The sequence below is a fragment of the Foetidibacter luteolus genome (assembly GCF_009650435.1).
GTDB classification, from domain to species: domain Bacteria; phylum Bacteroidota; class Bacteroidia; order Chitinophagales; family Chitinophagaceae; genus Foetidibacter; species Foetidibacter luteolus.
The window spans coordinates 57672-115342 of record NZ_VVIP01000079.1 but is presented as its reverse complement, the minus strand read 5'-3'; the positions used below and the strand labels follow the sequence as shown (position 1 = coordinate 115342).

The following is a 57671-nucleotide window of genomic DNA, read 5'->3' as shown; positions in this document are numbered from 1 at the left end:
ATGCGCCCAACAATTGCTACAATTATACCGCGGCTTAGCGGTAAAACCGGCCTGCTGCTGGATGTTGGCCTTAATGCAGACTGCAAGCCCGAACAACTAAACCAGTTTGCCCTGCTGGGCAGCCTGTATGCAGAGAAAATTCTGGGCATTGAAAACCCATCTGTTGGTTTGCTGAATGTTGGTGAAGAAGAGGGCAAAGGCAACCAGCTTGCACAGGCAACCTACCCTTTGCTAAAGCAAAACAGCTCCATTAATTTTTGCGGTAATGTAGAGGGCCGCGATTTAATTCACGATAAAGCCGATGTGGTGGTTTGTGATGGTTTTACAGGCAATGTTATTCTTAAAATGGCCGAAACCATTTATGATATTGCCATAGCCCGCAAGCTTGAAAATGACGAATACCTGCACCGTTTTCACTATGAAAATTATGGCGGCACCCCTGTTTTAGGTGTGGCAAAGCCGGTTATCATAGGCCACGGCATAAGCAACGGCAAAGCCTTTATGAATATGATTGCGCTTGCGGAGAAAATGATTGAGTCTGGCTTTTGCGATACGCTGAAGGAAGCCTTTCATGCGGAAAAAGAAGAAAAATAAACCCCGCTCCGGAATAAAGTTGATACAGCCGTTTTCCACATCTAACACATTACGCGTACTTCGTACTTCAATCTTCGTACTTATTACATCGTACATCCCACACCAAACATCTAACATGACACAAGTACTTCGTACTTCTACCTTCGTACTTGGGGGTGCCCCCAAGCTTCGCAAGGGGTCGGGCTTTCCGCTACTACTCCGGCACAGGGCCCATGCTGCGATGGCCTCACCGGGGTAGCCGCTTCAATCCCTCACCCGGTAGTGTAACCTGTTGTGTCTTTTACAGAGAGGTAGCATGCAGGGCGCCGCAAAACGTAAACTGATTGTATTACCGCATTACCTGGCCAACGGCAAACTGATTACCTGCGTTAGTTATTTTATTGCCGTTAAATTGTATTTCCAGCATTTTTTCACTGGCCACGCTGTTGTTGAATTCATCTTTGAGGGTATATAGAATAGTGCGTGTTTTTACGTCAATCACCTCACCGCTGGAAGGGTAGGCATACCGGCCATCCAGGCTAAAGTTTATCCAGCCCGGCATATCCTGCAACGGTATGGTGGTTAGTTGTTGGTAAGGGGGGGCTGCAGTAAAAACGTGCAGCCGCATATTGTGCCCGTCGCATAACCAAAGCTCTTTTTCGTCCGGTGTTAGCCCTATGCCATGGCTGGGGTTGCCATGCCTTCTAACCGGGCCGGGCAGCCATCCTTCTACTTCAACATGTGCCAGCTTTTTGCCGCTATGTATATCGCCCACTTCAAAGCCAAGCAGGCTGTCAACCGTTACATAAGCCAGCGTTTCTTTACCGTTAACCGTAAAGGGGCGTACATTATTGTTAAAAGGCCCTATTTTAGAAGAAACGCTATGTTGCTGCGCATCGGCAACATACAGCCAGGGGCTGGCAATATCATCCAGGTAAACCTGTGTGCCTGCAGTGCTGTAGATGGTATTATGGGCACGCTTATATACATCAATTTTTTTTACAAGGTTGCCCGTTGCGCAATCTACCACATTCCACCAGCCTTTTTCAAGAGAGGGCAGGTACATGGTAAGCCCATCCGGTGATATGGCCATACGGTCGCACCCGCCATCGAACTGCTTTTCCCAAATCAGTTTTTCCGTTGTTAGGTCAATACGCTGCAAAGATTCAAGCGTGCTAACATAAATACTGTTTAGGGCAACGCTTACAGCAATGCCTTTAACATTGGAGGGTTTGCCATTAGGGTGCATGCCCTGTGTGGCTATACGCTTTACAAAACGGTGATTGTTGTTAATGTCGAATACAAGAATACCATGACCACCATAACCGAGGTAATCCCGTATGCCGGGTACAGCCACATAAAGGTATCGCCTGGCCGCGGTGTTGCCGCTTTCTGCGGCAGGCGCGGTTTGTGCAAAAGCGTTTACATGGTGAAAGGCAAAATAAACCAGGAGCGTAAAGAATGCGGTTAATTTCATAGCAGCATGTTAAGTAAGTATGGCAATACGGTAAACTTACGGCAGTTGGGGCTTATATAAAATGTTTTTCGGCAAAACCTGTACTGTTACCTGCCGCTGAAAATGCCGGCGGTATAAGTACCGGATTCCTGTGGTTGCATCATGCCGAATAAACAAGCCTGCCAGTTAATGGCAGGATATTCGTATGCATATATTTGTATGTAGCTTATACTATTATGAAAAGAATTCTGTTTCTGCTTGGATTCGCGTTGATTATTGTACTGGTTTTCTGGCTGGGCAACCGGTTTGGCAGCAAAACGGTAAACGAGGAAATATTGAGCAACAGCCTTATTGTACGCGAAATTTCGGAATTGGCCAGCCTTGAAGTACAGGGCACGGCCAGCATTAAACGCAGCAACCTGGAGAACGATGGCGGCTGGAGCGACAACCTGAAAAAAATGTTTCTTGAGAATACCGTTTGGGTATCTGTGCCCTACCTTGCCAAATACGGCGTAGATGTGAATGAAAAGAATTTTAAGGTTACAGTAAGCGATAAGAATATACTGGTGCAACTGCCGGCGCCTAAGCTGTTAAGTTATGAGCTGAAGATTGACCGGATGGAAACCTCTAACCGCAAGGGCCTGCTGCTTACCCAGTACGATGAAACCTATACCGCGGTGCAAAAAAAACTATACCAAACATCCCGTGACCAGTTAACCAACAATACGCATTACCTGCAGCAATCACAGGAAAAAATCCGTAAAATTATTGCGCAATACTACCAGCCTTTTTTAAAAGACCATCAGCTTGATGTAGTGTTTGCAGAAATTAAACCGGGGGAATTGAAGTAACTCACAGGAAGAAGTGTGTGTTCTTACAGTTCAATGTTTGTTTGTTCAAAGTTTAATGTTAGCGATTTGCTCAACTTACAGGTTTCAAAATTCATCGCTTGCACTTTTATTAACCAAAATCTTATTAGCAACAGACCGGAAACCAGCTACATGTAACCTGCAACCGGCTGTCGGGTGAGGGATTGAAGCGGATACCCCGGTGAAGGTATTGTGCGATGGCTTTGCGCCGGAGTATGAGCGGAAAGCCCGACCCGAGGCACGAGGGACACCCCCAAAAATACTTTGAACACAATCTACAGCCCCAATTCAGTCCTGAGTTTTTTGGTTAGTTTGGCTACTACCAGGTCGTAAGATTTCTTAAGATAATGCTGCCACTCCGCTTTGCTCATATATTGTAATTTCGCGGCCGCCCATTGCCTCTTGGCAGAGTATGGCGCCTGGCCAATACCATCCCGCTCGGTTAACTCAGCGAAATCTTCTTCAGTAACTTTAAAGGAAGCGCTTATGGGCGCAGCGGTACCCAGTATGCAAAAAATTTTGCCGCCCACTTTAAACACAAGATGCTCGCCCCATTGAACTGTTTCGGTAACCTGCGGCAATGAGTTGCAGTATGATTGTATGGTTTCAAGGCTCATGGTAAATATGTTTTTACGCCATCTGTAACAGCCTGCAAAAATAGCGGATGTAATAGCCCGTAACCGTAAAAATTTAAATTTAGGCCGCTTGTAAAATGACCCATGCAGGCGGTGCTTCCGCTACGGCATTTAAATTAACTTCGGCACATGTATAACGTAAATTACTTTAAAGCCACGGATGAAAAAGAAGTGTTTGAATTTATGCGGCAGCACCCTTTTATTACCCTTTGCGGTGTGGATGCCAACAACAGCCCTGTAGCTACGCATATACCGGTTTTGCTGGAAGAGCGTGGAGATAAACTTTTCCTGCTGGCCCATGTAATGCGCAAACAAACACATACACTTGCTTTTGAGGCCAACCCCAATGTGCTGGCTATTTTTTCAGGCGCACATACCTATGTAAGCGCAAGTTTATATGCTAATCCGGCCACGGCAAGCACCTGGAATTACCAGGCAGTGCATGCCAAAGGGATTTTAAGGTTTCTGAATGATGACGGGCTGCTCTCTTTGCTAAAGCGCCTTACTGAATATTTTGAGGATAACCCGCATTCCGCGGCGCTTGTACAACACATGGATGGTGCTTATGTAAAGAATATGATGAAAGCAATTGTTGCTTTTGAAATAGAAGTAACATCCACAGAACATGTTTTTAAGTTAAGCCAAAACCGTGACGAAAAGAGCTATGATAACATTACTGCGCACTTAAGTACTCTTGACCCGGATGCCAAAGCTATTGCCGAAACCATGGCGCAACGAAAGGATAAAGTTTTTACCCATGAAAAATAAAGTAGCTTTTTTGCTGGGTTTGATGGCCATAAGCTGTAGTGCACGTATTAACCCTGCATTTGCCCCGCTTGGCGGCAACGCGGCATTTGATAAACAGGGCCACCGCGGTTGCTGTGGCCTGATGCCTGAAAACACTATTACCGGTTACCTTAAGGCCATTGATATTGGCGTAACCACGCTGGAAATGGATGGGGTTATCAGTAAAGATAAACAGGTGCTGATGAGCCATGAACCTTTTTTTAACCATGACATTACCACAAAACCGGATGGCAGTTTTGTTACAGAAGGGGAGGAGAAGCAGCTAAATATTTACAGGATGGATTATGCTGAAGTGAGGCTTTATGACGTAGGCCTGAAACCTCACCCCCGTTTTCCTGAGCAACTAAAGGTAAAAGCTGTAAAGCCGCTGCTGCGGAATGTAATAGATAGCGTGGAAGCTTATACAGCTTCAAAAAGGCTAAAGCCTGTATTATATAATATTGAAACCAAATGTTCCCCGGCAGGGGATGGCGTGTACCACCCGGCGCCGGCTGAATTTGTTGAATTACTGATGGCCGTGGTAAAGGAAAAGAAAATAGAAGACCGTGTTATTATACAATCCTTCGATCCCCGCAGCCTGCAATACCTGCATGAGCATTATCCTGCTATTAAGACCGCACTTTTAGTTGAAAACTTTGACAAAAAAACTTTTGCGCTTCAGTTGAAGGACCTGGGTTTTATACCAACCATTTACAGCCCGGCGCATGAACTGGTTACACCGTTGCTGGTGAAGCAATGCCATGATGCGGGTATAAAAATTATTCCCTGGACGGTTAATGATGCAGCCCGCATAAAAGAGTTGAAAGCGCTTGGTGTTGATGGCATCATAAGCGATTATCCCAACCTGTTTGGAAAAAGATAATACTTCCTGTTGCCGGAGAGTTGATTTAAAGATGGGTTGGTTCTTCCTTTATATTTGCGGCATGAACATAACCGCTCTTGTTAAACAGATAAAAGCAAAGAAAAATTACCTGTGTGTGGGGCTTGATACCGACCTGGCCAAAATTCCCCAACATTTAAGGCAGCACCCGGATGCCGTTTTTGAGTTTAACAAGGCCATAATTGACGCTACCAAAGACTATTGTGTTAGTTACAAGATAAACACGGCTTTTTATGAGTCGCAGGGGTTGAAAGGCTGGGAAGCCATGGAAAAAACCCTGCACTATATTCCCGAAACACATTTTACCATTGCTGATGCCAAAAGGGGAGATATCGGCAATACTTCTTCTCAATACGCCAAAACTTTTTTTGAAACGCTGCCTTTTGATGCCGTTACAGTGGCGCCTTATATGGGCGAAGACAGCGTTAGGCCCTTCCTGGAATATGAAGACAAGGTAACTATTGTACTGGGCTTAACCTCCAACAAAGGCAGCCAGGATTTTCAATACCTGGCCGTACACCACAAGCAGGATGATTTATCGTTACTGCCGCATATAATTGACGCTAACCGCCCACGGCTATTGTTTGAGGAAGTGCTGATAAAAATAGCCCAGTGGGGAACACCGGATAACCTGATGTTTGTAATTGGCGCCACGCAAGCTTCCCAGCTTGAGATTATCCGCGGCATACTGCCCGGGCATTTTTTACTGGTGCCTGGTGTTGGCACGCAAGGGGGAAGCCTTAAAGAAGTGAGCGAATATGGCCTTAACAAAGATGCCGGCCTGCTGGTTAATGTAAGCCGGGCTGTTATTTACGCTTCCGGCGGCGAAGACTTTGCCGTTAAAGCCGGAGAAGCTGCCAAGGCTTATGCGGATGAAATGAAGACTTACCTGTAACACTACTATGCTGTGAAAAATCCCCGGTTTTGGCTGTATTTCACATTTTTCTTTTTTGCATGCGGGATTAGCTTTGCTGTATCAAAATAAGGATATGGCAAAAAGGTTAGCAGGCAAATATTACTATTTTCAACCATTTAAAAATCCTTACCTGCCAGTCAATCAATGCCAATCGTTTGTTTTGAAACATATACGGACATTTAAACCTTAAACCCTCCCTCCCTGTAACCTTATATACCTTCATAACCTTTTTGGAGTTTGGTTTTCTCATCTTTTGCCCGTGCGGTTACCGCATGGGCTTTTTTATGATATTGCACAAAAGAAAAAGCCGGAAAAATCCGGCCTTTTTTATCGCATCAAAAAGAACATTACAACTTTATAGTAGCCGGTAAGTACTTTGCAATCAGGTCTTCATAATAATGCTTCAGCTCAGATACTACCGGTGGCTTAGGGCTCTTCGAATATAAGTCATAAGGATTAAACTTCCTCACCCAGTCAAACATTTTACGGTCATTGTCATTCATCAGGTGGTCGTACGCCTGTTCCCTGTGTTCTGCATAAAAAGAATGGTACCTTATCATGTACAATGCCGGTTCTGGTAAATAGTCTTTGGTAATGTGGTACAAGTATTCATCATGGCCCCAGCTCATGTGTACTTTATCCAGCCCGCAACCGTGTTCGTAAACACCGTATTTGGTATTGTAGCGCTCATCCGAATTGTCGGGGTTAAGCTCAAAAAATTCGCTGTAAACAACTTTGTCTGAAAACCTGCAACCTACCGGGAAAGTATCGCCAACCACTGCCCATTGCGGCTCTCCGAAAAGGCAGAGTACTTTGCCCATATCATGAATAAAACCTGTAAGTACAAACCAGTCCGGGTGGCCATCGGCACGTATGGCTTCAGCGGTTTGCAGCAGGTGCTGTAACTGGTCTAAATCAATATCCGGGTCAGAATCATCTACCAGGGTATTCAAGAATTCCATCGCATTCCATACAGGCATTTCCTTGCGGTTAAACTGCAGGAATTCATTCTTTTTTTCCTGTACAAAATCGTAGGTCTGGTACTTATGGTTCAGCCGGTAAAACTCCCTTACGGTATCCCGTTGCGGGTTATCGTAATTGCGGAATTCTTCTTTTTTCTTTGCCGGTTGCCCCGGTTCAGGATAACGTTCCAAAACATCGTCTTCCCATTCTTCAATACTGCCTAAAGGATTAATTTCTTCTGTGGAATAAGTAGCGTGTGTTTTCATGTCAAGCAAATTATTAAAAGGGAAATTTACAATTTTTAGCTGAAACACCTGCACATTGCAGATATTTTAATTTGTGTAATGCGAGGTTGCCACAGGCTTATGCCTGTTGATGCCTCAATGCGGTGCCGGCACAAGTAACCAGTGGCATCGCCTGTTGCAAATATGATTTTGTTATGATTGGGTCTTTCAGTGAAAGAATCAATCATAATCGCTACTTTCCTGGTCCCGTTTTTCATGGCAGCCTTTAAACGGGTATTAGAAATCCACTATGGGGCCAACCATGTTTCCGCATATTCTACCTGGTGGGAAAAGCTCCGTAGAATTACCTCTGTACAAGTGTGCGACGCAAGGGACGCCTCATAGTAATTCCTCCTGCCCGGCCCATAAAAATTCACTGCTTTCTTCTTACCAGAAAATTGTGTACAGTGCAGTCAGTACCCCCATAATGATAACCGAACCCACCATAAATGATGGGGAACATTTAAACATGCTGGTATCTATAATCATTACCTTTTGATGGTGTTCTTTCTTCTTGTCCAGCAGGCTCATAATAATAATAAGGGCCACCAGTATTACAAACACAATGCTCATGCGGTCAAGAAAAGGATAATCAGGGAAGGCGCCGTTTGTCCATGCCGGTAGAAACTTAAGAATGGTGGATAGTGGTATGGTAAGCAGTGCCGAAGCCAGTGCTGCGTTAGCGGTAGTACGTTTCCAGAAAAAGCCCAGCAGGAAAATAGCGAATACGCCCGGGGAAATAAAGCCCACATACTCCTGTATAAACTGGTAAGCCTGGTCCAGGGATTTTAGGGCAGGGGCAACTACGCTGGCTAAAATCATGGCCACTACAACCGTTATGCGGCCTGTTTTTACCAGTTGCTTTTCGCTGGCTTCTTTATTAAAATACTTCTTGTAAATATCCAGCGAAAAAATGGTGGAAATACTGTTGGCCTTACCTGCCAGCGATGCAACAATGGCGGCCGTTAGTGCGGCAAAAGCCAGGCCTTTTAAACCATCAGGCAAAAGGTTCATCAGGGTAGGGTAGGCCTGGTCTGGCTTTATTACGCCGTTAACATCTTTCATCTCCTGCTGAAACAAACCATTCTCGTGCATTACAAACATGGTTATGCCCGGTATTACCACTATCAAAGGAACCAGCAGTTTTAAAAATGCCGCGAAGAGTATGCCGCTGCGGGCTGTTTTTAAATCGGCCCCCAGGGCACGTTGCGTAATATATTGGTTGCAGCCCCAGTAGTTAAGGTTGTTAATCCACATACCGCCAGCCAGTACTGCCAGGCCCGGCAGGTCTTTATAGTAGGGGTGCGATTTATCAAAGATCATGTGAAAATGTGAGGGGGCTTTTTCCCTTATTACGCCAAGGCCTTTCAATATATCGCCGCCATAGCCAAAATGTTTGCTTACCAAATCCAGTGCAAGATAAGTGGTTACCAGGCCGCCCATCACCAGCACAGCCACCTGTATCACATCGGTATAGCCGATTACTTTCATGCCGCCCAGGGTTACTATTATTGAAAATATGCCCAGCCCTATCATGCAGGCTTCAAAGCTGATGCCTGATATGGCAGATACTGCCAAAGCGCCCAGGTAAATAATGGATGTAAGGTTTACAAATACATACACCAGCAACCAGAATATGGCCATGATGGTTGCTACTGTATCGTTATACCGCCGTGACAAAAACTGCGGCATGGTGTATATCTTATTTTTAAGGTACACCGGTATAAAAAATATCGCCACGATTACCAGTGTTGCGGCTGCCATCCACTCGTACGAGGAAATGGCAAGGCCCAGCGCAAAGCCCGAGCCGGACATGCCGATAAAATGTTCGGCAGATATATTTGACGCGATAAGTGATGCTCCGATGGCCCACCAGGTTAAAGAGCCTTCTGCCAGGAAGAAATCTTTTGAATCAGTTGTTTTAGATCTTTTACGCTGGTACACAAACAAACCATACCCTGCAACGATTATAAAATAAATAATAAATACAATGTAGTCTGCCTGGTGCAATCGGTTCATGGTGTTTAGAAATAAGGCAGGAAAATAAGCATAATATATATACGTGCAGAGATGATGATAAAATAAATTGAAGGTTGCTAACCTGGCACTGCCCAGCCGGTCCGGCCTTCGTCTTCTGCCATAGAAAAACAAAGCCCACGTTATTACAACGCAGGCTTTACAGTAAATGAAATTATATTATTTGGGTACTTTAACTGCCTGGCGTGCCAGCAGCTTCCATTGGCTGTTTTGTTTTTGCCATACCAGCAAAATGTAAAGGCTTACAGTTCCGGGCTTGCCGCCGTCGTTGTTTTCTGCATCAAGCTTATGGCGTACAATGGCAGCGTCGTTTACAATTTTAATGGTTTGCTCAGAGAGGTTAATGGTAACAAAGTCTGATTTACCGCTGACAAGCGCTTCTACAAATTCCTGCCGGTTTTCAATTTTACCGCTTGAGTGGCCATAGCTTAACCCTTCTGCAGTAATGGCTTCAAGCGCTGTTTTGTCGGCGTCAACCATCGCCTTGCGCAGGGTTTCCACAGCGGCGGCCACCAGTGTTTCGTCCTGCGATTGTGCGGTGCTTTTCATTGATGTTGCCAGCAGCAGCAACAAGGCATACAACCATTTAGTGTTCATAAGTTTTTGTTTGGTGATTGCTTCAAATATAATCGTCTTTGCGTTAATGATAAAATTGAATGGTGCTTGTTTGACGTGTTGTTGTGCAGTACGCAATTAACACAATAGTTTTTTTGCATTCTCAAATATCCTGCTTACTTTAACCCTTCAAAAAAATTGCGATATGAAAACAAAATCTCTCCGTCTCTTGCTGTGTGCGTTGCTGCTTACAGCTTCCGTTTCATTTCTTACATCGTGTAAAAGCGGCCCTAAAGACACAGACCTTACAGCTACGCTTCAGCAAAAACTTAGTACCATACCCGGTGTAAGTGTTGCCGTAAAAGATGGCGTGGCCACCCTTAGCGGCGAGGTTAAGGACGAAGCTGCCAAGGCCACCGCCGAAAGCGAAGCCAAAGCTGTGGAAGGTGTTAAGAGTGTAGTGAACAGCCTTACAGTGGCACCACCACCACCTCCTCCGGTAGTTATTTCGCCCGATGATGCTTTAATTAAAAGTGTTACCGATGCCATTAAAGATTTTTCTGGCGTAAAGGCCGATGTAAAGGAAGGTGTGGTTACCCTTACAGGCGAAATAAAGAGAACAAGCCTGCCAAAATTGATAATGGCTGTTCAGGCTTTGAAACCTAAAAAAGTTGAAAACAAATTAACCATCAAATAATCCGGAGGATAACACTATGGCACTGCAAGAAAAATACAAAGAGCTTATTGATGCCGCCACGGCTTCCGGCGCAACCAACCTGTTGGTTAGGGAGGAGGGCGGTGTTTTATACATTGACGGCGAAGTTTCCAGCGGGGCGGTAAAAGATAACCTGTGGAATATCTATAACAGGATTGATCCTGATTTTCGCGGCGGAGACCTTGTACTTAACGTAAACGTTGGCGGTATTGCCGATGGGGACAAACTGAAAGTTGTTACTGAGTCATCTAACCTAAACATAAGGAAAGGCCCCGGTACCGACCAGCCTATTGTTGGCAAGGCGGCACATGGCGAGGTGGTTACGCTTGTTAGCAAAACCAGCGACCAATGGTGGCTGATAAAGACTGATGCCGGCGAAGAAGGTTATTCTTACACGCAATACCTTGCACCGGTGGAATAGCCACACATGCAACTTTTTAATAAAGCCATCGCGTTACGGCGATGGCTTTTTGTTTTACTATTTTAATACAGCCGCCAGCAAATTGCAGGTTATATTACAGCATTAAAATCAAACGGTTGCCCATGCATATTTCGCTAACCCATTTACTTATCGCCTTAATTGCAGGTATCGCTTCTATAGTATTGTTAACCGCCCGTTATAAAGTGCATGCTTTTTTTGCCTTGTTCATAGCTTGTTTTGTGGTGGGCCTTAGTGTGCAGATGCCGGTGGATGCTATCCTTAAAGCCATGAAAGAAGGCTTTGGGCATATCATGTCATCGCTGGCTTTGATTATTGTATTGGGCGCCACTCTTGGCGTGCTGCTGGAGCATACAGGCAGTACCAAAGTAATGGCTGATTATATACTGCGTAAAACCGGCGAACGGCGTGCCCCGCTGGCCATGAGCATTACGGGCTTTGTTGTAGGCCTGCCCATCTTTTGCGATTCAGGATATATAGTGTTGAGCGGGCTTGCCAAATCTCTTGCCCGGCGTACCGGCACTGCTATAACGATAATAGCGGTATCGCTTGCTACGGGGCTTTATTCCGTTCATTGCCTTATACCGCCACACCCGGGTATGAGTGCCGCTGCCGCAGCGCTGCATATTGACTATGGCCGCCTGATACTCACAGGCATACTGGTGGCCATACCTGCATCCATGGCGGGTTATGCATGGGCGGTTTATGCCGGTAAAAAAATGGCTGATGCCGAAGTGGCCGAAACCAGCGGTGATATGGCCACACAGCACCTTAAACCCATACAGGCTTTTTTACCCGTGTTTGTACCTATTGTATTGATAGCGTTAAATTCTTTTCTGTCCGGCAATAATAGCGGTGCTGGTGTGCTCTCCGGCATATTAAATGTAATGGGCGAACCAGTTATTGCACTATCCGCGGGCATTGTGCTGGCTTTGTTCAATGCCCGCAAAGGCGCGGGTTCTTTTACCCATGTGCTGCAGGAAGCGGCCGAAAAAGCCGGCGGCATACTGGTTATTATTGGTGCAGGCGGCGCTTTTGGAGCAGTGTTGGCGGCTACCAACCCGGCCGGGCATTTTGCCGGTATGGCAATTGGCGGTAAACTGGCTTTATTATTTCCGTTCCTGGTAACTTTTGTGCTTAAAACGGCGCAGGGATCTTCTACCGTAGCCATTATTACAGCTTCGTCGCTGGTGCAGCCGCTGCTGCCTGCGCTGGGGCTTGACAGCGAGAATGGCCGCCTGCTGGCCGTGCTGGGCATGGGCGCCGGATCTATGATGATATCCCATGCCAACGATGCCTATTTCTGGGTGATAGCTAAATTTTCAGGGTTTGAGATGAAAGCGATGTTAAAAGTGTATTCTGTTGCTTCTGTTTGGATGGGGCTGGTAACACTCGGCGTAATTTACCTGCTTTCATTTTTTATGCTATAGGGTTTTGAACAGAGGTTTTTAGATACCAGCGATAGTATTTCATGGCATCATCGTTGCGTCGCAATCCGTTCATCGGTTGGTTCATTGGGCGGCTTTTCAGACCCGGGTATACATGTTTCTGCCGCCGCAGGCGCCAGAAACAAATGCCGGCCTTAACTTACTGACTCTGCTGACTTACTTCATGACTTCATGACCTTGTGACTTTATAACTTCTTGACTTCCTGACTTTATTGTCTCTTTTTACATTCCTGCTGTTTGCTTAACGCCATCCAGTATGGTTTTCCAAACCAGGCTGAAAAATGTTTTGTCTTGTGGGCGTTTGTAGTAAATATTAAAAGGCACTGCCGGCTTATCTTTTTTGGGGTAGTGTTTGTTAAGCTTTAAAGTGTTGGCTATAAAACTTAACAGGCCACGTTTTTTTAATTTACCATCATCATCTTTTTTAAGAATGGTTATGTCAAGGTCGCTGTAAGTCAGCAGAAGGTTGCCACGTGCACTGTTGTTGTTGCCCGTCATGTCAAGTTTTAGACTGTTCACTACAGCCTCGTTAATTTTTACCATGGCCAGTGGCTCGGTTACAATGTTCAGCAGCTTTCCATCCAGCCTGCCCAACCTGGCATACACGGAAAAAACACCCTGCGCCTGCTGCGACAGATCGAACCGGAAACCGGCTTTCATAGCGGCAGACTTCATAAATGAAGTACTGGCATCAATATTCAGCATGGCGTTGCGGGCAATACGGTCTGGTATGTTGGTAATGTTGGTAATAACGGCATCGGTGTTCTGAAAATAAATATGTCCTTCCCGGAATGTTTCTTCATTAAACTCCGAATAAGTAACATCCAGGTTTTTAATGTTGATGGTATTTATAGCTATGGGCATGGCGCTTTTAAACAATTTCTGGTGCGGGTAATTACCGTTGCCCGGCGGGCCGCCGGCTGGCAGCGTTTTGTCGCTGTAAATTTCTGCGCTGCCGTTGGCCATCATTATTTCATCAATGCGTACAGATTCGTTGGTTATTATCCCCCACCAGTTAATGCCTGAAATCCTGATGTCGTTAAAGCTTATGTCGTACCTGTCTTTACGCGTCTTCATTATTTTACGAAACTGGGTTTTGCTAACCCTGGGCTCCAGGCTGAATTTTTTTATGCTTACCTGTTTTTCTGCCGCGTTAATCATTACACTGTCAAGGCTGAACTTGTACAGGCTGTCAGCCGTAAGTTTGCTGTATTTAACCGCGGATATATTGGCGTCTTTGGCGTAAAAGAAACGGCTTGTATCGTTTTGGGTAGAAGCGTCTATTAAAAAATCAGTAAGTGAAATATTAAGTTCGGGAAAATGGTCTTCGGCTTTAGTGCTGTCGTTGATAAAATGGATACCCGCATTCCTGATGCCTAAAGAGCTTATCCCAAATGAACCAATTTGTTCTGTAATACGCTGGTATAAAGTGGACGTATCTTCCACCTGGTTTTTTCCGGGGCGATGGTGAATGGTAATAACCGGGTTATCTATATACAGCACATTTAGCCGTATGTTTTTCTTCTGCACAATATCAACAGGGGTAATACCGTCAATAACAATTGCGCTTACCGCCACTTTAAACAAATCGTTGGGTTGTTGCCCGGTTGCCCGCATTTGGCTATACATGCTGGAATCGTAGTCTAATTTTATATCAAGCAGGTTAACCTTTGAGCCAATTACATCAATATCAATTTTACCGATGCTGATATTATACAATCCTTTGGAACCCTCTTTTACCACAGACTGGATCTTTTCTTTTATCATGGGTTCAAAGTCTGTAAGCCTTTTGCTTTTTAAGTAGAAATACAGGGCTGTGCCGATTGCAGCAAGAACAACTGTTGCAATGAGTAATTTTTTCTTCATCCATCAACTTTGTGTGTAACGAGAATAGTGGCAGGAGATAATAAATAAAGTTTCGTGCCATGTTTAAAAAGGGCAGTACTGAAATTGCACAGCACACGGGCCTGCTACACGGTGGGGGCCGGGATATATTCAATTGCTGAATGGCTGCGGGATGGAAGTGGAAAGCCCGCAGCGACGAAGGAGCGAGGACTTGGAACGGACAGCCCGGACTAAAGCCGAAGACTTTACCGGACGGCGAAAGCCCCAAAACTTTCGCACAATGATATCTCGCAAATAGTACTTATTGTAAAATCTATTTTAAAACCTGTATATAGCCAACAGATGACGGATAAAATTTTATCGCGTCAACAAATTAATTATCAGCACTTTACAGTACGTATTTAATCTTAGCGGGAATTATTAAAGCGTGATTGTTTATTTTTTGGCATGGAATTGTACTTTGCTGAACATAAAATGTATAACTATATGAAAATACACCATGCAATGCTGATTGCAGTATCATCAGTAACCCTCTTTTCATGCGTTAGCCCCAAAAAATTAAGAGAAGCCGAAGCCAAATACGGACAGCTAAACGGCGCTTATCTTGAGATGCAGGGTAAGCTTCGTGACTGTGAACAAAAATCAAAGGATTCTACAGATCAGTTTGCCCGCAGGCGTGGCGAATACGAAACCAGAATAGGCCGGCTTAATGAAAAAATAAGCGACCAGAGTGAACAAATTGAAGCGCTTAAAGCCAACAATAACCAGGTATTGAACCAGTTGAAAGACTTGTCTGTAATCTCCGGGTCGCAGGCAGAAAGCATTAAAAAATCACTTGACAATATTGGTGCTAAAGACCTTTACATACAGGACCTGCAGAAGGCTATGGCAAGAAAAGACTCTTTAAACATGGCGCTGGTAATGAACCTGAAAGGTGCGGTTGGCGACCTTTACGACAAGGACATTAACATTAAGGTTGATAAAGGTGTTGTGTACATTGATATATCGGACAAACTGCTGTTTAAAAGCGGTAAATACGAGGTAAACGAAAGCGCCAAAGTAGTATTGGGCAAGGTTGCCAAAGTGTTGCTGAACCAGCCGGATATAGAGTTTATGGTAGAAGGCCACACCGATAACGTGCCTTACAAAAGCAGCGTTCTGGTAGATAACTGGGACCTGAGCGTTAAGCGGGCAACCTCTGTGGTACGCATATTGCAGGATCAATACGGTATTCCGCCAGCACGTATGACAGCGGCAGGCCGCAGCGAATATGTACCAGTAGGCTCTAACGACAGTGCCGAAGGCAAAGCTGCCAACCGCAGAACACGTATAGTAATATTGCCGGAGCTTGACCAATTCTTCAAGCTGCTGGAAACACCGCAAAGAAGCTAACAATAGAAGCCAGGATACAACAAAGAAAAAAGCTGTGTTTTTTAAGCACAGCTTTTTCTTTTTATAGGGCTAGCAACAGGAAACCATTGTTATTCAGAAACGTTTTTTTGAAAATTTTATTTTCTGTTATTGCCGAGATAAAACCGCAAGGCATTTAGGTATAAAATTCCACATAGTACCAGGGCTGCCGGTCTATTTTCCTTTCACTAACCTGATGGTTTGTTTAATGTTACCGTTAACCGCGGCGTTTACAAAATAAACCCCGCTGGCAAGTTTGCTGCTGTTCCATTCATAAGTGTAAGTACCGGCATCCTGCTGTTTGTTCAGCAGCACTTGTACTTGTTGACCCTTACTATCGTAAACAGCAAGCGTTATTTTAGATGGAGCTGCCAGGTGGTAGCGTATAGTGTTATTATTAGCAATAGGGTTGGGCGTTGCTGTCATAAATACGTCTGGTGTTTTGATATTCAGCCCGCCTGTTTTGGTGTTGGGTATTGTCATATCTGCACTCTTTTCACCGGACTTATCACCTGAAGCATCTTTAAAAGGAAAACCACAGCATGCGCTTACACCAGACCAGGGTGTTTGCAGGTAGGGGAAGGAAGGCTTAAACGTAGTATCGTTGGCATTAACACCGGTACGGTAGGTAAGCACACTCAGCAGGTTAGGCGTTACAGGGTTAGTACCGTCAAAGTCGTCATACCATAAACCTACAGCCGCCAGCACAATACCGCTTACCGCCTGTAATTCAATAAGGGTTACATCATCTTCCAGCCTGCGTCCATTGGGAAAACCATCCATATTGGGTATAAACTGCAGGTTGGCGTTGCTGTTGTAAGCAGGGTCTGTTAAGCCCAGTACAGCAGCCTGCACAAGCCCCAGCGGGCTAAAAGCAGGGTCATCCCGTTTAGTGGCCGGCACTGCCATGTTAAGGCGCAGCATATCGCCGCCATTTGGCAAAAAGTTATGAATAAATGGTTTGCCCGATGCCAGCGGGTTGCCGGCTTTACCTGTAGCCAATTGATAAGGCTTTAGATTAGGAACGCCGGTGTGAAAGATGGGCCATAAATCAACTGAACGGGGGGATTTAGGGGCAGGCAGCAGCAATTTGCCGAACACAGCATCATCCAGCGCCGTACCGGCTACGGCGGCACTGCCTTTAAGGCCATATAAACCGTTCTGATTGTTACCAAAACCGAAAGCGCCCAGCGAGTTGCGTTGAATACGCAGCGGTTTTAAAGCCGGTACCGCACCGCCAAAAAAGTTGTCATCCATGTACAGGGCCAGTTCCGGGTTGTAGAAAAACTTACCGAAAATCTTCAGTTTTTCCAGGTCTTCGTAGGGGGTAAGTGCATTCCATAAGTCTTTGTAGCCAATGGGTACAACAGCTTCATTGGTTAGCGGCATGCCCAGACGTGATACCTGTACCCAGGGGCCAAAAGTAAATTCAGCATCATCCTGCCAAAAACGGTCTGTATTGGCAGTGCGCAGGTTGCCATCGCGGTCGTAATCGTTGGTGATGTCCCGCAGTATGCGGATTTTAGGCCTGCTGGCAGATGCCCATACGCCAATAACATAATCAGGATCGAGGATGTTTTTGGCTTTGGAAACTGGCTTGTGATGTTTTTGCAGGGTAGATATGTCAATTTGCAAAGCAATGGCCGATACGTTTTTGCACTGCACGCCATCCGTAGGCTTTGAACCTGTGGTGCGGGGTGCATCGCCAAGGTCAAAAATGCCGCCCAGGTCAACAAAGAAGGCGTCATCCACGGGACCGCAAAATACTTTTTCACCGGTGTAGGCGTTAGCAATGGCCTTCGTCATGAGGGTGTTGTAATCGGCAACGTTCAGGCCGGCAGCGCCGCTGATAGAGCGTGGGCCAATGTTCGGCGGTGGCACAATGCCCCTGCTTACAATGGTTACAAAATGCCTTCCTCCATCGGTGCTGCGTTGCAGGCGGTACGTGGTTTTAAGGTTTTGTTTTCCCAGGCGTATGTTGAAAAAGGTGGTGGGGTCTTCGTTTTTTTGGTTGAAAGTAAAACGGTAGATAATGTCATCTCCCTTGGTGTTGAGATTGTTGTCAATATGAATCTCATACCTGATGTTCTCACCAAAATTGTTGTAGTTAGGGCCGCCATAAGGCAGTTGCAGCGGCACATAATTGGCAATAATGGTGATCTTGTTGGGGTTGTCAGGGCTGCGGAAAGCATAGAGGTCAGTATTGTCCGCAAGAGGGTCATTCGCAATCAAAGGCGCCTCCCGGTGGCTGGAGGACATCAGGACAGAAGAAAGGGCAAAGAGGCCGAGTACGGGCAATAGTTTGCCCCGCCTCTTTATGGAAAAAGTTTTCCTTCTCATAAGAGTGATTTTTTTAGGTAAACAAATAATTTGCAAGGTTAAACGGCAAGCTTAACCAGATGAGGACTGTAAAACAATGGTGGAAAGGGCTGCATTTACCGGTATTGCTGCGTTTGCCGCAAATACCGTTTACTCCCGGCGATGCTTACTATTGCAGATGTTGATTCAAAAGGTTTGTTAGTTTCAGTCAAACTATCTTATGTATAGTAGAAGGGCCAGCAGAAATATCTACGGAAATAGGTTTGGGATGGATTTGGGCTTTAAACAATTATTTGGGAATATTCTTTTGATACCGCTGGATATTTTCATGGCATCATTTAAGCAGGTATTAGAACATGGCTTTCCCCTGGGGTTGTCAGCCGGGTTTCTTCATATCCGCCTGCTGTTTTAAATAGGTAATGCTTATGTTAAGCTCGTACCCAATCAGTATCATCAGGGAATTGATGAATACCAGCAGCATCAAAATAAGCAACGTGCCTATAGAACCATAGAATTTATTGAAGTTGGAGAAATTCTGCACCCAAAAAGAAAAGCCCCAGGTGGTTAATATAATAAGCGCCGTTGCAAACACGGCGCCGGGAGATACCAGCTTCCACCTCTTTTTAACGGATGGTGCATACTTATAAATAAAGCCGATAGAGTAGAGGAACAGTGCCAGGATAACCAGCCAGTTAAGCAGCTTTATCAGCCAGCGCAGGTTAGAGCGCTGTATGTGCAGCCAACCCATGATAGTTTTAAATAAAACACCCTGGCCAACTGATATAAGGACTGTTCCTATCAGCAGGAATATTACGATCAACGTAAGCCTGATGGCCCTGAGCCTCTTGGCAACAAAGTTTGTTTTATGCTTTTCGTGTAAGGATTTATCAAACGTTCTTATCACGCCCATCATGGCATTGGATGAGTAGAACAGTGCCAGCACAAAACCTAAGGAAAGTAAGCCTGTTTTAGGCTTCTTAAAAAAATCTTCCAGGAAGTTAATGATAAGTACCTGTGTTTCCCTGTTGGGGGTTATATCTCTTACCAGCCTGTACAATTCCCTGAAAAACCTGTCTGATATGGGCATATAGGGTATCAGCGTGCAAAGAAAGATGGTGGCTGCCGGTATGGCCATAATAAAGTTGAACGATATGGCCGCTGCCCGTTCGCTCAACCCAACTTTTTTAACCTGCTTAATAAAAAAATTAAACACATCATGCAGTGGCAGCCCCTGTAAACCCGGCAAGGTAATACCCTTACTCTTGTTGATAACAAAAGACACAGGTTTGGTGGTTATTATGATACGTTCAAGTTTTGTCAAGGTGCTGCTTGCTTTTGTGCCTGTTTTGCCTGCCATTCGTTCAGGGCCTGCTGGTATTGCTTGGCGTATTTTTCATGTTCGGCGTAAGTGGTACTAAAGTTATGATAACCGTTAAAGTCTGGTTTGGCCACAAAGAAAATATAGTCGGTTTTAGGGGCGTTTAAAACCGCATCTATGGTTGTGGCAGAAGGTGTGCAAATGGGGCCTGGTGGCAGCCCTTTGTACCGGTAAGTATTGTACGGCGATTCCACTTCCAGGTGGCCATAATACAGCCGTTTTAAAGCAAAATTTTTCAGGGCAAACTTCACGGTAGGGTCGGCGCCCAGCAGCATACCCCGGCTTACCCGGTTCATATAAACGCTGGCTATATTTCCTTTTTCATCATTCTTATTGGTTTCTTCTTCCACTATGGATGCCAGGGTGTACACCTGCTCTGGAGAATAGCCCAGCGATGCGGCTTTTTGCAGCCTGTCTTTTTTGTTCCAGAAATTGTCTTTTTCAGTTTGCAGGCGCAGCAGCACTTTTTTTACCGGGGTGTTCCAGTTAAAAATATAGGTGTCTGGTATTACCAGTGTCATTACCGTGTTGGTATCAACGCCGGCTACCTGCAAAGAGTCGTTACTGTTCAGGTACTGCATTGCGGTGGCGGAGTCTGTAGAAAAGTTTTTGCCAATCATCCGGGCTAAATCTTCCCGTATGCGCAGTTTGTTGATTACCAGCCTTACCGGGGATTGCCGGTTATTGCGCAGCATGCGTATGATGTTGTAAATGCTTTCAGATTTTTTAATTTCAAATCTGCCCGGCTTTAGCCTTTTCCACACATTTAAACGTTCCGCAGCCAGGTAAAACAGCCATTTGCTGTTAATAAAATCTTCCGACTCAAACTGGTTTTGCACCTGGGTTTTAACGTCTTCGTTGTCCCTTATGTAAAGAAATTTCGATTTTTCAGAAAAGGCTGTTGCCGGGCCAAAAAACAACCACGCAAACAGCGCTGCCAGTAACAGTAGGATAATTAAAAGATACCGGATAATTTTTTTCATGTATTCATTTAGTTATGCAAAGTATTGTTGTTCCCGGGCGTCAGCAGATGTAGGTTTGACAGTGTTGCTCCGCAACTTTTTAATTTTTATGGACCCGGCAGTATGAACTACTATTGAGCTTCACTTGCGTCGCACTCTTCTGCGCCTTGTCCGCTATTCGCCAATGTGACACAGCTCAATGTCATTAAGTCAAGGAAACGAATGTCAGGTTGAGCTTGTCGAAACCGGGTTATGGAAGTCGATTTTCACCAATCCGCCTTCGACAGGCTCAGGCTGACAGCTTAACTTAACAACATGTCCCGCCTACATAAACCTTTCAACCTTTACCCCGACAAAACAAGTACCGCTCCAAAATAACAAACCCCGGCTGATATTTAGCCGGGGTTTGCAAATTATATTTTATTAAACTACTTAGCTGGTGAATCTACAGCGGGCAATGTAGCCGGGGGTGTAGTTTGCTGTGCCGGTGGAGTTGTAGAACTATTCGTATTCAGGTTCTTTAAAATATCCGGGCCCTGTTGTGTAGTTGCGCCTTTAAAGAACAAAATAGAAAACAGGCAAAGTAACGCGATAATGCCGGCAAAAAGCCAGGTGCCTTTTTCAAGCACATCGGTAGTTTGTTTTACACCCATAAATTGGTTGTTAAAACCAGCTATGCTGCCGGAAAGGCCACCGCCTTTGGGGTTTTGTATAAGCACAATAAAACCAAGTACAAACGCGGCAATAACAATCAGGATAAAGAAAAACAGTGTCATGATATACCTTTTAGTTCAGATATTTTGGCCGCAAAGTAAGCGGTTTTATCGGGATTCAAAAAACTTAATTTTTCATAAAGCTTTATGGCTTTGGCGGTTTTGCCCTGCTTAATTAAAACTTCGGCCATTGATTCGGTAACAATTTCCTTTGTTTCGTTAGATGCATTGGCAATGGTTTGGATGGCCTGCTCCATTTCAGGATCTGTACCCAGGTCGGTTGGCTGCGGGCCTACCTTTTTCATGTCTTTTAGCCAATCGGTAAATTTCCTGACCTTTTTGCCCAGTTTGTCTTTGGGCACCTGGGAGGGGTCCAGTCGTATGCCCTGGCTGTCAAAATAATCAACTGTGTAGTAGGGCTCAGACTGTATGGGCAGTTTGGCATCTTCCTCAACAGGCTTTTCAAATTCGGCGGCCTGTTGGGCCAGCACCCTGGCAAGCCCGGGGTTAATTTCCTCTTCCGGAACAATTTCTTCTGTTTCCCCGGTATCATCTGCCCCGGCTTCGTCTGCATCGGCCAGCAAATGTTCCGCGAAAGCGGCTTTATTAACCTCAAATTCAGTTGTGGGCTGTGCTGGTTCTTCAGCCTGGTGCACCTGTTCAGGTTCTGGTAGGGTTTCTTCTGCCGGTGGGGCTGTTATAATAATATCCTCCTGCACGGGTGTTTCAGTGGTTACATCAATTTTCTCACTTGCGGGTTCTTCCGGGGTATTCAACAAGTGGTTTAACCAGTATATATTATTGTAATAAACGGCTGTTTTTTGTGCCTGCCTTTTTGCAGCCAAGGCATCACTTTCCTGCATTAATTTTTTTGCGAGGAAATACTGTGCAGCAGTAAAATAGGGGTACGTCTTTGCAATACTGTCCAGTTCTTCTGCACTTATGCTATGCAGTGTAGTTTTGCCAGTTAACGCCTCCAGTATTTTACTTTGTGCAATGGTCATCGGTGCAAAATAATATAATGAAGGCAGATAGCCAAAGATAGGGTTCAAGGCCAAAGTAGTTCACTGTATAGTTTTGCGCCGGTGATTGTTGTAAAATTCTATTTAGAAGTGGCTTGCAGGTTGTATTGCTGTATAAGCTTGCGAATGGTTTTAAAACTGAAAGAGCTTGCGTCTAAGAATTGTTTGTATACTTCTTCATTATCCTTAAGCAGGTCTGATACATGTTGCTTTCGTTTTTCACGGCTGCCCATCAACGCGTTGGTTTTAATTTCAACCATTTCACCGTCTGCTTTCTTAGCATACCATATTATGGTAGTTGATGAGCTGCCTCCGTTAGGCGAAAAGGTGCTGATGGTTCTTTCGTATTCGTAAAGCTGAATTTTTCCATCCTCAATGCATAAAAGAAAGCTGGCTTTTTTGTCTCCTGGTATGGTTTGCTGGCGGTAAAGTTCTTTTTTCTTTGAGAAATAGTAGGATGCAACTGTCCTAATATCGCAGGGATATGTTGAAGTATCATTGGTAAGTTGATATTTTTGAAACAGTGGCTTTTTTATTTTCCCATAAACAGTATCATTAGCTAATGTAACCACATAATCCTGTTTTTGACAATAGCCTGTAACCGTAATACAAAGAATTACGGCTAACGCAAGAAGTTTAGGGCGCAACATGTTGTAAAGAATTTTAGTACGGGTTAAAATAAACAATAGTACAAATTACATAATAAGCGTAGCAGACCTTTCCTTCACCCATTTTAAAGCGGTTTTCAGTTGCTCTGCCATAGTTAGGTTGGAGTTGTTTAAAACAATTGCATCTTCTGCCTGGCGCAATGGGCTGAACTCCCGGTTACTGTCCATATAATCACGCATCTCAAGGTTGCGTTTTACTTCTTCTATTGTTATATCAGGATTTTTCTCGTATAGCTCTTTAAAGCGCCTTTCCACCCTTACGTGAGGGTCTGCGGTCATAAAGATTTTCAATTCCGCATTCGGGAAAACAGTGGTACCGATATCGCGGCCATCCATTACAATTCCTTTCTTTTCACCCATTTTTTGTTGCTGCTCTACAGCAAATTCACGCACTTCTTTTAACGCGGCTATGGTACTTACATTTTCGCTTACCAGCATATCGCGTATTAATGCTTCTACATTTTCATCGTTCAGGTACATGTCGCTTTTTCCTGTGCGGTCATTATACTCAAACGAAAGTTCAATGTTGGTTAATGCTTTAATAACATCTTCGGAGCTGTCGGTGTTAACATGGTTTCGCAGAAAATAAAGCGTTATTGCCCTGTACATGGCGCCACTGTCAACAAAAACATAGTTTAGCTCTTTTGCCAGTTGTTTGGCGAGTGTACTTTTTCCGCAGGATGAAAAGCCATCTATCGTAATGATTATCTTCTTCATTGCACAACAAAATTGCAGTAAAAAATCATCACTGGCAAAAAGAATACTTACAGGGATGGCTTTACTGTTCAAATGAAAAGGATAAGGATAAAACCGGTAAGCTGTGAGATTTATTTTGCTGTGTCACCACCGCGCCAGGGATTGAAGCGGTTACCCCGGTGAGGCCGTGGCAGCCGGGCTTTGCGCCGGAGTAATAGCGGAAAGCCCGGCCCGCCCTGTATTTTGGCGGGGGCGCCCTAAAAACAAAAAAGCAAGGCAAAGCCTTGCTTAAATAAATTATGTTGGTGATTAATTAGTTGGCAATTACTTCAACGCCCGGATGTTGCTTTTCGTTAAACACGAATTTTGAATCGGGCAATGTTGCATTGGTATTGATATTGGTGAGTGAAAACTCAATAACATTATTACTCTTGTCAATAACCTTTGCTTTTGTAATCAGGTTTTTTGCTTTATCAACAAACACATTTACCTGCTTAAAGTTTTTGCGGGCATCCGTGGGGGTCATTTGTATTTCGTTGTAGGCACCTGCAGATGAAACCAGTTTGTAGGTAAAGTCTTTATCGTAAAAGTTAGAGAGTAATTTTTGCGGGGTTAAAGTGCGGCTGTCGTTATCTACATCGCTAACAGTAACCTCATTTTCCCCGTTATAATTCCAGGTTTTTGCACCGTTGCAAAAAATTTCAGTGCCGCCTTGCTTAATGTAATATTGTTCACCTTTTATTGAAATAAGCCCGCTTACAGATCCTTTCTTAACATTTTTCCTGTCTTTGGTAGTATAGGTAAAATTGGCGGTAACGCCTTTAAACGTATTTAGCTTAGCACTAACATTGTCCAGAATTTTTTTTGCGTTAGGGTCGTTTTGAGCATTGGCAATCAATCCTGTAGAAACAAAAACCAGTAAAATAAGATACAGTTTTTTCATCGTCATACATTTTATGAATTTGCAAAGATAATTTAATAACGGGTGTAAGACCTAACCTTACAACGAATGTTTAATGAAGGTAGCGTTAATTATTCGGCACATTCTGGCTGTTGCCAAATACGTACCGGAGCTTAAACGGCAAGGTATTTTTAGAAATTCTTAACTACGCCGGCCAGTTGCGGATATTTTATGTGCCTATATTGCCATATTAAATGTAACTTCGCACGTTTTATGAAATTAACGATACCTGCATTAGTATTGGTTTTGGTTTTCTCTTCCTGCGCTTCAAAGTTTGCAAAGGTGATGAAAAGCAAAGACAATGAGTACAAACTGAAAATGGCCGAGCAGTATTACGCCAATAAAAAATACAGCTATGCCCAGCAACTGTTTGATGAGTTGTTCCCTTACATTAAAGGCAAGGAAGGTTACGAAGACGCTTTTTACAAGTACGCCTACTGCGCCTACAACCAAAAGGACTACCTGAATGCAGAAAGCCTTTTTAAAACTTATACAGAAACGTTTCCCAATGGCCCAAGGGCTGAGGAATGCGAGTACATGAGGGCTTATTCTTTTTATAAACAATCGCCCAAGGTTGACCTTGACCAAACCAACTCAACCAAGGCTATAGCCCTGATGCAGGCCTTTATTAATACACACGGTGAAAGCGAAAGGACCAAACAGGCTACCGAAATAATTGATAAGCTAAGGGAAAAGCTGGAACTGAAAGAATTTAAAAGCGCACAACTATATTATGACCTCGGTTACTACAAAGGCGCAGCCGTGGCTTTTTCTACCTTAATGGATAACTATCCCGATTCCCGTAAAAGTGAGGACTACAAACTGGCGGTAATTAAATCTTACTATCGCTATGCGGAAATGAGTATCTGGGATAAACAGGAGGAACGTTATAGCAAGGTACTTACCGAATGCACAGATTTTTCCGACCGCTTTCCTGAAAGCAAACTGAAGGAGCAGGTGGATGAGTATAAAGCACTTTCTGATAACAACTTAAAAAGAATACACAATGAGCAAGCTCAGGCGACAACTCAGCGCTAATACAACCAATGTGGTTGAAACTAAAAGCCTGATAGACATTAAAGCCCATACGGGTAACCTGTACGAATCAATAGCTATTATAGCCAAACGTGCCAACCAGATTAACATAGCGTTAAAGGAAGAGTTGCACAACAAACTGGAAGAATTTGCCAGCCATACAGACAGCCTGGAAGAAATTCACGAGAACAAAGAGCAGATTGAAATTTCAAGGGCTTACGAAAAAATGCCAAATCCTGCTATTCTTGCCACACAGGAGTTTATGGATGGCAAAGTGTATTTCCGCAACAACGAAGACGATTTGTTCCGTTAGGATCCGCAAAATATTTATTGCAATGCAAACGACAGTAGAGATACTGTCGTTTTTTATTACTTTGGTGTTTGTAATGGCAAGCAGAATTTTTGGGGACCAAAGCCATTGCTACTATTGAACCTGGGTTGTGTCACTCACTTGTACGCCTTGTCCGCTACTCGCCATAGTGAAGCAGCCCTCAAATACTTACACTCGCTTTATGCTTGCAGGAAAAAAAATATTATTGGGCATTACGGGCAGCATTGCAGCTTATAAATCTATATTACTGGTAAGGTTGCTGGTAAAGGCCGGGGCAGAAGTGCGGGTAATTATTACGCCCGGTGCTAAAGACTTTGTGCCGCCGCTGGTATTGTCAACACTGTCTGGCAACAAAGTGCTGGTTGACCTGTTTGACGAAGATAGCTGGTCGAACCACGTAATGCTGGGCCGCTGGGCCGATGTGATGCTGATAGCGCCGCTAAGCTGTAATACTTTGGCCAAAATGGCCAATGGCCAATGCGATAATCTTTTATTGGCCGTTTACCTGTCTGCCACATGCCCGGTAATAGCGGCGCCGGCCATGGATGAAGATATGTGGCGCCACCCCGCAACCAGGGCCAATATTCTAAAGCTGGAAGGTTATAGCAACCATGTAATAAATGTGGGTACCGGCGAACTGGCCAGCGGCCTGGTGGGAGAGGGGCGTATGGCCGAACCTGAACAGATACTGCAATACCTTACCAACCAGTTTTTCAGGGGTACTGCCTTACGGGGCAAAAGGGCCGTTGTAACTGCCGGGCCTACATACGAAGCCATAGACCCCGTTCGTTTTATCGGTAACCATTCTTCAGGAAAAATGGGTTTTGCCATAGCAGAAGCATTGTACAGGCAGGGCGCTGAAGTGCATTTAATTGCAGGGCCGGTAAAGCTTGCACATATTGCCGGTGTAAAACGTACTGATGTTACATCTGCAGGGCAAATGCACAGCGCTGCAAGAGAGGCTTTTAAAGATGCGGATATTGCGGTAATGAGTGCAGCCGTGGCTGACTACACACCCGTTGAAGTAGCGGCTGAAAAAATAAAAAAGACGGATGGCGGGCTAACCCTTAACCTGCACAAAACAAGAGATATCCTGAAATCTCTTGGTGAGGTAAAAGCCAACGGGCAGTTGCTGGTTGGCTTTGCATTAGAAACCAACAACGAAAAAGAAAATGCCCTGCAAAAGTTAAAGCAGAAAAATGCTGATTTAATTGTTTTAAATTCATTACGCGATTCCAATGCCGGGTTTGGGTACGACACCAACAAGGTGACTATCTTTGATAAAGAGGGCAATACCTTTGAAACAGGCTTGCTGAGTAAACAACAAGTGGCAGAAGAAATTGTGCAAATCATTATACAAAAACTACATGCGAAAACTATTTAATTTACTGTTTGCGGCGTGCCTGTGTTTCAGTTTTTGCAGCGCCCAGGAGTTCCAGGCAAAAGTTACAGTTAACGCACAGCGTGTAAGTACGCAAGTAGACAAAAAAATATTCAACACCCTGCAAACGCAGTTAACTAATTTGCTTAATAACCGCAAGTGGACAAATGATACTTACCAGCCTAACGAAAAAATCCAGTGCTTCTTTCTGCTGAGCATAGAAAGTACGGATGACCAGAATATCTACCGGGGCTCCCTTACCGTACAGGCGGCCAGGCCCGTGTACAATTCGGCTTACAAATCTCCATTGGTTAACTTTCAGGATGCGGATGTGAATTTTAAATACGTAGAATACCAGCCTGTTGAGTTTAATGAAAACCGTGTGCAGGGCAACGACCCCCTGGCGGCCAACCTTACCGCTATTTTTGCCTACTATGCTAATATTATCCTGGGTATGGATTACGACTCATATTCCCTTAAAGGTGGCGATGCCTATTTCAGGAAAGCACAGAACATAGTCAACAATTCTCCCGAAGGCAGAAGCATCAGCGGTTGGAAAGTATTTGACGGGCTGCGCAACCGGTATTGGCTGGTTAACAATGTTGTTGATCCCAAAAATAACATGCTGCACGACATTTTCTATGGATATTACCGCAATGGGCTTGACAATATGTACGAGAACGAAATACTGGCCCGTGAACAGGTGTTGGATGTGCTAAACAAACTGCAGGATTTTAACCAGCAAAGTCCCAATACCATGATATTGCAGTTTTTTATGCAAAGCCGCAGCCAGGAGTTAATCGGTATGTTTAAGAAAGCAGATCCACAATCAAAATCAAAGGCCCTGGAACTGTTGTCTAAACTGGATATTGCCAATACCGCCAAATATAGAGAGGAGTTGAAGTAATGAAGAAAGCAATAATGCTGGCAATAGTACTGGTGACGGCAGGTTGTTCTGATAACAGCATACCAGGGGATGTTATTCCGCCGGAAAAAATGAAAATGATTGTGTACGATTTATTGCGGGCAGATGAAGCTGCCATACGTGTAAAACTTGACAGCAGCATTAACACCTATACCAACCGCACGCTGGTTATGTACAACAATGTTTTTGCTGTGCATAAGATAAGCAGGGATGAATTTTACAAAAGCTACAAATACTATGAAGAACATCCCGATTTAAACAAAGCCCTGATGGATTCTGTTTCAACTTTTGCCAACCGCGAAAAAATGAACCAGTACAACAGGCCACCCATTAAAACAGACAGCCTGCGTAAAAAAGTACACTTGCCAAAATAGATTAAGTGATAGTGTTTTAGCCTGAAAAGATGCCTGCCATGAATAAAGTATTTTCCAACGCCTTAGATGCGCTTTACGATATGCACGATAATGCCACCATTATGCTGGGTGGTTTTGGCCTGTGCGGTATTCCCGAAAATTGCATTACAGCCCTGGTTGAAAAAGGGCACAGTAATCTAACCTGTATATCTAATAATGCCGGTGTGGATGATTTTGGATTAGGCCTGCTGTTGAAAACCCGGCAAATAAAAAAAATGATCAGCAGCTATGTGGGCGAGAACGCAGAATTTGAAAGGCAACTGCTTTCCGGTGAGTTGGAGGTGGATTTAATTCCGCAGGGGACATTAGCCACACGCATACAGATGGCCGGTATGGGTATACCCGCTTTTTTTACACCGGCGGGTTATGGTACCGAAGTAGCTGAGGGTAAAGAAGTACGTGAGTTTAATGGAAAAATGCACCTGATGGAGCTTGCACTGCAAGCGGATTTTGCCCTGGTAAAAGCCTGGAAAGCAGACAGCCTCGGCAATCTTGTCTTCAGAAAAACCACACGCAATTTTTCAACTTCCATGGCCAAAGCAGGAACCATAACCATTGCCGAAGTAGAAGAATTGGTAGAGCCTGGCCAACTGGACCCTGACCATATTCATGTAGCAGGCGTTTATGTGCACCGTGTTTTTAAAGGCACGGGTTATCAAAAGCGAATTGAAAAAAGAACGGTAAAGATTGGCTCACAGGCCAACGAAAAATAAAATCGGGGCGGGATGCCTGCTGCCCAATGAGCCGAACGTACAAGTGAGTGACACAACAGGCGACGCCATGAAATACCTCAGCCCGTACCATACTAAAACCAATGCCGTAAGGCATTATAACCCTACTTGAGACGAACATTGAACTTTGAACAACTAAACATTTACTTATGCCTTTGGATAAATATGGAATTGCCAAACGTATTGCGCAGGAGTTGCGTGATGGCATGTATGTAAACCTGGGCATCGGCATACCAACGTTGGTGTCTAACTTTATACTGCATGGCATAACGGTTGTTTTGCAAAGCGAAAACGGTATTTTAGGCATGGGGCCATACCCTACGGAAGAAGAAATAGACAGCGACCTTATTAATGCCGGTAAAGAAACTGTTACCGTAATACCGGGCGGCGCTTTTTTTGACAGTGCCGAAAGCTTTGGCATGATAAGGGCCGGTAAGATAGATTTAACCGTACTCGGCGCCATGGAAGTTAGCGACAGCGGCGATATTGCCAACTGGAAAATTCCCGGTAAAATGGTAAAAGGCATGGGTGGCGCTATGGACCTGGTGGCCAGCGCACGTAACATTATTGTGGCCATGCAACATACCAACCCAAAAGGAGAAAGCAAGCTATTGCCAGCTTGTACGTTGCCCCTTACAGGCATACGTTGTGTAAAAAAAGTGGTAACAGACCTTGCCGTGCTGGAGATAACACCGGATGGCTTTTTGCTGAAAGAAAGGGCGCCGGGCGTTAGCGTTGACGAGATAAAAGCCAAAACGCTTGGCCGCCTGGTTGTACCAGCCGAAGTGCCTGAAATACTGGTATAAAGCAGCGTTTTTACAACCGGTTTTTTGCCGGTGAACCCGATTGGATTATTTTAGTGCAAAATTGAATTTTCTTGAAATCTATTCTTACAGAACAGCAGGTGGCTTTATCGCTTAAAAGGTTGGCGCACCAGGTATATGAAAATCATTTGAACCTGCAGGATACTGTGCTTATTGGCATTCAGCCACGCGGCATTTATGTAAGCGACCGTATTGTAGATGAACTAAAGTTGCTTACCAATGCTTCCAACATAAAATACGGCAAACTGGATATCACTTTTTACCGCGATGACGTGCGCAAAAGCCTGCATGTGGCCAACGCTACAGATATACCTTTTAGCATTGAAAATAAAAATGTGGTGATTGTTGACGACGTATTGTGGACAGGCCGCACCATCCGCTCAGCGCTGGATGCCTTGCTTGATTTTGGCCGCCCTGCCAAGGTAGAGCTGTGCGTATTGATAGACCGCCGCTTTAGCCGCGAACTGCCCATCCATGCTGATTATACCGGCACAGCCATAGACACTTTTCCTTCTCAAAAAGTAATTGTAAAGTGGAAAGCCAAAGGTGATAAAGATGAAGTGGTGCTGATGTGATGAAAGTTTAGGCAGGGAACTGGAAGTACGAAGTATGTTTATACTCCGTTTCCACTCTAAATGCCTTCGTAGCCCATACATAACCTCCCCTCACACGCCCTCCATAAACACAGGCGCCTTCTCCTTCAGGTACAATTGCCGGTATTGTTGGGGGCTCATTTTATATTTTTCCTTAAACTGCCGGTTAAAGTTGCTGAGGTTATTGTAACCGCTCTCTGATGCTATCCTGGTTATTTTCAGGTCTTTTTCTATTAACAGTTTAGCGGCATGGTTTAACCGTACTTCGCACAGGTAATCAGAAAAAGTGCGCTTGGTACGCTCCAGGAAAAACCGGCAAAACGAGGTGCGTGTCATGTACACCAGCGATGCTGCCTCTTCCAGCCTTATTTCCCGGTGAAAGTTCTGCAGTATAAACTGGAATACTTTGTTCAGCCTGTCGGCATCAAAGCTGTTATGCCCAACTATCCCCGCCCCGGATACAAGGCTGTATTCATCCGTGCCGGCCAGCATATCCAGTATTTCCAGCAGCAATACCAGCCTGCTTATACCGGTTGTGCAGGTCATCTCCCGCATTTTAGCCGCAATAGCTTTGCAACTGTTGCCGAGTATATCAACACCCTGGGCCGACCGCTCTAAAAACTGGTTCACTTTTTTCATTTGCGGCAGCGAGAAAAAATCCTTTCCCAGCGATGCTTCCCTGAAATGTATTACTATAGACTTTGCCCGCAGGCTAGAGTGCTTGTCATAATAAACCGGCGGGTTGCGGTAAAGGTGCGGCAGGTTGGCGCCCAAAAAAGACAGGTCGCCCTTTTTAAAGTCAGATGTTGCGTTGCCTACAAACCTTTTTCCCTCACTTTCTTCAATCAGTACCAGCTCAAACTCCGGGTGATAATGCCAGGGGGTGCCAAAGTAAGGCAGGTCAAAAGCCTGTACAAAAAAAGATTCTTCCTCTTTAGGCGGCAGGTGTTCTAAAACTGGTTTCATAGTGCAATCGTTATTATTTTATCCTGTATCGGTTAGCTAAAGTCAAAATAAGGAAAATAAAATACCGGCATTGGATAATTAGGTGAACGGGTAAAACTTAAAGGTGGTATAGTTTTATCCCGCCTTTTATGTGGGCTAGTAATGCCGGGGCCGGCATTTTTCCATGATAGAATTTTTCAGGGGGTGCCCCCAAGCTATCGCAAGGGGTCGGGCTTTCCGCTGCAAGTCCTCGCCACCTCCGCTAAAGCTGCGGTGGCTGTGGGCTTTCCGCTTCAATCCCTCACCCATTGGCGAACTTGTTGCATGCTTCACAGGCAGGCCTAAGCCCTGGCGGTAAAATACTGGTATTTATGTTTTTTGTGCAGGCATGTTGTACCTGTATTCAGCATAGCAACGGGCTTCATTATCATGAAAAGATAGTATCAGTTTAGGATAACCTGCTGATAAACAGGCAGGTTAATATAAGGTAGCTTTGAAATAGATACTCAATTATACACCAGTTAACAAAGCCAATATAGTATTACTTATTGCCTGTTTACTGGTAAATTGATAACGTCTTTATTTTTTATTTTACTAACCGAATGTCAGCTAACCGCGCCGCTAACCGGCATGTACATAACTGCTTATGAAAGATTGCCGTTGCCTTTTTTTGATATGTCTTTTGTTACCCGGCTTATACAGCCTTGCAGCAGGCCAGGCAAATTACTGGGTTTACGACAACGGGCAGCAAAAGTTTGAATGGGATGTAGTGGCAGACAAGGCAAGGGTATATGTATCATCAACAAACACCACAATATGGCAGGGTAGCCTGCTACCGGCATTTTGGCTGCAGGTAAATAACAGGCAGCAATATATTAAGGCCGTTGCTAACACCGAAAAATCCACCGTAACAGAAAACAACCTCTCACTTACGCTCCGTATCGGCAATTACGGTACCGGGAAACTATCCGTATCCAAAGAAAACTGGGGCATACGTTTTTCGGCGCTCAGCATTAACTGGGGCAATACTATCCCTGCTATTATCGAAATGTATTTCGGCACTTCTGCCGTACATCCTGACAGCAATGTTGTTTCACCCAACTGGGAGAGGCCTTTTATGCCCGACTGGCAATCTTTTGGCTTTTGTATACCGGGCGCCAAAGGCGGCACCGTGCAAAGCTATTTCCGCATGTGGGACTTTGGTCAGGCCAACGTTGCCCTGGGCGGTTTTGGCCCGGCGCTTGGCGCACCCTATGGGGCCGCTTACCCCAGGCCCCTCTATTATGCAGGTATGGGCTCTGATGCGGGCTTTGCCGTAGCCGGTGCAGGCAGCATACCCGATGCGCCTATGATGTTGCGGGTACAGGCTACCAGTGCCTGCCTGCAATACATTTACCGGGAAGATATTTGGGGCGCACCTGTAGCTAAAGAACGTACCTGGAATGAGCCACTGCGTATTACCATGGCTGCCAAAGCGTACGACGCTTTCCGCAGCTATTATAGCTCATTTCCGGGCAAGCAACACCCTGTGGCCGCCGCAAAAGCTATCTGGAATACCTGGGGCCTCTGGCGTGAAAAGAAATATGCGATAAAGCCTATTGCCGATTTTGCGAAAACAGCCGGCAGTGAAATAATGGTCCTGGACGATCCCTGGGAATCGTCCCAGGGATCCGGAAAACCCAACCTGCAGAGATTCCCCAACTTTTTTGAAGACATAGATTATATACACCAGCAAGGCTTGCAGCATGGCGTTTGGGAAACGGTTGGCTGGATAAGCAATCCCGCCGAGGCTGGTTTAACAGATGAAGACCTGCTGCTAAAAAAGAACGGCAAGGCCTGCCGTGCCAACTGGAGTTTCAGTCCCTGGGGCGAATCTTACTACTGCCTTGACATCAGCAGCCAACGTACCCGCAATTTTATTAAAAAGCGTACGGAGGGCATTATGAAAACAGTGAAGCCCGCACTGATAAAACTTGATTTTGGTTACGGCTTTCCGGACCCATCTGTAGCAGTGGCCAAAAACCCTGCATACCGTGGTGAAAGATTTGCTTACGAGCTGGTTAAGCTGATTGCAGAAACCGCGAAAAGCATTAACCCTGATGTTATCATTATGTATTACAGCATAAGCCCCTTGTGGCTGCCGGTAATGGACCTGGTATCTATGGACGACCAGGGCGACCTGTGGTACGACATAAAACCAGGCCACCAGCAATGGAGCATCTGGGGCTCGCTGATTGCTGAAAAAGGTATGGCCGTTAATGGCTCATCCGGCTACGATTGGCAAACCGATGATGAAGTGCTTTTAAACAGCGCTGTGGTTGGCTCGCCAGGCTCAGTGCTTCCGTCAGACTATGGGGAGGACAAAATATCACCCTTGTTTGTTAACCGCAGGCTGGCGGTAAACAAATGGCACCGCAAAACACTTAGCTGGAAACCCTTGTGGTTTAACAGCCATGCGGGTGGGTTTACAGCGCCGCCGGAATTGCAATGCTGGGGCAGGCTGGAAGCTTCAGGCAATGGTACAATTCTTACCTCAGTGGCGCTGCGTGCTATGGAAAAAGGTGATTTGATGCCGGTTGATGAACATTTACAGCAGGTAAACTGGCAGGGCCGCTGGGCATTGATTGCACAGGATACAGCGGATATTTCCAGCAGCAAAAAATTGGCCGTTATACCCTTTGACGAAGGCTGGATAAGCCTGCCTTACAACAGCAAACCAAGAAGCATAACCATATTGAATACGGAAGGGGAGAAGGAGTTCACCCGCTGGCAATGGCAGGATGGCAAACTAATGATAAAGATTGACAAAGAGCTATTGAAATCAACAGCGGGGTACTTAATAGAGCGGTAAAAAATACAACAATGCCGCTTGAACAGCAAGGCAATTGGGAGCCTGGCAGCAGAAACTAAAATTCAACCCGGGTCTGAACAGCCGCCCAATGATTTGCAGATGAACGGATTGCGACGCAAGGGACGATGCCACGAAATATTGTCGCCGGTATTAAAAAAACTACGGGATACACAATGTTTAAAGTTTCCGCAGCCCTAAACCCTTTAAAACAATTAACCAAACCCTTTGCAACAATCAGCAAGTGCCGGTAAAACAAACTGTACCTGCTTTTTATAACAATGAAAAATTGCATGCTTATGAGTTCAAGAATTACCAGGATTGTAAGTTGCTGTTTGCTATTCCTGCTGCCAGTGGCAGTATTTGCACAGCAAAAGGTTACCGGTAAGGTAACCAACGCCAAAGATGGCAAGCCCATACCATTTGCCACCGTAATGGTTAAAGGCACTACTGTTGCCACCAATACGGATGAAGAAGGCGTTTTTAGCCTTAATGTGCCTGCAGGCAATACGGTACTTACCGTTTCGTCAGTAGGTTTTGTGCCGTTGGATGTAACCATAGCCAACGGTGTAGCCAACGCGTCGTTAATAGAAACCACCAGCGACCTTAACGAAATTGTGGTTACCGGTTACTCATCGCAACGTAAAAAAGATATCACCGGCTCCGTATCGGTGGTAAAAGTTGCGGATTTGCAGGCCATACCCGCCACTACCGCAGAAAACCAGTTGCAGGGCCGTGCCGCCGGTGTAAACGTAACCACCAACAGCCAGCCCGGCAGTGTATCTACCGTTAGGATACGCGGCTTTGCGTCTTTTACGGGCAACGACCCACTGTATATTGTGGATGGTGTACCGGTAGGCTCTTTACTGGGTATTAACCCGGATGATATAGAGTCTATGCAGATATTGAAAGACGCAGCATCGGCCTCTGTATATGGCGCCCGTGCTTCTAACGGCGTTATCATTATCACTACCAAAAAAGGAAAAACAGGGGCGGCCAAAGTAACCTACAACATGTACTACGGCGTACAAAACCCGGGTGCCGGGTGGGGCAAAGGCAAAATGCTGAACCCGCAGGAATATGCCGACCTGGAATGGCTGGCGTACAAAAATTCCGGCCGTGCACCCAGCAGCCCCCAATATGGCAGTGGCGCCACGCCGGTGCTGCCGGATTACCTGCTGGCCGGTACAGCGGCTGGCTTAAGCGAGGGAGACCCAAGGGTAAGCCCCGACCTTTACGACCTTAACTACAGCCGCCTGGGAGATGCCAACTATGCCCCCTACCTGATTGTAAGGGCCAACAAAACCGGCACCAACTGGTGGGATGAAGTAACAAGGGTAGCACCTATTATGAACCATACCCTTACTGTTTCCGGCGGCTCTGCAGATAAAAGCAAATACCTGGCAAGTTTTAACTACTTTAACCAGGATGGTATTGTGATTAATAATTTTTACCGCCGTTACAGCGCCAGGTTCAATACGGAGTTTAATGTTAAGAAGAATATCAGGATAGGTTCCAATATGCAGGTGTTCTTTTCAGAAGCCAATGCCGTGGAGAACAACACCGAAAACAGCGATGTGGTGCTTAGCCGCCTGATGCTGCCTATTGTACCGGTGTACACTATTGTACCCGGCGATTTTGCGGGAACAAGGGGTGGCGGTTTGGGCACACCTAATAACATGGTAGCCTTTAGGGAAAGAAGAAAGAACAACAGGGCCAATGGCTTTTTGTTATTCGGTAACGCGTATGCGGAAGTTGATTTGCTGAAGCATTTTACCGCACGTACCAGCTTTGGCGGATACTTCAGTTCTTTTGATACCAAAAACTATCCTTATATAGAATACGAAGGTTCTGAAAACGACCGTAACCCTACTTATTCCTCCACTTTTGGAAAAAACCGTTCCTGGGTTTGGACCAACCAGCTAAGTTACAAAAACACATTTGGCGAACACTTTGTGCAGGCCCTGGCCGGTACTGAAGCTGTGGAAGAATTCGCCAACCAGGTTACCGGTAGCCGCAGCAACTATTTCACCTACTTTAACTACGATTACATTACTTTAAGTTCAGGTACATCTAACCAGTTGGCCAGCGGTTCACCAAGCACGGCTTCTTTGTTCTCGTTATTTGGAAAAGTTGACTATACCTTCAAAGACCGTTACCTGTTAAGTTTAACAGTACGCCGCGATGGCTCTTCCCGCTTTGGCTCTGATGCCCGTTATGGTACCTTCCCAGCCGGATCGCTTGGATGGCGCATATCTGAAGAATCGTTCCTGAAAGATGTAAGCTGGATTAAGGAACTGAAAATACGTGGTAGCTGGGGCCGCATGGGTAACCAGCGCATAGGCCCTACCAACCAGTTTACCCAGTTTTCACCCAGCAACAGCGCCGCATCTTACGACATTAATGGCAGCAGCACCACACCTTCGGCCGGTTTTTATAACAACTTCATTGGTAACTCCGCCGGCCAGTGGGAAACCAACGTAACCACCAACATAGGATTTGACGCCTTTCTTTTCAAAGGCACGGAAATAGTGTTTGACTGGTACCACAAAAAAACTGAGGACCTGCTGTACCCGGTGCAGCAACTTGCTACATCAGGAGGTATTGCCGCTTTAAATCCTCCGTTCTTTAATGTGGGCAGCATGAAAAACTGGGGTATTGATATACAGATATCTCAAAAGGCAAACCTTGGCGATGTTAAATTTGATGGAACGGTAACCTTTACCACCTATAAAAATACCATCACCTCCATTTCGCAGGGCCTTACGTACTTTGATTACAACAGCCCGTTGAATGAGGCGAATAGGATTAACGGCACATTTACACGTAACGCCGTAGGCGAAGCCATTAACGCGTATTATGGCTACCAGATAGTTGGTATGTTCCAAAGCTCAAGGGATGTGGAAGAGTCACCGGTTCAGGATGCAGCTGCACCTGGCCGCTTTAAATACCTGGATGCTGATGGCAACGATACCATTAATGCAAGCGACAGGGTATTCTTTGGTAATCCCAATCCCAAGTTTACTTATGGTTTAAACCTGGAATTTTCTTATAAAGGGTTTGACCTGGCTGCCTTTTTCTATGGCGTGCAGGGCAGGGATGCTATTAACTACGGCAGGTTTAATACTGATTTCTACCAAACCGGCGTTACCAACAAAGCCAGGGCTACCCTTTACGATTCGTGGACGCCGGAGCGGCCCAATGCCACATTCCCCATACAGGAAGTTGACGCCACATTTAGTACCAATACGGTGCCCAATTCCTTCTATATGGAAAACGCATCTTACCTGCGCCTGAGAAACCTTACGCTTGGTTACACCATCCCTTCCAGGGCGTTAAGCAGGTTAAAGATTGACAAGTTCAGGGTATATGTGCAGGCTACCAATTTGTTTACCATCACAAAATATACAGGGTTGGATCCGGAAATTGTGACAACGGATGACAGGGCCGCTGGAATTGACCTGGGTGTTTACCCCACGGTAAAAACATTCCTTATTGGCGCCAGTATTAATTTTTAAACTATTCAACCGCTTTATATATGAAAAAGAAAATATTTATCACCATAACATGCCTGGCGGGTATATACCTCTTGTATTCCTGCAGCAAGAATTTTTTAAACAAGAGTGCAAACGGCACATTGAACCCAGACCTTTTGGCAAATACAACCGGTGTGGAGCAATTGCTGATTGGCGCCTATTCGTTACTGGATGGCTACAGTGTGGGTTCTGCCACCGTAGGTAGCTGGTCTTCCGCCGCGTCTAACTGGGTATATGGCAGTATTGCCGGTGGCGATGCCCACAAAGGCAGCACGGCCACAGACCAGCCGGAAATAAACGCCATTGAGAACTATACAGCAGTGCCCACCAATGCGTTTTTTAACCAGAAGTGGATAGCCGTTTATGACGGTGTTACCCGCGCCAACATTGTACTTAAAGTAATGGCCAATGCAACAGATATGTCTGATGCTGTTAAAACAAGGGTTGCCGGTGAAGCCCGTTTCCTCAGGGCCCACTTTCATTTTGAGGCAAAGAAAATGTGGAATAACGCCCCTTACATTGATGAAACTATGACGGAGTTTACCGTGCCCAACGAAAAAGTAAACGTTCCTAACACAGAAGATATATGGCCTAAAATACAGGCAGATCTGCAGTTTGCCTACGATAACCTGCCCGCTACCATGAATGCGGTAGGCCGTGCCAACAAATGGGCTGCCGGCGCCATGCTGGGCAAATGCCTTGTATTCCAGAAAAAATGGGCCGAAGCCAAAACTGTTCTGGAAGCGGTATATGCCAACGGTACTAACCCGCTGGGCGTTAAATATGGTTTGTTAGACAGGTACCAGGATAACTTTAATGCCGCTACAAAAAACAGCAAGGAAAGTGTATTTGCCGTACAAAGTTCTGTAAATGACGGTGGTGGCGCTGCTAATGCCAACTATGGAGATGTATTAAACGGCCCTTATGGCGGCCCCTTTGATTGTTGCGGTTTTTTCCAGCCTTCGCAGGACCTGGTTAACTCTTATAAAGTAGATGCGGCTACAGGCCTTCCTTCAACAACCAATTACAATGCGGCACCAATAGTAACAAGCGATGAAGGGGTTGCGGCCAGCGCCCCATTTACTCCTTATGGAGGAACACTTGACCCGCGCCTTGACTGGACGGTAGGCCGCCGCGGCATTCCCTACCTGGATTATGGCCCGCACCAGGGTGTTGCATGGCAGCGCGACCAGGCTTATGGAGGCCCGTATAACCCAAAGAAGAATGTTTATTACAAAGAGCAAAAAGGCAAACTTACCGATGCTTCTTTCTGGAGCAGTACTGTAACCGCCATCAACTGCAACCTGATACGTTTTGCAGATGTCATTTTATGGCTGGCAGAATGCGAGGTGGAAGCAGGCGACCTTAACAAGGCAAGGGCTTATGTAAACGAAGTAAGGGCACGTGCAGCACTGCCCGTAAGCTGGGTATACCTTGATGGTACCAGCACACCGGCAGCCAACTATAAGGTAGGTTTGTACAATACCGCATGGGCTAACCAGGAAGATGCCCGCAGGGCCGTGCATTTTGAAAGAAAACTGGAAATGGGTATGGAAGGCCACCGCTTTTTCGACCTGGTACGCTGGGGCGAAGCTGCGGCCACGCTTAATGCCTACCTGCAGTACGAAAGCAACATACGCACCTATTTAAAAGGCGCAAATTTCAGCGCCGGTAAAACTGAATATTTCCCGATACCGCAAACACAGATTGATTTAAGCAATAACGTGTTGCAGCAAAACCCGGGATATTAATAATTTTTCAAGCAGTCTTTTCGCATTTAGCAATTTAGAGTAAAGTATATACTCATAAGCAGGTATTATACTTGGGCGGGAATGTCTATTCCCGCTTTTTTTATTTTATGGGCCCGGCAGAAGAATTGCTATGGAGCTTTACTTGCGTCGCACTCTTGTACACCTTGTTCGCTACGCAGCTTTTACCACCGGGTAGAATACGGTATTGCCGCCGCAGGCGGCAATACCATTAAATTAAATTTTTTGAAGCTCAACACAACAGGATGTTATTCATAAACCCAGGGGTTACATCCCTGGGTTTATGATTGCGTTGTACTGAACTCGCAACTGCACTCATTATTACTCAAGACTCACATTTCACTCACATGTATCACACGGCATCCGGAATTTCAGGCTCTACCAGTTTGGCTAGTTTTTCCAACGATTCCTGCCAGCCCAAATAACACATCTCTGCCGGAATTGCTGAAGGAATACCTTCCTGCAAAATGTTGAGTTCAGTACCAACAGATACTTTTTTCAACCATACACTGGTTGTCATAACGCCGGGCAGGTTGGGGTCGTCAAACTGGTCTGTATACTTAATGAACTCCACAGGTTTCAGTTCAACGTAGTTTCCACCGAACGAATGCCCGTTACCGGTAGTGAAATTATAAAACGACATTCTGTAAGTGCCGCCCACTTCCACATTCATTTCGTGTACGGTGCAAGTAAAACCGTAAGGCGGTATCCAGGAAGCCATGGCAACCGGCTCAGTAAACGCACGAAAAAGTTTTTCGGGAGATGCTTTAAGCACCCTGTGTAATGACACGCTGTTATCTGGCATACAATACATTTTTTGTTCCTACTCGTAAGGCTTTTCGGTTACGCCCGTTTTTAAAGTGGTGGCTGCTCCACGTTGTTTTGTTATTTGTTTTTATAACAAAGCTGCTGATAAAATTTTACTGTTAAACAGGGTAGGGGATTTTACAAGCGAATCAGCATCGTTTTGTTATGGCACGAACCTCGCAAAGAATGCCATGCCATTTGCTGGCAGTATGCGACAAACTGTGGGGCTGAAAATGACAACACAAATGGGAATTATTCATTGGACTATTAGCAGATATTTTTACCAACAGCATGTTTAAAATGTTGAGGTTGTTGAACGAGCGTTAATATAATTATCAACCATACCCGCAATGCTGCGGCAGGTTGAATGACTTGTTCAGTAATGCGGTGGCGTACAAGAGTGCGACGCAACGGAAGCCTCATGCTTGTTCCATTGCCGGATCCATAATAATACTTCCAAGAGGTAAGGAAAGTCCAAAGAATTACACAAACAAAGTGTGCCATAAACTAACGCCGGATAATGGCATTGTTGTTGATTTATAAAAGCAGGTTTATACTGTTAACCATAAAATCTTAGCTATATGACAAACACATCAAATGTCATCGAAACGTTAAATGATCTTATCGAAATCCATAACGACAGGATTGCGGGTTATGAGAAGGCATTAAAAGAGCTGGAAGGAGACAGCCCATCGCTAAGGGCAGCTTTTTTGAAGTATATTGATCAAAGCCATCGCCACCGTATGGCGCTTGCCACAGAAGTGCAGGTGTTAAAAGGCGATGTAGAAAAGGGTACCACACTAAGTGGAAAAATTTACAGGGCATGGATGGATGTTAAGGCCGCGTTTACCGGTCATAATGAACATGCTGTACTGGCCAGTGCAGAATTTGGTGAGGATGCCGCGCTGAAAGCGTATGATTCTGCCCTGGAGGAAGAGTTGCCTGCCAGCCTGCGCCAGATAATAGCTGCACAGCAGCAGGAGCTTAGGATGGCCCATAATGAAGTAAAAACAATGCGGGATTATGAAAAGGAAACGGCAAGTTAAAAAGCTGAATACTTACCCATTAATAAGGCCCCGGAATTTTCCGGGGTTTTTTTATGTAAGAAGTATACGCTACGTATGCGCCGCAATAGTTTGCAATATGGCCGGGTAAGACAATGGCTTAGCAAGAAAACCGCTTGCCTGGTATTGCTGGTAGCTGGAAGATTCGTTGGCAATGGCAGAAATAAGTATAACAGGCGTATGCAGAAATTGAGCAATGGCCTTAATCTTAACGCATACCTGCCTGCCATCGTCATCGCCCAGGTTAATATCAAGGAAAATAATATCGGGCAAGAAAGATGATAAGATGCTTAACGCCTGCTCGCAGCTATGAGAGACTTTAACGATAAACCCCTGCTTTGACAAAAACGTTTTGAATATGTAAAGCAGGTCTTCGTTATCATCTACAACCATAACTTTTTTAGGTTCTCTTGAAATCAATTCATATAAGTTTGGTGTAAGTGCTGTGAAAGTATATGTTTTTTCATGAATGCCAAGTTATATGCACTTAAATGACGATGAAAACTGCCTAAGTGCAATTTAAAGAACAATTAAAGTTTGAGAACTTAGTAAACAACAGGCCAACAATAAAGTGGTTTGCATCAAGGAACTTTATTACCGAACCCACCGCATCCGCAGCGCATTCCAAAAAATCTTTTTATTCTTAAATATTTCTTTCAACTGCACAACAAAAATCCAAAGGGCGTTTGGCGGTTGTTGCTTGCTTGCGCAAGCAGACACTAATTTTTATGAGCCCGGCAGCAGCAACTATGTGAGGCTTTACTTGCGTCGCACTCTTGTACGCCTTGTACGCCGTGCAGCTTTTCCCACCGGGTAATTTGCGCTTCGCATGGGCATGCCTGATTTTTACAATATGGGGCATCATGGCTAACAGCCTGCGTTCGAAAGAAGCAGCGGGTTACACCCCGGGTGAGAATTGAAGCACAACCAAGTCAAAGCAACTGAATATTGCTTTGGCGATGGTTGCGAACGCAGTTCTCCCCGGTGAGGCCTTTGCAGCCAGGCTTTTGTGCCGGAGTATGAGCACAACCGAGAAAACGCAACTAAATGTTGCTTTGACGAAGGTTGCGAACGCAGTTCTGCCCGACCCCTTGCGCAGCTTGGGGGCACCCCGTAAAAATTCTTAACGCTGCAACCAGGCTCTCACCAACGTACAGCCCCGCTTACCTGGCTGTCTGATACCTGGTTAACACTTGCATTACGGCGGGATTATTAATATATTTAGTTCCTGCAATTTTTACCCATAAAAAAACGCCATCATGGAAACATCTCTTATAGAAGCAGCCCTTACACAGGGAGATATCAGCAAACAGTTATTCCAGGGCTCTGCAAACAAAGAGCTGGTAACAGAATTACAGCGGGTACTGTTTGAGCTGGGCTTTAAGCGTGAATTGCAGTTTGATAATTTTGAGGCAGATGGTAATTACAACAGCGCTACAGTAAATGCCGTAGCCGCTTTTGCGGCAAAGAATAATGTGGCAAGTGATGGAACTGTTGTATCCAACAACCTGGCTAAACTACTGCTGCAGCGGCATAGCTTTCTGCCTGAAATGTATTTGCTGTGGTCTATCCATAATGCAGACCTGCGCACAAAAAAATTTATTTCAAAGGGCACAAAGATGAGTGTTACCGCCATACAGTTAATGCTGAATGAAAAGGGCTATGGCCAGCAGTTAAACTTTGCAAAATTTGGCGCCGATGGAGATTATGGTAAAAGCACCCGCTCGGCGGTAATTGCTTATGCAAAAGACAATGGCATTGACAGCGACGGCGACTTGCTTACCAGGCCCCTGATGAACCAGATACTTAAAGACATTAATACCTTTTACGGCAGTAACTGGAGCGACCAGGCTGCCAACAATTTACCTTCCGAAGATTCTCCGCTTGTATTGTTTGAAGCATCCAGGTTTATGGGCCAGCCTTGCCGTGCAGATGTGGAGTTTGTACCCATGCTTCAAAAGATTAATGCCTATGCGGAACAGGCCAATGTTTTTATACATGTAACCAGTTCTTTCCGCACATCATCTAATGTAGCCGGAGCTATTGTAAAGCCCGCCACCCGCTCTAACCACATGGCTGGCCACGCCATTGATATGAACGTTGTGTATGATAACAAGACCAGGTCAGCCAATTCAAAAGAGCTGGCAAAATACCCGGCAGTAGCAGAGCCTGTACGGCTGTTTATAAAATTCATTAAAGACGATCCCGTGCTTCGCTGGGGCGGAGACTTCCAGGACAGGGATACCGTACATATTGACGACGGCCTTAATCAGGATATGGCCAGGTGGGATAAACGTTACCAGGCCATGCAAAAAGCCGTTCAGTTAGGAGGGTAGGGGAAGGTGCTACAAAATATTGTTGCGTTTTAACTCATTTTTCCAGGCTATAAGGTCTTCCGGACCGTCATCCACTTCCCGCAGATCACAGTACAAGCGTGAGGGGTTGTTCACTTCCACAACAACACCTTGGCCAGGTTTTATTGTTAAGGGCTCCCAGTTAGCATCATACTCAGTTCGTAATCTTACCGGTTCCGCCTCTTTTCCTTCTGCCTTGCTATTCTGTCGGGGATCGGGATAAGCAACTGTCAGCAAGCATTCGGCTCCGCTTATACGATTCGAGAAGCTGTATTTTCCAGGACGCAGCAGCATGAATGCAAAAAAATCACCGGCGTCCAGCTTCCTGGAATCCCATATTGCATCTTCACTCCCTGCCTTATAGAGCATAGCGAAACATCCGTCTTCAGAGCCTTTAAGGTGTACAAATCCACCACTGCGAAGGGTGTACACAAGTATCCCGTTCTCTGTACAGCAGCACGCTTTACCAGTTGGCAAATCATCTGCTGTAATGTTTATAATAAACGATTTGGCTTGCTCATCTACCTGCACAACCAGTCTTTTTTCAATTTGAGAAGCTGCGTTATAAATGGCAATCCAAAATTCACCGGCATCCTTTATCTGGTGTATTACTGAAGCATTGTTTTGCAATAAAGCAGAGTCAACACCTGTTATTGAAAATATGTTGAGATTAAGCATAGAACTGATTTTTAAATCCCGAAGTTGAAACGGATAAACATGTTGTCTTCTGCAAACTCAACAGCAGCATCAGTTACGGGCGCCGTTATTGCAGGAAGTTCAAAGGTAGAACCGGCAGGGGTGGTCTTGTACCCGCCAAAATCACTTACATCCAGTGTCTTCGCGTCAATGAAAGGGTAAGGGTCTTCAATTTTAAAAAGCTCTTTACTTTCAAGCATTTCCTGGAAAATTAACTGGTAAAGCACATTATCAATACCAATGCTTACATTAAGTACGTCCATTAGCCAATCTTCCACATCATCATGAATGTCGAGCAAATCAAGCAGGAAGGCAGTAAGCGTAGGAAAACCAAGAAAACTCAATACCACATCTACCATCCAGGTTTGAGGAATGTATTTAATCATTTGGGAAGCCGCATAATATATACCACCCTGGATAATAGCGGGCAATTTTCCCATCGTGTCGCTGATAGAAATGGGATCAACATCAACGGCGGTTGGCTTTGCATGCACCATTTGGTAAAACTTTCCACTGCTGTCTTTTTCCTTATTAATGTAAATAAAATAGCGGCCACCAATTTCAGTTACGATGTATGGAATAATCGCGTTTAGGTTTAATTTAAAGGGGCCTATATCCGGTTTACCGGTAAACAAGGTAACCCCGGGAAATTCTACCAGGCACTCATCGCCAAGAAACGGAGCATCTCCCCAAAACGGGATACTTCTTGGCATGCGCAGGAGGCAGAACTTGCCAATTTCAACATTCGGCACATCCAGGCCCAGCCTGAGGATTAATTTATCCCAACCAATTTCCAGCTCTTTCAGAAGAAAGGTATTGCCATCCTCAAACTCAATGCCACCGGCGCCTTCAATGTGTATTTCTCCCTCTACCCCAAGCCATACCAGAACTTTTGAACCGCTTTCATTAAAGTTCAATTTTTTTCCGGGATAGGCTTTATTGAATACAGCTTTGAAGGTGGATTCGTTAACCGAAAAAGTAACGTCACTCATAGCAAATTGTTTTAGATAACTTTTACATCCAGCCAGATGCGTAATTCATTTTCTTCAATCGCGGGATTATCAGGGAGTCCGGCAGTTAGTTTTGACGTAACAGTAAGCCCAAGGCTTTTTACTACCTGGTCTTCCAGCGAGAGTATTAGCTTGGGCAATACATAACTCTTCAACATTGCGATAAGGTAGCATTCCACTACGTTTTCAAGCCCCCTTGGTTCTATGTCTACAATCTCAATACCGCCAACTGCAAGCCCAATTCTGTCAAAGGGAATGCCGGCGCCTATATTTTCAGGGGTTACGGTAACCCGGCCGAAAGCAAATACATTCAGGGTAAAGCAAACCAGTTCTGTTACTGGTAACACGGGCAGGCGCCATACATGTTTGGCAAGATTAGGGATGGGTTGAAGTGCACTCAATTTATCTGGTATGCAGGCCATACCAAACTGAACCATCGCTGACATGGAAAAATTTTGTTCTGATAGTGGCGATGGCAGTTCTGGCGGCAAGGCTATAATATTTCCCGGATGAAAATCCAGTGCCGCGTCAATAATTTGTATGCAATAAGGAAGCTTTACCGGAATCCCGGGCAGCGAAAACGGCTGCATACGGGTAAACCGTGGCACTTCTCCATCCAAAGGGGAATCTTCAACAGGCGAACAGGTTACCCAAAGCTCTTCAGTGTCCACCAGGCGCCCCGCGTCATCCTGTACAAAACGAATGGACGGAGCTACATAGTTGAATAAGAAGGGCGCTTTTACGTGAGTATCATTGATGATTCGCTGTATAGCATCATCAGATATGGCGCCATATACATCACTCATAGCAAATTGTTTTACAGTTCACATACTTGTAACTCTCTGGGTACAGGAATGCTGATTTTTTCGCTTGTTCAATACATATCCATTACTTATCAATCATCACTGCATAACGTAGAAAAATATCCGGGTGTTCTTTTGTAAAAACCGGCTATATGTCGCAAGAGCGCAAAAGAGGGGATTTTGGGTATAGTTCTTCACTGCCTATCTATTACTCGTACTGAAGAGGCAAATAAATTCCGGGTCAGCAATTTCTCTCCAACGCCTTTTTGCGGGAGAAATTCAGACATACTTGCAGGCCTGTATAATCTGAAATAAAAGTAGCTATCCCGGATGATTATGTCAAGTGCTTTGCCTTTTTTATTGTCAGGGTTGTCTATCCGGTGTAGGATCCGCAATTTGGTTTTCCGCTGAGGAAGTATGGTGCAGAAAAGCAGGAAAAAGCTGCCGCATGCACTGTAAAAGCACACACCGATACCTCTTATATCTGGAACAGGGGCTTGTCTTCTGGAAAGACCAGTATAAACGTTACAGGCATTTATTGGGTAAAGATTACTTCCAACGGTTGCAGTTTTGCGGACCCGGTGCATTTAAATTGAGCAAAATGCCTGTACAAGAATGTCGCCACACCGATACCTGAAACTTCTGCCTTAACAAAGGCTTTAGCCGGGCTCTGGTAAAAAATGATGAATAAAATCATCTTTCGGGTAATTTAGTTGATACTGTATGTGTGAAACTTGCTTTTCTTTGCGCAGCACTGGTATATTCATCTATCTAACTAAACTTTGTAAACGCATGCCCCTCAGAAACATGTTAACCCTGGCGGCAGTATGCTTATGCGTTAAGCTTACCGCGCAGCAACATAATTTTTCAGATAACTACATTCTTCCCGCTGATACACTGGTACAGCAAAAACTTTCCCGCTGGCAGGATGTAAAGTTTGGCCTGATGATGCATTGGGGAACCTACAGCAAATGGGGCATAGTGGAAAGCTGGAGCATTTGCCCGGAAGATGAGGGCTGGACGGTACGGCGCGGCCCTTACAGTGCCAGCTACACTGAATATGTAAAGGCTTATGAAAACCTGCAGACAAGTTTTAACCCGGTACAATTTAATCCTGAAAAATGGGCGGCCGCGGCCAAAGAAGCCGGTATGAAATACGTGGTGTTTACCACCAAGCACCATGATGGTTTTTGCATGTTTGATACCAAGGAAACAGACTATAAGATAACGGACTCCAAAACACCCTTTTCTACCAATCCCAAAAGCAACATTGCCAAAGAAGTGTTTAATGCTTTTCGCAATGAGGGATTTATGACCGGCGCTTATTTTTCCAAACCAGACTGGCATACGCCTTTTTACTGGTGGCCTTATTTTCCACCGAAGAGCCGTAACGTAAACTACGACCCTAAAAAATACCCTGAAAAGTGGAACAGCTTTAAACAGTTTACTTACAACCAGATAAAAGAACTGATGACCGGCTACGGCAGTATGGACATACTGTGGCTGGATGGGGGATGGGTACGGCCTTATTCTTCCATAGATACCAGTGTGGAATGGCAGCGTACCATACCTTATAACCAGGATATTGACATGGCCAATATTGCCGGTATGGCACGCAGTTATCAGCCCGGCTTGCTGGTGGTTGACAGAACAGTTTCCGGCGAATTTGAAAACTATGTAACGCCGGAACAAACAGTGCCAACAGAGCCGGTATTTCACCCGTGGGAGTCCTGCATTACCATGGGCAACTCCTGGAGTTATGTGCCGGATGACAGCTATAAATCGGCCAACAGCCTGGTGCATTTGTTGGCCAGGATCATTTCCCGCGGAGGTAACCTGCTGTTAAATATCGGGCCTTCTCCTGATGGCGACTGGAGCGATAGCGCCTATGCCCGCCTTAAAGATATTGGCGCATGGATGAAGGTGCATAGCGAAGCTGTGTACAACACTATACCCATGGCGCCTTATGAAAAAGATAACCTGCTTTTTTTACAGTCAAAAGATAAAAAGCAGTTGTACATCTACGTGTTGTCCCCGGAAAATGATGAGAAGGTAATATTACCTGCATCCATTACGCTGAATAAATTCTTTCTTAACAGGGGCAGCAGCATTAAACTGCTGGATGCACCGGGCGCCAATATTAAATGGCAAACAGTAAATGATAATACTGTTATCAAATTACCCGCGAAGTTGCACAACAAACAGGTGGGCAGGTATGCGGCCGTATTTAAAATAAATGTTGTTAAAGAATAACGGTTAGTACTGCTACCGGTAAAAGTATCCACTTAAAAGCCCGCAATGCATGGCATTCCGGGCTTTTGTATATTAATGATGTCAAGATTGCAAACTGGGGATGAGTGCTTTGTCTATCCGGGTCTGAAAAGATGCCATGAAAAACAGAACGATGAACGTAATGCGACGCAACGAAGCTGCCACATGGTACATAAAGCCCGTAACCATAAAAAAAGAAAAAAACGAAGTTTTTATTCTTCCTTATCAATAAGCGAAGTGTATTTGGTATCGCTCATTTTCAGGTACACCAGCAGGGATATAAATATGCAGCCGGTTACATACCAGTAATAACAGCTTTCGCAACCGGCGTTTTTAAACCAAAGTGCAAGGTACTCAGCAGTGCCGCCAAAAATAGCCACCGTTAATGAATAGGGCAGGCCAACACCCAATGCCCGTACCTTCACAGGAAAAAGCTCTGCTTTTACCACGGCGTTAATGGAAGTGTAACCGCTTACAATTAACAGTGCGGCCATCATAAAAACAAAAGCCATCCACATGCCGCTGGTTTGGCTTAGTGCCGTAAGCAACGGTACTGTACACAAAGTGCCCAGTACGCCAAAGCTTAGCAGTAAGGGCTTGCGGCCAATCTTATCAGATAGTAGCCCAAACACGGGTTGCAGTAAAGCAAACAACAGCAATGATAAAAAGGTGAGAAGTGTGGACTGATTTTTTGTAAGCTGCACCGTATTAACCAAAAACTTTTGCATGTAAGTGGTATAGGTATAAAAAGCGATGGTTCCGCCCAGGGTAAGTCCGGTTACCGTAGCGATGGCGCGAGGGTGTTTCAGCAGTTCTTTTAGGGAACTTTCTTTTTTAGCGGCCGCCTTGTTTTGAAATACTTCGGACTCATTAAGGTTACTCCGCAGGTACAAGGCGGTTAAAGAAAGCAGTGCGCCGATAATAAACGGTATACGCCAGCCCCAGCCAAGCAGTTGCGCCTCTGTTAATACCTGTTGCAATATTAACTGCAAACCCAATGCGGTTAATTGCCCGCCAATAAGTGTTACATATTGAAAGCTGGAATAAAAACCGCGCCGGTGGCTGGCCGCAACTTCGCTAAGGTAAGTTGCAGAAGTGCCGTATTCACCACCCACACTAAGTCCCTGCATTAGCCTTGCCACAAGCAGTAAAACCGCCGCGGCTGTACCAATGCTGTTGTAGCCGGGCAAAACGGCAATAAGCAGCGAGCCAAACGACATAAGTAAAACCGATAACGTCATGGCTTTTTTTCGTCCGCTTTTATCCGCAATACGGCCAAACAGGTAACCGCCCAGTGGCCGCATTAAAAAGCCGGCCGCGAATATGCCGGCAGTATTCAGCAATTGCGCCGTAGGGCTGCTTTTTGGGAAAAAAGCCGATGCGAAATAAATGGTAAATGCAGAATAAGCATACCAATCGTACCACTCCACCAGGTTGCCGATGCTGCCCCCGATAATTGACTTAATGCGCCAGGAAGTATCGTGCTTTTTTGACATATGAATAGCGTTGCGGTAAATTATTACATAAAATTCATGTTAAAGAGTTATGTATGAAATTATTAACCGGCATAAACCTTTACTTTTAATGCTGACCCTGCTAAAAAACCAATGACATTTACCAGGCGTTGACTTGCAATTTTCCCCAAAACTTCTTATTTTACCGAAGTCGTCGGAAAATACCCTAATCAACGCTTTTTATGAAAAGGCACACTATGTTGTTAACAATTATTCTTGCAATGCTGTTAAGTTGCAGTAAATCAGCCCAGGATGACCCAAACCCCAACCCACCGCCGGTAAACCCGCCACCGGAGCCACCTCCGCCAGCCAATAAAACAGTTAAACTGCCCATAAACGGTGGCAAAATAAATATACGAGATGCCAGTAAAGTTGATTACAAGCCTGGCGATACCTTGCTGATAACGGAATCTGTAAAAAGCATAACATTATACCAGGTAAAGGGAGAGGAGAATAAACCGGTTGTAATAACCGCTGCGCCGGGTGTTGTAATAGGGGGAGATGCCAACAAATCCGCCGATTTTGTATTGAAGTACGTAAAGCTCAAGGGCTTAACCATCAAAGGCAATTCTGCCAGTATTGGTGTGCGTGTATATTTTTCAACCGATGTAACGCTGGAAGATATTAATGTAGACAGCGCATCCGTGGGCGTTATGATAAAGAACGACGCCTGGGCTACAGACTCCAGCACATTTTACCCGCACGGCGTTATCCGCAACATACACTTGAAAAACGTACACGTAAAAAACACCCATACAGAAGGTTATTACATAGGCAATACATCCATGTATAAAGACAACTGCATCAACAGCCCTATAGTAGGTTTAACCGTTACCGATTGCAGCGCCGAAAACACTGGGTGGGATGGCTTCCAGGTAACCAATGCCCAGGACTGTAAAATAAATGGCCTTACGGTAAAAAATGCAGCCCTGCTCAAACAGCCCAATCAAATGAGCGGTATAGCCCTGCAGGACGCCACCACCGGCACTTTTGAGAACCTATCGGTAGAAACCTGTAATGGCGCCGGGCTTACCATATTCAGTTGTGGCGAGCCGGTTATAAAAAATGTAGTTATAAAGGATGCCGGCCTTGCCAGTGGCGCCAGCGCAATTTTTATAGACAACCGGTCAGATTTTGGCTTTAACCTTGGGGCCAAAAAACTGTGGATGGAAAATGTAGAAATAAAAGGCGGTACATTGCTGGGCAAATACCCGGTACATATAATGAATGGCAGCCTCCGGGGCGCATTACCGGCAGTTCCCGGAACCATCAAAAATCTTACTTACGATAAAGGATTATGGCTAAGCCGCATTTTTGATGCTGTACCCAACAATTATGTTGGCGGCACCGAGGGCGGCCGCAAGAAAAAATAAGAATTAAAAATACCCGGCCTGCGCCGGGTAATTTTTTGAAACAATTTTATGGGCCCGGCAGAAGTATTTCATGGCGTCATCGTTGCGTCGCACAGCGTGTACTTCCGGTTTTCATGGCAACAGTTAAGCGGGTATAAGCATTGCGGGCATTTTGCAGGCTGGGATTGGATTGAGCAAAAGGAGAGTTGGGTTCTGGTTTCTACTTAACATAATATAAATTATAGGAAAATGATTTACCAATTATTTCTGTACCTGCATTCACGAAAATTAATCAATAAATAAGCCCCGCCTTTGCAGTTGCGGGGCCTTTAAGCTATTTGTAGACGTCTCCACGACTTCCGATTGTCAACAATATTATCGTTGGACTTATATACTCTGCAATAATTCTAAAAGTGCCGGTTCTAATCCTGTAGTATTTCTCTCCTTTCTTTTGACCTTTCATCTTTATAATGTCCAAACCGGTTGTGTCAATACTTTGCGCCTGGCTTAGTATTTCAGCAATCTGGTGCGCAGCATCCTGTATGTACTTTGGCATACTTTGCAAGTCTTTAAGGTAGGATTTTGTAAATCTTACTTCCATGAAGCTACTTCCTTTTTATATTCTTCGTAACTCATGGTTGGTTCATCTTTTCTGCTTCGTACAATTTGTAACATTAATAAATCCTCCACGTCCTCATTAACATTCGTTAAAACATCAACCAGCTTTGCCAGCTCTTTATCTGTCCAGCTTCCACGTTGTTTTTTTACAGAAAAGTTTGCATTGGAAATCCCTATTTTACGGGCAAGATAATCATTTCGGTAGCCGCTTACTTCTATCAGGTTAGCCATTCCTTCTTTTATGGCGTTGTACTCAGAAAATACAGATAGCATAATTGTTGATTACATTTTTCGATATGTATTTTTACAGAACAAAAATATTAAATAGTTTTAATAAACCTATAAAATGAATTATGGGAATAGATACTGGAGACGAAGCATTAATGTAAATTGGTAACGTTCAGATTTTCACTCATGTACGACGATAAATTCACGCAATAAACTATCAACACCATGCAAGCTTATGATACACTTACCGAAGCGCTTTCATCACTAAAGCAACAAGGTTACACTACAGATTTCAACTTGGCTTTTGACAAAGTAAAATGCGCAGAAACCGGCGTTTGCCTCTCACCGTCACAATTCGAAATTACCGGCTATTATCGTTTTGAAGGCCAGACAGACCCCGGCGATTCTGCTGCTTTGTATGTGATTGAATCCCACGATTCAGCCATGAAAGGAACACTGGTAAGCGCTTACGGCGCTTATAGTGACGCTGTTGACGATGAAATGCTGAGAAAGCTTTCTGTACATCATTGATTATATCAATGTTTAAACCTTTTACTGCAGTTTAAAGAAACTTTTCTACGGTCGTTTGCCTCCATTTGTTTTTTATTTAGCGCTATCATGTACTTTCATCGCAAATTTATTTTTGATGCTACACCGCAGGAATTTTATCCGTATAGGCTCGCTGGGATTATCAGCTTTTTCATTTTCGTCTTTTCACAAACCCGCGGTAAGAAAGCCCCTGGTTATTTCAACCTGGAAGGAAGGCCTTAATGCTAACCGTGCTGCCTGGCAAATCTTAAAAAATAATGGACGTGCACTGGACGCCGTAGAAGCCGGTGTAATGGTTACTGAAGATTCCATTAACTGCTGTGTAGGCCTCGGCGCCAACCCTGACAGGGACGGCTTTGTTACGCTCGACGCCTGCATTATGGACGAAAACGGCAACTGCGGCAGCGTAGCTTTCCTGGAAAGAATAAAGCATCCTATTTCGGTGGCACGCCGTGTAATGGAAAAAACGCCGCATGTAATGCTGGTTGGCGATGGCGCCCAAAAATTCGCCGTTGCAGAAGGGTTTCCGCTGGAAGAACAAAAACTTTCCGACGATGCCAAAAAAGCCTACGAGGAATGGCTGAAGAAAAGTGAGTACAAACCTCAGATTAATATTGAAAACAGCGGCCACGCTTTCGCACCCGCTAAATTAAACAATGGAGACTGGAACCATGACACCATCGGCATGGTGGCGCTGGATGCCCATGGCAACCTTAGCGGTAGCTGCACCACCAGCGGTATGGGCTTTAAAATGCGGGGGCGCCTGGGCGACTCTCCGATTATCGGCGCTGGTTTGTTTGTGGATAACGAAATTGGTGCGGCTACTTCCACCGGGCTGGGTGAAGAGGTGATTAAGATTTGCGGTACACACCTGGTGGTTGAGCTGATGCGCCAGGGCCTGAAACCCGAGGAAGCTTGTAAAAAAGCGGTAGAACGAATTGTTCACAAGAACCCGGCAAAAGCCCGGGAATTCCAGGTGGGTTTTATCGCCATTAACAAACAGGGTGAATATGGTGGGTATTGTATTCAAACCGGGTTTGATTTTGCTGTTTGCTATGCTGACGATAAGAACTTTATGGTTAAAGGAAAACACCTTCTTTAAAAAAGCCTGCTGCTATAGTATCAAAATTTATAAATCAACAGGATAGAAATGTTACTTGAGATTGCCGTTTTTAATATTGAATCAGCCCTTGCTGCTGAAAAAGCCGGGGCAGACAGGATTGAACTTTGTGAAAACCCTTTTGATGGAGGAACCACCCCTTCTTATGGTACGCTTAAAATGGTGCGTGAAAAAATAACCGTCCCTGTGTTTCCCATCATTCGTCCACGTGGCGGCGACTTTTTTTATTCTAAATATGAATTCGAGGTAATTGTTAAAGATCTATTGACAGTCAAAGAATTAGGATTTGAAGGGTTAGTTGTCGGCCTTTTGAATATAGATGGCACTGTTGACAAAAAAAGAACCAGCCACCTGGTGGAAATAGCCTATCCGTTGGAGATTACCTTTCACCGCGCCTTTGACCGGGCCAAAGAACCACTGCATGCACTGGAAGATGTTATTGACTGCGGCTGCCAGCGTATACTTACCAGCGGCCAGGTACTCAATGCTTTCGATGGTAAGGAACTCATCCGGGATTTAGTTAGGCAGGCAGACGACAGGATCATCATTATGCCAGGTTCAGGTGTACGCAGTACCAATATTGCCGAGCTTTCCGCATATACCGGGGCTAAAGAGCTTCATTCTTCTGCGAGAAAAGCTTACCCTTCTCAAATGGAATATTTGCAATACAGCATGCAGGAAACACTTAACAGTACAATGGCCGACAGCGAAGAGGTAAAAAAAATGAAGAAAGCCATACAAAATATTGATTAACAAAATTGTATGAACATCCGGAAAGAATTGTTGCATGCTAAAAGACAGACCAAAGAGCTGGCAATGGCTGTAGCAACGTTCGCAATATCAGAGGCTGACAATTTCAGGGAACTGATGGATTGCTTCCTGTCAAATGATTACAGGTTGGCTCAGCGGGCTGCGTGGTGTGTAAGCAGGGCTGTGAGGGACCAGCCCTCCATGATCACTCCTCATCTTAATACCCTGGTAAAGCAACTGGATAAAACAGGTGTACACCCGGCAGTGATACGAAATACCGTAAGGATACTCAAAGCTATTGAAATACCGGAAGCGTTTCACGGGCAGGTAATGAATGCATGTTTCAGGCTTATTGAAAGCCCCTCCACCCCTGCTGCTATTAAGGCATTTTCGCTAACAATATTGTTTAACCTGGCGAAAATTTATACTGAAATAAAGGAAGAATTAAAGTTGATTATCAATAGTGTATATGAAACAGAAACCCCTGCCTTTAAGGCAAGGGCCCGTAAAATTTTACCTTATTTGTAGTTATGCGGTAGTTGCTTTTACAGTTGAAAAATTTACCTGGGCTGCTACTTTCGTTTCGTCGAGTACACGTTCTTCTTTCCCCCACTTTATTTTCAGCCAGGCCCGCTCGTGCAGCCAGAACAGGGCTATTTTGGTAACTACTTCAGTAACGCCTATCGCTAATGCTTTTGTGTAATCGCCGGTCCAGAGCAGGGCGATGATCATTGTGTCAAGCGTACCGAAAAAGCGCCAGCTTGCGCCCTTTACCACACTGCGGTAATGCTTATCATGTACTATAACCTCGTTGTTTTCCTGGGTATATGTCCTGCCAAAGGATAGCTTGTCCCAAATGCGTTCGTGCAGGTAGAAAAGCCCTATTTTGGTAGCCACTTCAGTTACCCCTATTCTCAAAGCAGTTCCAATCTGGCCTGTAAAAATCCATGAAAGTAAAATAGTATCGCAAGTTGCAAAAAAACGCCATGAAGTTGCTTTTGCAAAAACCCTTGCGCTTTTATCCTTTTTTATTACCGGCATAAATCTTTTGTTGTTGAAGTTCCTATCTATATAGGTTCAGTAGGAATTATGGATAAAAGTAAGGCAATCAGTTTTAACCACACTAAAATTGTAGACTTTTATTTTTAAACAGGTGTTAAAAGCTTGCGCCGTAGCATTTGCACATACCTGTTTTGAATATCCTTATTTTACCTTTTGTCGCCGTAACAAGTCCGGGACAGGCTTGACAAAAAAAAGGCAACCGGAATGGGAGGTTGCGTAAAAAAGTCAAGAAAAGATATACAGCATGATTCTTCCGCCGGGCTCGTTGAATATTTTTTCCGCTACATGATATTAAAAATAACATTATCATCTCGTGCAACAGACCGGTAACCTGCAACTTGTAACCAGTAACCGGCTTTCGGGTACTCCCCCAACCAAACGCGAAGCTCCGTAGAGCGATATGTTATAGTAGCAAGCATGCAGTCACGAACTGTTTGTAAAACCTCGTAGAGGCGGCATGTTGAACGGCCTCCTGCACCAGGGCCTGTTAATCATTAATCTTGCTGTTATACGTCACCCGGCTTAACATATCGCACCTACGGCGCTCCTAGTAAAGCGTCTCTTTTCTTATCTACTGACATGCCGCCCCTACGGGGCTTTGCTGTTCAAGGTTCTTTTGTTTAAAGTTTAGTGTTTGCGGCTCTACCGCAGTGGAGAACTTGCACATCATCGCCCCTAAAAACCCCAAGCATTTACACACCAACAGACTGGTAACCTGCAACTTGTAACCGGCAACTGTCTTTCGGGTGAGGGATTGAAGCGGTTACCCCGGTGAAGCCATCGCAGCAGGGCTCTTGTGCCGGAGTAATAGCGGAAAGCCCGGCCCGAGGTACGAGGGACACCCCCTAAAAACTCAATTTTACATCCTGCCTGTAGCCGGCAGGCTGCTAAATTTGTTACCGGCCGGAAAAACTGCCCGCCCAGGTGTATACCAAAAACGCCAGCATATAGACGGATAGGAATACAGTAAAAACTGCCGGAGCTATCCATGCGCTTAAGCAGGTACATACACCCAGCCCAATAAGGGCAAAAGCCATCCAGAAAGATGGTTTGCGGGTGACAAAGCTTATGGGGTATTGCAACTGGCTTAAAGGCATGGCCAGCGAAAAAACGACAATTGAACAGAAAAACAGGGCGCCTTGTGTTTTTCCGCCGGTAGTGAAATTGAGTGTAAAGAAAATAATAGACAAAAGGATAACGCCCCCAATACTCCAGGCATTATATTTTTCGCTGCTGGTAAGGGCATATTTACCTTCTTTATGAAAAGAAAGGTAAAGGTTGGCAAGCGAGTTGCCTATCCACGAAAACACAACAAAAGCAAGGTACAATGCTGCCAGCACAAAAGCGAGTACCTGCCATCCTGCCGATTTACTGGCTGATGTAGCAAGCCGCACCCCTATCCACAACGCAATGATAATACCCCAGCGTGCAGCTTTTGATTTGGACGACAGCCAAAGGGAAAACATAAGCAGCCAGCGGTAAGGCGGCACATTGGCTTTTAGCGACTCTTTGAGCCCGGCCCTTGCCCGGCCCATGGTAGGCTCAATACGCAACGCTTCCCTGAAATGCTCACGGGCCTGTTTATGCTTGC

Annotated in this window: 53 protein-coding genes (2 of these 53 cut by a window edge); 28 read left to right on the top strand and 25 right to left on the bottom strand. The window is 45.0% G+C overall.

Features of this window, described 5'->3' with window-relative positions:
* On the top strand, positions 1 to 594 hold the 3' portion of the coding sequence (gene plsX / locus F0364_RS24945; protein ID WP_153800540.1) for a phosphate acyltransferase PlsX. Its footprint begins 366 nt before the window's first position; 594 of the gene's 960 nt are visible here — the last part of the coding sequence; the start codon falls outside the window, past its left edge; the stop codon is at positions 592 to 594.
* A gap of 328 nt (positions 595 to 922) precedes the next feature.
* Here plsX and F0364_RS24940 read toward each other — a convergent pair whose 3' ends face one another.
* Positions 923 to 2050, bottom strand: coding sequence for a YncE family protein (locus F0364_RS24940; protein ID WP_153800539.1), 1128 nt, complete (start codon positions 2048 to 2050; stop codon positions 923 to 925).
* 215 nt (positions 2051 to 2265) lie between these two features.
* On the opposite strand from F0364_RS24940, the gene F0364_RS24935 reads away from it, so the two are divergent.
* Positions 2266 to 2880: a DUF4230 domain-containing protein gene (locus F0364_RS24935; RefSeq protein ID WP_153800538.1), complete on the top strand. Its 615-nt coding sequence runs from the start codon at positions 2266 to 2268 to the stop codon at positions 2878 to 2880.
* Between the two features lie 293 nt (positions 2881 to 3173).
* Here F0364_RS24935 and F0364_RS24930 read toward each other — a convergent pair whose 3' ends face one another.
* On the bottom strand, positions 3174 to 3515 hold the full coding sequence (locus F0364_RS24930; RefSeq protein ID WP_207632870.1) for an MmcQ/YjbR family DNA-binding protein: 342 nt from the start codon (positions 3513 to 3515) through the stop codon (positions 3174 to 3176).
* Positions 3516 to 3662: 147 nt separating this feature from the next.
* On the opposite strand from F0364_RS24930, the gene F0364_RS24925 reads away from it, so the two are divergent.
* The 3 genes from F0364_RS24925 to pyrF all read left to right on the top strand — a co-directional run bounded on the left by F0364_RS24925 (position 3663) and on the right by pyrF (position 6115).
* The gene (locus F0364_RS24925) at positions 3663 to 4301 is read left to right on the top strand and encodes an FMN-binding negative transcriptional regulator (protein WP_153800537.1); all 639 of its coding nucleotides are present in this window, start codon (positions 3663 to 3665) and stop codon (positions 4299 to 4301) included.
* The gene (locus tag F0364_RS24920) at positions 4291 to 5202 is read left to right on the top strand and encodes a glycerophosphodiester phosphodiesterase (RefSeq protein WP_153800536.1); all 912 of its coding nucleotides are present in this window, start codon (positions 4291 to 4293) and stop codon (positions 5200 to 5202) included. The genes F0364_RS24925 and F0364_RS24920 overlap by 11 nt, the downstream gene beginning before the upstream one ends.
* Before the next feature lie 61 nt (positions 5203 to 5263).
* Positions 5264 to 6115, top strand: coding sequence for an orotidine-5'-phosphate decarboxylase (pyrF, locus tag F0364_RS24915; protein WP_153800535.1), 852 nt, complete (start codon positions 5264 to 5266; stop codon positions 6113 to 6115).
* 368 nt (positions 6116 to 6483) lie between these two features.
* Here the strand turns inward: pyrF and F0364_RS24910 are convergent, their stop codons facing one another.
* From F0364_RS24910 to F0364_RS24900, 3 genes are all read right to left on the bottom strand, one after another.
* A complete protein-coding gene (locus F0364_RS24910) occupies positions 6484 to 7365 on the bottom strand; it encodes an inositol oxygenase family protein (RefSeq protein ID WP_153800534.1) in 882 nt (293 codons plus the stop codon).
* Positions 7366 to 7770: 405 nt separating this feature from the next.
* Positions 7771 to 9402 carry a sodium/sugar symporter gene (locus tag F0364_RS24905; protein ID WP_153800533.1) on the bottom strand — a complete coding sequence of 544 codons (1632 nt, stop codon included), beginning with the start codon at positions 9400 to 9402 and terminating at the stop codon, positions 7771 to 7773.
* A gap of 177 nt (positions 9403 to 9579) precedes the next feature.
* Positions 9580 to 10017, bottom strand: a complete 438-nt coding sequence (locus F0364_RS24900) for a nuclear transport factor 2 family protein (RefSeq protein ID WP_153800532.1) — start codon at positions 10015 to 10017, stop codon at positions 9580 to 9582.
* A 163-nt stretch (positions 10018 to 10180) separates the two neighbouring features.
* Between F0364_RS24900 and F0364_RS24895 the strand changes: the two genes are divergently transcribed.
* The 3 genes from F0364_RS24895 to F0364_RS24885 all read left to right on the top strand — a co-directional run bounded on the left by F0364_RS24895 (position 10181) and on the right by F0364_RS24885 (position 12559).
* Positions 10181 to 10672 carry a BON domain-containing protein gene (locus tag F0364_RS24895; protein WP_153800531.1) on the top strand — a complete coding sequence of 164 codons (492 nt, stop codon included), beginning with the start codon at positions 10181 to 10183 and terminating at the stop codon, positions 10670 to 10672.
* A 16-nt stretch (positions 10673 to 10688) separates the two neighbouring features.
* Positions 10689 to 11111, top strand: coding sequence for an SH3 domain-containing protein (locus F0364_RS24890; protein WP_153800530.1), 423 nt, complete (start codon positions 10689 to 10691; stop codon positions 11109 to 11111).
* A 122-nt stretch (positions 11112 to 11233) separates the two neighbouring features.
* Positions 11234 to 12559, top strand: coding sequence for a GntP family permease (locus F0364_RS24885; protein ID WP_153800529.1), 1326 nt, complete (start codon positions 11234 to 11236; stop codon positions 12557 to 12559).
* A 240-nt stretch (positions 12560 to 12799) separates the two neighbouring features.
* Here F0364_RS24885 and F0364_RS24880 read toward each other — a convergent pair whose 3' ends face one another.
* The gene (locus F0364_RS24880; protein ID WP_153800528.1) at positions 12800 to 14443 is read right to left on the bottom strand and encodes a hypothetical protein; all 1644 of its coding nucleotides are present in this window, start codon (positions 14441 to 14443) and stop codon (positions 12800 to 12802) included.
* A 465-nt stretch (positions 14444 to 14908) separates the two neighbouring features.
* Between F0364_RS24880 and F0364_RS24875 the strand changes: the two genes are divergently transcribed.
* Entirely contained in the window at positions 14909 to 15814 is a 906-nt protein-coding gene (locus F0364_RS24875) for an OmpA/MotB family protein (protein WP_153800527.1), read from the top strand.
* A 192-nt stretch (positions 15815 to 16006) separates the two neighbouring features.
* Here the strand turns inward: F0364_RS24875 and F0364_RS24870 are convergent, their stop codons facing one another.
* The 8 genes from F0364_RS24870 to lolA1 all read right to left on the bottom strand — a co-directional run bounded on the left by F0364_RS24870 (position 16007) and on the right by lolA1 (position 24533).
* Entirely contained in the window at positions 16007 to 18172 is a 2166-nt protein-coding gene (locus F0364_RS24870; RefSeq protein WP_153800526.1) for a DUF4331 family protein, read from the bottom strand.
* A 355-nt stretch (positions 18173 to 18527) separates the two neighbouring features.
* Positions 18528 to 19472, bottom strand: a complete 945-nt coding sequence (locus F0364_RS24865) for a YihY/virulence factor BrkB family protein (protein WP_207632869.1) — start codon at positions 19470 to 19472, stop codon at positions 18528 to 18530.
* A complete protein-coding gene (gene mltG / locus F0364_RS24860; protein ID WP_153800524.1) occupies positions 19469 to 20512 on the bottom strand; it encodes an endolytic transglycosylase MltG in 1044 nt (347 codons plus the stop codon). The genes F0364_RS24865 and mltG overlap by 4 nt, the downstream gene beginning before the upstream one ends.
* A 407-nt stretch (positions 20513 to 20919) precedes the next feature.
* Positions 20920 to 21267, bottom strand: a complete 348-nt coding sequence (secG, locus tag F0364_RS24855) for a preprotein translocase subunit SecG (protein ID WP_153800523.1) — start codon at positions 21265 to 21267, stop codon at positions 20920 to 20922.
* Positions 21264 to 22208 (bottom strand): DUF8458 domain-containing protein, encoded by a 945-nt coding sequence (locus F0364_RS24850; RefSeq protein WP_153800522.1) that lies wholly within the window; start codon positions 22206 to 22208, stop codon positions 21264 to 21266. Before F0364_RS24850 ends, secG begins: the two co-directional genes overlap by 4 nt.
* Positions 22209 to 22306: 98 nt before the next feature.
* The gene (locus F0364_RS24845; RefSeq protein WP_153800521.1) at positions 22307 to 22798 is read right to left on the bottom strand and encodes a hypothetical protein; all 492 of its coding nucleotides are present in this window, start codon (positions 22796 to 22798) and stop codon (positions 22307 to 22309) included.
* Between the two features lie 123 nt (positions 22799 to 22921).
* A complete protein-coding gene (gene cmk / locus F0364_RS24840; protein ID WP_153800520.1) occupies positions 22922 to 23611 on the bottom strand; it encodes a (d)CMP kinase in 690 nt (229 codons plus the stop codon).
* A gap of 292 nt (positions 23612 to 23903) precedes the next feature.
* Positions 23904 to 24533, bottom strand: coding sequence for an outer membrane lipoprotein periplasmic chaperone LolA1 (gene lolA1 / locus F0364_RS24835; RefSeq protein ID WP_207632868.1), 630 nt, complete (start codon positions 24531 to 24533; stop codon positions 23904 to 23906).
* Positions 24534 to 24764: 231 nt separating this feature from the next.
* Here lolA1 and F0364_RS24830 point away from each other — a divergent pair, with 231 nt between their 5' ends.
* From F0364_RS24830 to pyrR, 8 genes are all read left to right on the top strand, one after another.
* Entirely contained in the window at positions 24765 to 25589 is an 825-nt protein-coding gene (locus F0364_RS24830) for an outer membrane protein assembly factor BamD (protein WP_153800518.1), read from the top strand.
* Positions 25558 to 25899 (top strand): DNA-directed RNA polymerase subunit omega, encoded by a 342-nt coding sequence (locus F0364_RS24825; protein ID WP_153800517.1) that lies wholly within the window; start codon positions 25558 to 25560, stop codon positions 25897 to 25899. Before F0364_RS24830 ends, F0364_RS24825 begins: the two co-directional genes overlap by 32 nt.
* A gap of 199 nt (positions 25900 to 26098) precedes the next feature.
* Complete coding sequence (gene coaBC, locus F0364_RS24820) at positions 26099 to 27301, top strand: bifunctional phosphopantothenoylcysteine decarboxylase/phosphopantothenate--cysteine ligase CoaBC (RefSeq protein WP_153800516.1); 1203 nt, start codon at positions 26099 to 26101, stop codon at positions 27299 to 27301.
* Positions 27285 to 28205, top strand: coding sequence for a type IX secretion system protein PorD (porD, locus tag F0364_RS24815; RefSeq protein ID WP_153800515.1), 921 nt, complete (start codon positions 27285 to 27287; stop codon positions 28203 to 28205). Before coaBC ends, porD begins: the two co-directional genes overlap by 17 nt.
* On the top strand, positions 28205 to 28597 hold the full coding sequence (locus tag F0364_RS24810) for a DUF4296 domain-containing protein (protein WP_153800514.1): 393 nt from the start codon (positions 28205 to 28207) through the stop codon (positions 28595 to 28597). Before porD ends, F0364_RS24810 begins: the two co-directional genes overlap by 1 nt.
* A 38-nt stretch (positions 28598 to 28635) precedes the next feature.
* The gene (locus F0364_RS24805) at positions 28636 to 29349 is read left to right on the top strand and encodes a CoA transferase subunit A (protein ID WP_153800513.1); all 714 of its coding nucleotides are present in this window, start codon (positions 28636 to 28638) and stop codon (positions 29347 to 29349) included.
* Positions 29350 to 29516: 167 nt separating this feature from the next.
* Positions 29517 to 30173 (top strand): 3-oxoacid CoA-transferase subunit B, encoded by a 657-nt coding sequence (locus F0364_RS24800; protein ID WP_153800512.1) that lies wholly within the window; start codon positions 29517 to 29519, stop codon positions 30171 to 30173.
* Between the two features lie 71 nt (positions 30174 to 30244).
* Positions 30245 to 30766 carry a bifunctional pyr operon transcriptional regulator/uracil phosphoribosyltransferase PyrR gene (pyrR, locus tag F0364_RS24795; protein WP_153800511.1) on the top strand — a complete coding sequence of 174 codons (522 nt, stop codon included), beginning with the start codon at positions 30245 to 30247 and terminating at the stop codon, positions 30764 to 30766.
* A gap of 90 nt (positions 30767 to 30856) precedes the next feature.
* Here the strand turns inward: pyrR and F0364_RS24790 are convergent, their stop codons facing one another.
* Positions 30857 to 31750 carry an AraC family transcriptional regulator gene (locus F0364_RS24790; RefSeq protein ID WP_153800510.1) on the bottom strand — a complete coding sequence of 298 codons (894 nt, stop codon included), beginning with the start codon at positions 31748 to 31750 and terminating at the stop codon, positions 30857 to 30859.
* Positions 31751 to 32375: 625 nt separating this feature from the next.
* Between F0364_RS24790 and F0364_RS24785 the strand changes: the two genes are divergently transcribed.
* From F0364_RS24785 to F0364_RS24775, 3 genes are all read left to right on the top strand, one after another.
* Positions 32376 to 34580, top strand: coding sequence for an alpha-amylase family protein (locus F0364_RS24785; RefSeq protein ID WP_153800509.1), 2205 nt, complete (start codon positions 32376 to 32378; stop codon positions 34578 to 34580).
* A 296-nt stretch (positions 34581 to 34876) separates the two neighbouring features.
* A complete protein-coding gene (locus F0364_RS24780; RefSeq protein ID WP_207632867.1) occupies positions 34877 to 38095 on the top strand; it encodes a SusC/RagA family TonB-linked outer membrane protein in 3219 nt (1072 codons plus the stop codon).
* Between the two features lie 20 nt (positions 38096 to 38115).
* On the top strand, positions 38116 to 39864 hold the full coding sequence (locus tag F0364_RS24775) for a RagB/SusD family nutrient uptake outer membrane protein (protein WP_153800507.1): 1749 nt from the start codon (positions 38116 to 38118) through the stop codon (positions 39862 to 39864).
* A gap of 370 nt (positions 39865 to 40234) precedes the next feature.
* On the opposite strand, the gene F0364_RS24770 is transcribed toward F0364_RS24775, so the two are convergent.
* A complete protein-coding gene (locus F0364_RS24770) occupies positions 40235 to 40687 on the bottom strand; it encodes an SRPBCC family protein (RefSeq protein ID WP_153800506.1) in 453 nt (150 codons plus the stop codon).
* Positions 40688 to 41270: 583 nt separating this feature from the next.
* On the opposite strand from F0364_RS24770, the gene F0364_RS24765 reads away from it, so the two are divergent.
* Complete coding sequence (locus F0364_RS24765) at positions 41271 to 41735, top strand: ferritin-like domain-containing protein (RefSeq protein WP_153800505.1); 465 nt, start codon at positions 41271 to 41273, stop codon at positions 41733 to 41735.
* Between the two features lie 69 nt (positions 41736 to 41804).
* Here the strand turns inward: F0364_RS24765 and F0364_RS24760 are convergent, their stop codons facing one another.
* Complete coding sequence (locus F0364_RS24760) at positions 41805 to 42173, bottom strand: response regulator (RefSeq protein WP_153800504.1); 369 nt, start codon at positions 42171 to 42173, stop codon at positions 41805 to 41807.
* Positions 42174 to 43012: 839 nt separating this feature from the next.
* On the opposite strand from F0364_RS24760, the gene F0364_RS24755 reads away from it, so the two are divergent.
* The gene (locus F0364_RS24755) at positions 43013 to 44089 is read left to right on the top strand and encodes a peptidoglycan-binding protein (RefSeq protein ID WP_153800503.1); all 1077 of its coding nucleotides are present in this window, start codon (positions 43013 to 43015) and stop codon (positions 44087 to 44089) included.
* A gap of 9 nt (positions 44090 to 44098) precedes the next feature.
* Here F0364_RS24755 and F0364_RS24750 read toward each other — a convergent pair whose 3' ends face one another.
* From F0364_RS24750 to F0364_RS24740, 3 genes are read right to left on the bottom strand one after another with little or no spacing between them, the layout of a single operon-like run.
* The gene (locus F0364_RS24750; RefSeq protein WP_153800502.1) at positions 44099 to 44785 is read right to left on the bottom strand and encodes a hypothetical protein; all 687 of its coding nucleotides are present in this window, start codon (positions 44783 to 44785) and stop codon (positions 44099 to 44101) included.
* An 11-nt stretch (positions 44786 to 44796) separates the two neighbouring features.
* Positions 44797 to 45795 (bottom strand): hypothetical protein, encoded by a 999-nt coding sequence (locus F0364_RS24745; RefSeq protein ID WP_153800501.1) that lies wholly within the window; start codon positions 45793 to 45795, stop codon positions 44797 to 44799.
* 11 nt (positions 45796 to 45806) lie between these two features.
* Positions 45807 to 46619, bottom strand: coding sequence for a hypothetical protein (locus F0364_RS24740; RefSeq protein WP_153800500.1), 813 nt, complete (start codon positions 46617 to 46619; stop codon positions 45807 to 45809).
* Positions 46620 to 47408: 789 nt separating this feature from the next.
* Here F0364_RS24740 and F0364_RS24735 point away from each other — a divergent pair.
* Entirely contained in the window at positions 47409 to 48869 is a 1461-nt protein-coding gene (locus F0364_RS24735; RefSeq protein ID WP_153800499.1) for an alpha-L-fucosidase, read from the top strand.
* 230 nt (positions 48870 to 49099) lie between these two features.
* On the opposite strand, the gene F0364_RS24730 is transcribed toward F0364_RS24735, so the two are convergent.
* Positions 49100 to 50383 (bottom strand): MFS transporter, encoded by a 1284-nt coding sequence (locus F0364_RS24730; RefSeq protein ID WP_153800498.1) that lies wholly within the window; start codon positions 50381 to 50383, stop codon positions 49100 to 49102.
* Between the two features lie 200 nt (positions 50384 to 50583).
* Between F0364_RS24730 and F0364_RS24725 the strand changes: the two genes are divergently transcribed.
* The gene (locus F0364_RS24725) at positions 50584 to 51774 is read left to right on the top strand and encodes a right-handed parallel beta-helix repeat-containing protein (RefSeq protein ID WP_153800497.1); all 1191 of its coding nucleotides are present in this window, start codon (positions 50584 to 50586) and stop codon (positions 51772 to 51774) included.
* Between the two features lie 313 nt (positions 51775 to 52087).
* On the opposite strand, the gene F0364_RS24720 is transcribed toward F0364_RS24725, so the two are convergent.
* Entirely contained in the window at positions 52088 to 52354 is a 267-nt protein-coding gene (locus F0364_RS24720; RefSeq protein WP_153800496.1) for a type II toxin-antitoxin system RelE family toxin, read from the bottom strand.
* Positions 52345 to 52644: a hypothetical protein gene (locus F0364_RS24715; protein ID WP_153800495.1), complete on the bottom strand. Its 300-nt coding sequence runs from the start codon at positions 52642 to 52644 to the stop codon at positions 52345 to 52347. Before F0364_RS24715 ends, F0364_RS24720 begins: the two co-directional genes overlap by 10 nt.
* 180 nt (positions 52645 to 52824) lie before the next feature.
* On the opposite strand from F0364_RS24715, the gene F0364_RS24710 reads away from it, so the two are divergent.
* From F0364_RS24710 to F0364_RS24695, 4 genes are all read left to right on the top strand, one after another.
* Positions 52825 to 53130 carry a phosphoribosylpyrophosphate synthetase gene (locus F0364_RS24710; RefSeq protein WP_153800494.1) on the top strand — a complete coding sequence of 102 codons (306 nt, stop codon included), beginning with the start codon at positions 52825 to 52827 and terminating at the stop codon, positions 53128 to 53130.
* 115 nt (positions 53131 to 53245) lie between these two features.
* Positions 53246 to 54250, top strand: a complete 1005-nt coding sequence (locus F0364_RS24705; RefSeq protein WP_207632866.1) for an isoaspartyl peptidase/L-asparaginase family protein — start codon at positions 53246 to 53248, stop codon at positions 54248 to 54250.
* A gap of 48 nt (positions 54251 to 54298) precedes the next feature.
* Positions 54299 to 55021, top strand: coding sequence for a copper homeostasis protein CutC (locus tag F0364_RS24700; protein WP_235921251.1), 723 nt, complete (start codon positions 54299 to 54301; stop codon positions 55019 to 55021).
* 9 nt (positions 55022 to 55030) lie between these two features.
* Positions 55031 to 55546 (top strand): HEAT-like fold family protein, encoded by a 516-nt coding sequence (locus F0364_RS24695; protein ID WP_153800491.1) that lies wholly within the window; start codon positions 55031 to 55033, stop codon positions 55544 to 55546.
* On the opposite strand, the gene F0364_RS24690 is transcribed toward F0364_RS24695, so the two are convergent.
* Together F0364_RS24690 and F0364_RS24685 are read right to left on the bottom strand one after the other, a co-directional pair.
* Positions 55547 to 56059 carry a DUF2061 domain-containing protein gene (locus F0364_RS24690; protein WP_153800490.1) on the bottom strand — a complete coding sequence of 171 codons (513 nt, stop codon included), beginning with the start codon at positions 56057 to 56059 and terminating at the stop codon, positions 55547 to 55549.
* A 917-nt stretch (positions 56060 to 56976) separates the two neighbouring features.
* Positions 56977 to 57671 carry the 3' portion of a tetratricopeptide repeat protein gene (locus tag F0364_RS24685; protein WP_153800489.1) on the bottom strand. 562 nt of this gene lie beyond the right edge of the window, so the window shows 695 of its 1257 coding nt (coding positions 563-1257); its start codon lies beyond the right edge, outside the window; it ends in the stop codon at positions 56977 to 56979.

Excerpts from the sequence above, each read along its gene's own strand:
- F0364_RS24940 (WP_153800539.1), bottom strand. The coding sequence starts at position 2,050 with ATGAAATTAACCGCATTCTTTACGCTCCTGGTTTATTTTGCCTTTCAC.
- F0364_RS24935 (WP_153800538.1), top strand. The coding sequence starts at position 2,266 with ATGAAAAGAATTCTGTTTCTGCTTGGATTCGCGTTGATTATTGTACTG.
- F0364_RS24930 (WP_207632870.1), bottom strand. The coding sequence starts at position 3,515 with ATGAGCCTTGAAACCATACAATCATACTGCAACTCATTGCCGCAGGTT.
- F0364_RS24925 (WP_153800537.1), top strand. The coding sequence starts at position 3,663 with ATGTATAACGTAAATTACTTTAAAGCCACGGATGAAAAAGAAGTGTTT.
- F0364_RS24920 (WP_153800536.1), top strand. The coding sequence starts at position 4,291 with ATGAAAAATAAAGTAGCTTTTTTGCTGGGTTTGATGGCCATAAGCTGT.
- pyrF (WP_153800535.1), top strand. The coding sequence starts at position 5,264 with ATGAACATAACCGCTCTTGTTAAACAGATAAAAGCAAAGAAAAATTAC.
- F0364_RS24910 (WP_153800534.1), bottom strand. The coding sequence starts at position 7,365 with ATGAAAACACACGCTACTTATTCCACAGAAGAAATTAATCCTTTAGGC.
- F0364_RS24905 (WP_153800533.1), bottom strand. The coding sequence starts at position 9,402 with ATGAACCGATTGCACCAGGCAGACTACATTGTATTTATTATTTATTTT.
- F0364_RS24900 (WP_153800532.1), bottom strand. The coding sequence starts at position 10,017 with ATGAACACTAAATGGTTGTATGCCTTGTTGCTGCTGCTGGCAACATCA.
- F0364_RS24895 (WP_153800531.1), top strand. The coding sequence starts at position 10,181 with ATGAAAACAAAATCTCTCCGTCTCTTGCTGTGTGCGTTGCTGCTTACA.
- F0364_RS24890 (WP_153800530.1), top strand. The coding sequence starts at position 10,689 with ATGGCACTGCAAGAAAAATACAAAGAGCTTATTGATGCCGCCACGGCT.
- F0364_RS24885 (WP_153800529.1), top strand. The coding sequence starts at position 11,234 with ATGCATATTTCGCTAACCCATTTACTTATCGCCTTAATTGCAGGTATC.
- F0364_RS24880 (WP_153800528.1), bottom strand. The coding sequence starts at position 14,443 with ATGAAGAAAAAATTACTCATTGCAACAGTTGTTCTTGCTGCAATCGGC.
- F0364_RS24875 (WP_153800527.1), top strand. The coding sequence starts at position 14,909 with ATGAAAATACACCATGCAATGCTGATTGCAGTATCATCAGTAACCCTC.
- F0364_RS24870 (WP_153800526.1), bottom strand. The coding sequence starts at position 18,172 with ATGAGAAGGAAAACTTTTTCCATAAAGAGGCGGGGCAAACTATTGCCC.
- mltG (WP_153800524.1), bottom strand. The coding sequence starts at position 20,512 with ATGAAAAAAATTATCCGGTATCTTTTAATTATCCTACTGTTACTGGCA.
- secG (WP_153800523.1), bottom strand. The coding sequence starts at position 21,267 with ATGACACTGTTTTTCTTTATCCTGATTGTTATTGCCGCGTTTGTACTT.
- F0364_RS24850 (WP_153800522.1), bottom strand. The coding sequence starts at position 22,208 with ATGACCATTGCACAAAGTAAAATACTGGAGGCGTTAACTGGCAAAACT.
- cmk (WP_153800520.1), bottom strand. The coding sequence starts at position 23,611 with ATGAAGAAGATAATCATTACGATAGATGGCTTTTCATCCTGCGGAAAA.
- lolA1 (WP_207632868.1), bottom strand. The coding sequence starts at position 24,533 with ATGAAAAAACTGTATCTTATTTTACTGGTTTTTGTTTCTACAGGATTG.
- F0364_RS24830 (WP_153800518.1), top strand. The coding sequence starts at position 24,765 with ATGAAATTAACGATACCTGCATTAGTATTGGTTTTGGTTTTCTCTTCC.
- F0364_RS24825 (WP_153800517.1), top strand. The coding sequence starts at position 25,558 with ATGAGCAAGCTCAGGCGACAACTCAGCGCTAATACAACCAATGTGGTT.
- coaBC (WP_153800516.1), top strand. The coding sequence starts at position 26,099 with ATGCTTGCAGGAAAAAAAATATTATTGGGCATTACGGGCAGCATTGCA.
- porD (WP_153800515.1), top strand. The coding sequence starts at position 27,285 with ATGCGAAAACTATTTAATTTACTGTTTGCGGCGTGCCTGTGTTTCAGT.
- F0364_RS24810 (WP_153800514.1), top strand. The coding sequence starts at position 28,205 with ATGAAGAAAGCAATAATGCTGGCAATAGTACTGGTGACGGCAGGTTGT.
- F0364_RS24805 (WP_153800513.1), top strand. The coding sequence starts at position 28,636 with ATGAATAAAGTATTTTCCAACGCCTTAGATGCGCTTTACGATATGCAC.
- F0364_RS24800 (WP_153800512.1), top strand. The coding sequence starts at position 29,517 with ATGCCTTTGGATAAATATGGAATTGCCAAACGTATTGCGCAGGAGTTG.
- F0364_RS24790 (WP_153800510.1), bottom strand. The coding sequence starts at position 31,750 with ATGAAACCAGTTTTAGAACACCTGCCGCCTAAAGAGGAAGAATCTTTT.
- F0364_RS24785 (WP_153800509.1), top strand. The coding sequence starts at position 32,376 with ATGAAAGATTGCCGTTGCCTTTTTTTGATATGTCTTTTGTTACCCGGC.
- F0364_RS24780 (WP_207632867.1), top strand. The coding sequence starts at position 34,877 with ATGAGTTCAAGAATTACCAGGATTGTAAGTTGCTGTTTGCTATTCCTG.
- F0364_RS24775 (WP_153800507.1), top strand. The coding sequence starts at position 38,116 with ATGAAAAAGAAAATATTTATCACCATAACATGCCTGGCGGGTATATAC.
- F0364_RS24770 (WP_153800506.1), bottom strand. The coding sequence starts at position 40,687 with ATGCCAGATAACAGCGTGTCATTACACAGGGTGCTTAAAGCATCTCCC.
- F0364_RS24765 (WP_153800505.1), top strand. The coding sequence starts at position 41,271 with ATGACAAACACATCAAATGTCATCGAAACGTTAAATGATCTTATCGAA.
- F0364_RS24755 (WP_153800503.1), top strand. The coding sequence starts at position 43,013 with ATGGAAACATCTCTTATAGAAGCAGCCCTTACACAGGGAGATATCAGC.
- F0364_RS24750 (WP_153800502.1), bottom strand. The coding sequence starts at position 44,785 with ATGCTTAATCTCAACATATTTTCAATAACAGGTGTTGACTCTGCTTTA.
- F0364_RS24745 (WP_153800501.1), bottom strand. The coding sequence starts at position 45,795 with ATGAGTGACGTTACTTTTTCGGTTAACGAATCCACCTTCAAAGCTGTA.
- F0364_RS24740 (WP_153800500.1), bottom strand. The coding sequence starts at position 46,619 with ATGAGTGATGTATATGGCGCCATATCTGATGATGCTATACAGCGAATC.
- F0364_RS24735 (WP_153800499.1), top strand. The coding sequence starts at position 47,409 with ATGCCCCTCAGAAACATGTTAACCCTGGCGGCAGTATGCTTATGCGTT.
- F0364_RS24730 (WP_153800498.1), bottom strand. The coding sequence starts at position 50,383 with ATGTCAAAAAAGCACGATACTTCCTGGCGCATTAAGTCAATTATCGGG.
- F0364_RS24725 (WP_153800497.1), top strand. The coding sequence starts at position 50,584 with ATGAAAAGGCACACTATGTTGTTAACAATTATTCTTGCAATGCTGTTA.
- F0364_RS24720 (WP_153800496.1), bottom strand. The coding sequence starts at position 52,354 with ATGGAAGTAAGATTTACAAAATCCTACCTTAAAGACTTGCAAAGTATG.
- F0364_RS24715 (WP_153800495.1), bottom strand. The coding sequence starts at position 52,644 with ATGCTATCTGTATTTTCTGAGTACAACGCCATAAAAGAAGGAATGGCT.
- F0364_RS24710 (WP_153800494.1), top strand. The coding sequence starts at position 52,825 with ATGCAAGCTTATGATACACTTACCGAAGCGCTTTCATCACTAAAGCAA.
- F0364_RS24705 (WP_207632866.1), top strand. The coding sequence starts at position 53,246 with ATGCTACACCGCAGGAATTTTATCCGTATAGGCTCGCTGGGATTATCA.
- F0364_RS24700 (WP_235921251.1), top strand. The coding sequence starts at position 54,299 with ATGTTACTTGAGATTGCCGTTTTTAATATTGAATCAGCCCTTGCTGCT.
- F0364_RS24695 (WP_153800491.1), top strand. The coding sequence starts at position 55,031 with ATGAACATCCGGAAAGAATTGTTGCATGCTAAAAGACAGACCAAAGAG.
- F0364_RS24690 (WP_153800490.1), bottom strand. The coding sequence starts at position 56,059 with ATGCCGGTAATAAAAAAGGATAAAAGCGCAAGGGTTTTTGCAAAAGCA.